Annotated in this window: 60 protein-coding genes and 1 pseudogene (2 of these 61 running past the window's edge); 37 read left to right on the top strand and 24 right to left on the bottom strand. The window is 61.6% G+C overall.

What is annotated here, in order from left to right:
* Both ABX74_RS13995 and ABX74_RS13990 read left to right on the top strand, forming a co-directional pair.
* A protein-coding gene (locus tag ABX74_RS13995) for a sensor histidine kinase (RefSeq protein WP_020971031.1) crosses the window boundary here: on the top strand, positions 1-495 show its 3' portion. 675 nt of this gene lie to the left of the window's left edge; only the last 495 of its 1,170 coding nucleotides appear in the window; its start codon lies off the left edge, out of view; the stop codon is at positions 493-495.
* Positions 492-1,121: a response regulator gene (locus ABX74_RS13990; RefSeq protein WP_047889031.1), complete on the top strand. Its 630-nt coding sequence runs from the start codon at positions 492-494 to the stop codon at positions 1,119-1,121. The genes ABX74_RS13995 and ABX74_RS13990 overlap by 4 nt, the downstream gene beginning before the upstream one ends.
* A gap of 20 nt (positions 1,122-1,141) precedes the next feature.
* On the opposite strand, the gene catC is transcribed toward ABX74_RS13990, so the two are convergent.
* From catC to catA, 3 genes are read right to left on the bottom strand one after another with little or no spacing between them, the layout of a single operon-like run.
* On the bottom strand, positions 1,142-1,423 hold the full coding sequence (gene catC / locus ABX74_RS13985; protein ID WP_047889030.1) for a muconolactone Delta-isomerase: 282 nt from the start codon (positions 1,421-1,423) through the stop codon (positions 1,142-1,144).
* A gap of 13 nt (positions 1,424-1,436) precedes the next feature.
* The gene (locus ABX74_RS13980) at positions 1,437-2,558 is read right to left on the bottom strand and encodes a muconate/chloromuconate family cycloisomerase (RefSeq protein WP_019745627.1); all 1,122 of its coding nucleotides are present in this window, start codon (positions 2,556-2,558) and stop codon (positions 1,437-1,439) included.
* A gap of 29 nt (positions 2,559-2,587) precedes the next feature.
* A complete protein-coding gene (gene catA, locus ABX74_RS13975) occupies positions 2,588-3,427 on the bottom strand; it encodes a catechol 1,2-dioxygenase (protein ID WP_047889029.1) in 840 nt (279 codons plus the stop codon).
* A 198-nt stretch (positions 3,428-3,625) separates the two neighbouring features.
* On the opposite strand from catA, the gene ABX74_RS13970 reads away from it, so the two are divergent.
* Positions 3,626-4,396 carry an IclR family transcriptional regulator gene (locus ABX74_RS13970; protein ID WP_020971034.1) on the top strand — a complete coding sequence of 257 codons (771 nt, stop codon included), beginning with the start codon at positions 3,626-3,628 and terminating at the stop codon, positions 4,394-4,396.
* Here the strand turns inward: ABX74_RS13970 and ABX74_RS13965 are convergent.
* A complete protein-coding gene (locus ABX74_RS13965; protein ID WP_047889028.1) occupies positions 4,393-5,331 on the bottom strand; it encodes an AraC family transcriptional regulator in 939 nt (312 codons plus the stop codon). The genes ABX74_RS13970 and ABX74_RS13965 overlap by 4 nt on opposite strands.
* A 275-nt stretch (positions 5,332-5,606) precedes the next feature.
* Between ABX74_RS13965 and ABX74_RS13960 the strand changes: the two genes are divergently transcribed.
* On the top strand, positions 5,607-6,176 hold the full coding sequence (locus tag ABX74_RS13960; protein ID WP_019745631.1) for a flavin reductase family protein: 570 nt from the start codon (positions 5,607-5,609) through the stop codon (positions 6,174-6,176).
* 11 nt (positions 6,177-6,187) lie between these two features.
* The gene (locus tag ABX74_RS13955; protein WP_020971036.1) at positions 6,188-7,816 is read left to right on the top strand and encodes a 4-hydroxyphenylacetate 3-hydroxylase family protein; all 1,629 of its coding nucleotides are present in this window, start codon (positions 6,188-6,190) and stop codon (positions 7,814-7,816) included.
* Between the two features lie 63 nt (positions 7,817-7,879).
* Here the strand turns inward: ABX74_RS13955 and ABX74_RS13950 are convergent, their stop codons facing one another.
* Positions 7,880-8,608: an alpha/beta fold hydrolase gene (locus tag ABX74_RS13950; RefSeq protein ID WP_189637335.1), complete on the bottom strand. Its 729-nt coding sequence runs from the start codon at positions 8,606-8,608 to the stop codon at positions 7,880-7,882.
* A 247-nt stretch (positions 8,609-8,855) separates the two neighbouring features.
* On the opposite strand from ABX74_RS13950, the gene aztD reads away from it, so the two are divergent.
* On the top strand, positions 8,856-10,103 hold the full coding sequence (gene aztD, locus ABX74_RS13945; protein ID WP_020909389.1) for a zinc metallochaperone AztD: 1,248 nt from the start codon (positions 8,856-8,858) through the stop codon (positions 10,101-10,103).
* Between the two features lie 384 nt (positions 10,104-10,487).
* On the opposite strand, the gene ABX74_RS13940 is transcribed toward aztD, so the two are convergent.
* The gene (locus ABX74_RS13940; protein ID WP_047889027.1) at positions 10,488-10,955 is read right to left on the bottom strand and encodes a VOC family protein; all 468 of its coding nucleotides are present in this window, start codon (positions 10,953-10,955) and stop codon (positions 10,488-10,490) included.
* A 102-nt stretch (positions 10,956-11,057) separates the two neighbouring features.
* Here ABX74_RS13940 and ABX74_RS13935 point away from each other — a divergent pair.
* The 4 genes and pseudogenes from ABX74_RS13935 to ABX74_RS13920 all read left to right on the top strand — a co-directional run bounded on the left by ABX74_RS13935 (position 11,058) and on the right by ABX74_RS13920 (position 14,599).
* Positions 11,058-12,033: pseudogene (locus ABX74_RS13935) on the top strand (helix-turn-helix transcriptional regulator).
* 121 nt (positions 12,034-12,154) lie between these two features.
* Complete coding sequence (locus tag ABX74_RS13930; protein WP_047889075.1) at positions 12,155-13,363, top strand: MFS transporter; 1,209 nt, start codon at positions 12,155-12,157, stop codon at positions 13,361-13,363.
* A gap of 102 nt (positions 13,364-13,465) precedes the next feature.
* Complete coding sequence (locus ABX74_RS13925) at positions 13,466-14,134, top strand: FadR/GntR family transcriptional regulator (RefSeq protein ID WP_020909393.1); 669 nt, start codon at positions 13,466-13,468, stop codon at positions 14,132-14,134.
* A 21-nt stretch (positions 14,135-14,155) separates the two neighbouring features.
* Positions 14,156-14,599 (top strand): hypothetical protein, encoded by a 444-nt coding sequence (locus ABX74_RS13920; protein ID WP_223257906.1) that lies wholly within the window; start codon positions 14,156-14,158, stop codon positions 14,597-14,599.
* A 93-nt stretch (positions 14,600-14,692) separates the two neighbouring features.
* Here the strand turns inward: ABX74_RS13920 and ABX74_RS13915 are convergent, their stop codons facing one another.
* On the bottom strand, positions 14,693-15,307 hold the full coding sequence (locus ABX74_RS13915; RefSeq protein WP_020909395.1) for a TetR/AcrR family transcriptional regulator: 615 nt from the start codon (positions 15,305-15,307) through the stop codon (positions 14,693-14,695).
* A gap of 176 nt (positions 15,308-15,483) precedes the next feature.
* Here ABX74_RS13915 and ABX74_RS13910 point away from each other — a divergent pair, with 176 nt between their 5' ends.
* From ABX74_RS13910 to ABX74_RS13855, 12 genes are all read left to right on the top strand, one after another.
* A complete protein-coding gene (locus ABX74_RS13910) occupies positions 15,484-16,719 on the top strand; it encodes a sedoheptulose 7-phosphate cyclase (protein WP_047889026.1) in 1,236 nt (411 codons plus the stop codon).
* Complete coding sequence (locus ABX74_RS13905; protein ID WP_020971052.1) at positions 16,716-17,744, top strand: 3-oxoacyl-ACP synthase III family protein; 1,029 nt, start codon at positions 16,716-16,718, stop codon at positions 17,742-17,744. Before ABX74_RS13910 ends, ABX74_RS13905 begins: the two co-directional genes overlap by 4 nt.
* Positions 17,745-17,747: 3 nt before the next feature.
* Positions 17,748-18,950, top strand: coding sequence for an MFS transporter (locus ABX74_RS13900; protein ID WP_047889025.1), 1,203 nt, complete (start codon positions 17,748-17,750; stop codon positions 18,948-18,950).
* A gap of 5 nt (positions 18,951-18,955) precedes the next feature.
* Positions 18,956-19,951: a zinc-dependent alcohol dehydrogenase gene (locus tag ABX74_RS13895; protein WP_020909399.1), complete on the top strand. Its 996-nt coding sequence runs from the start codon at positions 18,956-18,958 to the stop codon at positions 19,949-19,951.
* Complete coding sequence (locus tag ABX74_RS13890) at positions 19,944-20,765, top strand: SDR family oxidoreductase (RefSeq protein ID WP_019745655.1); 822 nt, start codon at positions 19,944-19,946, stop codon at positions 20,763-20,765. The genes ABX74_RS13895 and ABX74_RS13890 overlap by 8 nt, the downstream gene beginning before the upstream one ends.
* On the top strand, positions 20,762-21,661 hold the full coding sequence (locus ABX74_RS13885) for an NADP-dependent oxidoreductase (RefSeq protein WP_020909402.1): 900 nt from the start codon (positions 20,762-20,764) through the stop codon (positions 21,659-21,661). Before ABX74_RS13890 ends, ABX74_RS13885 begins: the two co-directional genes overlap by 4 nt.
* Positions 21,658-22,455, top strand: a complete 798-nt coding sequence (locus ABX74_RS13880) for a VOC family protein (protein ID WP_019745657.1) — start codon at positions 21,658-21,660, stop codon at positions 22,453-22,455. The genes ABX74_RS13885 and ABX74_RS13880 overlap by 4 nt, the downstream gene beginning before the upstream one ends.
* Positions 22,452-23,336, top strand: a complete 885-nt coding sequence (locus tag ABX74_RS13875) for a TIGR03619 family F420-dependent LLM class oxidoreductase (protein WP_020971055.1) — start codon at positions 22,452-22,454, stop codon at positions 23,334-23,336. The genes ABX74_RS13880 and ABX74_RS13875 overlap by 4 nt, the downstream gene beginning before the upstream one ends.
* Entirely contained in the window at positions 23,333-24,001 is a 669-nt protein-coding gene (locus ABX74_RS13870) for an HAD-IA family hydrolase (protein WP_019745659.1), read from the top strand. Before ABX74_RS13875 ends, ABX74_RS13870 begins: the two co-directional genes overlap by 4 nt.
* Positions 23,998-24,960, top strand: coding sequence for an ROK family protein (locus tag ABX74_RS13865; protein WP_047889024.1), 963 nt, complete (start codon positions 23,998-24,000; stop codon positions 24,958-24,960). Before ABX74_RS13870 ends, ABX74_RS13865 begins: the two co-directional genes overlap by 4 nt.
* Positions 24,961-24,970: 10 nt before the next feature.
* Positions 24,971-26,071 carry an alcohol dehydrogenase catalytic domain-containing protein gene (locus ABX74_RS13860; protein WP_019745661.1) on the top strand — a complete coding sequence of 367 codons (1,101 nt, stop codon included), beginning with the start codon at positions 24,971-24,973 and terminating at the stop codon, positions 26,069-26,071.
* A gap of 161 nt (positions 26,072-26,232) precedes the next feature.
* Positions 26,233-26,709: a hypothetical protein gene (locus tag ABX74_RS13855; RefSeq protein ID WP_037119881.1), complete on the top strand. Its 477-nt coding sequence runs from the start codon at positions 26,233-26,235 to the stop codon at positions 26,707-26,709.
* Positions 26,710-26,722: 13 nt separating this feature from the next.
* On the opposite strand, the gene ABX74_RS13850 is transcribed toward ABX74_RS13855, so the two are convergent.
* On the bottom strand, positions 26,723-27,496 hold the full coding sequence (locus ABX74_RS13850) for a DUF4190 domain-containing protein (protein ID WP_029256453.1): 774 nt from the start codon (positions 27,494-27,496) through the stop codon (positions 26,723-26,725).
* A gap of 175 nt (positions 27,497-27,671) precedes the next feature.
* On the opposite strand from ABX74_RS13850, the gene ABX74_RS13845 reads away from it, so the two are divergent.
* From ABX74_RS13845 to ABX74_RS13835, 3 genes are all read left to right on the top strand, one after another.
* A complete protein-coding gene (locus ABX74_RS13845; RefSeq protein ID WP_047889023.1) occupies positions 27,672-28,379 on the top strand; it encodes a TetR/AcrR family transcriptional regulator in 708 nt (235 codons plus the stop codon).
* The gene (locus ABX74_RS13840) at positions 28,372-29,109 is read left to right on the top strand and encodes an SDR family oxidoreductase (RefSeq protein WP_047889022.1); all 738 of its coding nucleotides are present in this window, start codon (positions 28,372-28,374) and stop codon (positions 29,107-29,109) included. Before ABX74_RS13845 ends, ABX74_RS13840 begins: the two co-directional genes overlap by 8 nt.
* A gap of 82 nt (positions 29,110-29,191) precedes the next feature.
* On the top strand, positions 29,192-30,499 hold the full coding sequence (locus ABX74_RS13835) for a serine hydrolase domain-containing protein (RefSeq protein WP_047889021.1): 1,308 nt from the start codon (positions 29,192-29,194) through the stop codon (positions 30,497-30,499).
* A gap of 19 nt (positions 30,500-30,518) precedes the next feature.
* Here ABX74_RS13835 and ABX74_RS13830 read toward each other — a convergent pair whose 3' ends face one another.
* From ABX74_RS13830 to ABX74_RS13820, 3 genes are all read right to left on the bottom strand, one after another.
* Entirely contained in the window at positions 30,519-31,355 is an 837-nt protein-coding gene (locus ABX74_RS13830; protein WP_047889020.1) for a DUF1206 domain-containing protein, read from the bottom strand.
* A gap of 61 nt (positions 31,356-31,416) precedes the next feature.
* Positions 31,417-31,818: a hypothetical protein gene (locus tag ABX74_RS13825; protein ID WP_020971062.1), complete on the bottom strand. Its 402-nt coding sequence runs from the start codon at positions 31,816-31,818 to the stop codon at positions 31,417-31,419.
* A 58-nt stretch (positions 31,819-31,876) separates the two neighbouring features.
* Entirely contained in the window at positions 31,877-32,848 is a 972-nt protein-coding gene (locus ABX74_RS13820; RefSeq protein WP_021331768.1) for a serine/threonine dehydratase, read from the bottom strand.
* 167 nt (positions 32,849-33,015) lie between these two features.
* Here ABX74_RS13820 and ABX74_RS13815 point away from each other — a divergent pair, with 167 nt between their 5' ends.
* Both ABX74_RS13815 and ABX74_RS13810 read left to right on the top strand, forming a co-directional pair.
* A complete protein-coding gene (locus ABX74_RS13815; RefSeq protein ID WP_020909412.1) occupies positions 33,016-33,654 on the top strand; it encodes an NAD(P)-dependent oxidoreductase in 639 nt (212 codons plus the stop codon).
* Positions 33,655-33,656: 2 nt separating this feature from the next.
* Positions 33,657-34,604, top strand: a complete 948-nt coding sequence (locus tag ABX74_RS13810; RefSeq protein WP_047889019.1) for a nuclear transport factor 2 family protein — start codon at positions 33,657-33,659, stop codon at positions 34,602-34,604.
* Positions 34,605-34,642: 38 nt separating this feature from the next.
* Here ABX74_RS13810 and ABX74_RS13805 read toward each other — a convergent pair whose 3' ends face one another.
* The 4 genes from ABX74_RS13805 to ABX74_RS13790 all read right to left on the bottom strand — a co-directional run bounded on the left by ABX74_RS13805 (position 34,643) and on the right by ABX74_RS13790 (position 39,108).
* Entirely contained in the window at positions 34,643-35,809 is a 1,167-nt protein-coding gene (locus ABX74_RS13805) for an alkane 1-monooxygenase (protein WP_020909414.1), read from the bottom strand.
* A gap of 421 nt (positions 35,810-36,230) precedes the next feature.
* A complete protein-coding gene (locus ABX74_RS13800; RefSeq protein ID WP_047889018.1) occupies positions 36,231-37,214 on the bottom strand; it encodes an ABC transporter substrate-binding protein in 984 nt (327 codons plus the stop codon).
* A gap of 95 nt (positions 37,215-37,309) precedes the next feature.
* Positions 37,310-38,167: a helix-turn-helix transcriptional regulator gene (locus tag ABX74_RS13795; protein WP_021331765.1), complete on the bottom strand. Its 858-nt coding sequence runs from the start codon at positions 38,165-38,167 to the stop codon at positions 37,310-37,312.
* Complete coding sequence (locus ABX74_RS13790) at positions 38,164-39,108, bottom strand: D-cysteine desulfhydrase family protein (protein WP_047889017.1); 945 nt, start codon at positions 39,106-39,108, stop codon at positions 38,164-38,166. The genes ABX74_RS13795 and ABX74_RS13790 overlap by 4 nt, the downstream gene beginning before the upstream one ends.
* 73 nt (positions 39,109-39,181) lie before the next feature.
* Here ABX74_RS13790 and ABX74_RS13785 point away from each other — a divergent pair, with 73 nt between their 5' ends.
* Positions 39,182-39,868: a dienelactone hydrolase family protein gene (locus ABX74_RS13785; RefSeq protein ID WP_047889016.1), complete on the top strand. Its 687-nt coding sequence runs from the start codon at positions 39,182-39,184 to the stop codon at positions 39,866-39,868.
* Between the two features lie 13 nt (positions 39,869-39,881).
* Here the strand turns inward: ABX74_RS13785 and ABX74_RS13780 are convergent, their stop codons facing one another.
* The 3 genes from ABX74_RS13780 to ABX74_RS13770 are packed head-to-tail and all read right to left on the bottom strand — an operon-like array spanning position 39,882 to position 43,361.
* Positions 39,882-41,315: an amino acid permease gene (locus ABX74_RS13780; protein ID WP_047889015.1), complete on the bottom strand. Its 1,434-nt coding sequence runs from the start codon at positions 41,313-41,315 to the stop codon at positions 39,882-39,884.
* 52 nt (positions 41,316-41,367) lie between these two features.
* Entirely contained in the window at positions 41,368-42,633 is a 1,266-nt protein-coding gene (gene kynU, locus ABX74_RS13775) for a kynureninase (protein ID WP_047889014.1), read from the bottom strand.
* On the bottom strand, positions 42,630-43,361 hold the full coding sequence (locus ABX74_RS13770) for a cyclase family protein (protein WP_047889013.1): 732 nt from the start codon (positions 43,359-43,361) through the stop codon (positions 42,630-42,632). Before ABX74_RS13770 ends, kynU begins: the two co-directional genes overlap by 4 nt.
* Positions 43,362-43,499: 138 nt before the next feature.
* Between ABX74_RS13770 and ABX74_RS13765 the strand changes: the two genes are divergently transcribed.
* The 3 genes from ABX74_RS13765 to ABX74_RS13755 all read left to right on the top strand — a co-directional run bounded on the left by ABX74_RS13765 (position 43,500) and on the right by ABX74_RS13755 (position 45,516).
* Positions 43,500-43,991, top strand: a complete 492-nt coding sequence (locus tag ABX74_RS13765; protein WP_007730865.1) for an Lrp/AsnC family transcriptional regulator — start codon at positions 43,500-43,502, stop codon at positions 43,989-43,991.
* A 183-nt stretch (positions 43,992-44,174) separates the two neighbouring features.
* The gene (locus tag ABX74_RS13760) at positions 44,175-44,489 is read left to right on the top strand and encodes a hypothetical protein (RefSeq protein ID WP_139120551.1); all 315 of its coding nucleotides are present in this window, start codon (positions 44,175-44,177) and stop codon (positions 44,487-44,489) included.
* Between the two features lie 34 nt (positions 44,490-44,523).
* A complete protein-coding gene (locus ABX74_RS13755; RefSeq protein ID WP_047889072.1) occupies positions 44,524-45,516 on the top strand; it encodes a phosphotransferase enzyme family protein in 993 nt (330 codons plus the stop codon).
* 50 nt (positions 45,517-45,566) lie between these two features.
* Here the strand turns inward: ABX74_RS13755 and ABX74_RS13750 are convergent, their stop codons facing one another.
* The 5 genes from ABX74_RS13750 to ABX74_RS13730 form a co-directional block, all read right to left on the bottom strand.
* Complete coding sequence (locus ABX74_RS13750) at positions 45,567-46,193, bottom strand: MBL fold metallo-hydrolase (protein ID WP_007730862.1); 627 nt, start codon at positions 46,191-46,193, stop codon at positions 45,567-45,569.
* Complete coding sequence (locus tag ABX74_RS13745) at positions 46,190-47,278, bottom strand: S-(hydroxymethyl)mycothiol dehydrogenase (RefSeq protein WP_047889012.1); 1,089 nt, start codon at positions 47,276-47,278, stop codon at positions 46,190-46,192. The genes ABX74_RS13750 and ABX74_RS13745 overlap by 4 nt, the downstream gene beginning before the upstream one ends.
* 148 nt (positions 47,279-47,426) lie before the next feature.
* Positions 47,427-48,689, bottom strand: a complete 1,263-nt coding sequence (locus ABX74_RS13740) for a response regulator transcription factor family protein (protein ID WP_047889011.1) — start codon at positions 48,687-48,689, stop codon at positions 47,427-47,429.
* 22 nt (positions 48,690-48,711) lie between these two features.
* Positions 48,712-49,881, bottom strand: coding sequence for a DUF4185 domain-containing protein (locus ABX74_RS13735; protein WP_047889010.1), 1,170 nt, complete (start codon positions 49,879-49,881; stop codon positions 48,712-48,714).
* A 119-nt stretch (positions 49,882-50,000) separates the two neighbouring features.
* Positions 50,001-50,705 (bottom strand): type 1 glutamine amidotransferase, encoded by a 705-nt coding sequence (locus tag ABX74_RS13730; RefSeq protein WP_047889009.1) that lies wholly within the window; start codon positions 50,703-50,705, stop codon positions 50,001-50,003.
* Positions 50,706-50,836: 131 nt separating this feature from the next.
* Here ABX74_RS13730 and ABX74_RS13725 point away from each other — a divergent pair, with 131 nt between their 5' ends.
* The 6 genes from ABX74_RS13725 to ABX74_RS13700 all read left to right on the top strand — a co-directional run bounded on the left by ABX74_RS13725 (position 50,837) and on the right by ABX74_RS13700 (position 56,172).
* Positions 50,837-51,340: a PASTA domain-containing protein gene (locus tag ABX74_RS13725; protein WP_047889008.1), complete on the top strand. Its 504-nt coding sequence runs from the start codon at positions 50,837-50,839 to the stop codon at positions 51,338-51,340.
* 129 nt (positions 51,341-51,469) lie between these two features.
* Entirely contained in the window at positions 51,470-52,246 is a 777-nt protein-coding gene (locus tag ABX74_RS13720; protein ID WP_223257905.1) for an aspartate/glutamate racemase family protein, read from the top strand.
* A gap of 36 nt (positions 52,247-52,282) precedes the next feature.
* Positions 52,283-52,966, top strand: coding sequence for a GntR family transcriptional regulator (locus ABX74_RS13715; RefSeq protein WP_019745689.1), 684 nt, complete (start codon positions 52,283-52,285; stop codon positions 52,964-52,966).
* A 62-nt stretch (positions 52,967-53,028) separates the two neighbouring features.
* Complete coding sequence (locus ABX74_RS13710; RefSeq protein WP_047889006.1) at positions 53,029-53,406, top strand: ArsR/SmtB family transcription factor; 378 nt, start codon at positions 53,029-53,031, stop codon at positions 53,404-53,406.
* On the top strand, positions 53,403-53,999 hold the full coding sequence (locus ABX74_RS13705; protein WP_021345803.1) for an SRPBCC domain-containing protein: 597 nt from the start codon (positions 53,403-53,405) through the stop codon (positions 53,997-53,999). The genes ABX74_RS13710 and ABX74_RS13705 overlap by 4 nt, the downstream gene beginning before the upstream one ends.
* Positions 54,000-54,132: 133 nt before the next feature.
* Complete coding sequence (locus tag ABX74_RS13700) at positions 54,133-56,172, top strand: YhgE/Pip domain-containing protein (protein ID WP_020971076.1); 2,040 nt, start codon at positions 54,133-54,135, stop codon at positions 56,170-56,172.
* A gap of 22 nt (positions 56,173-56,194) precedes the next feature.
* On the opposite strand, the gene ABX74_RS13695 is transcribed toward ABX74_RS13700, so the two are convergent.
* A protein-coding gene (locus ABX74_RS13695) for a DUF4185 domain-containing protein (protein ID WP_047889005.1) crosses the window boundary here: on the bottom strand, positions 56,195-56,277 show its 3' end. 1,117 nt of this gene lie beyond the right edge of the window; only the last 83 of its 1,200 coding nucleotides appear in the window; its start codon lies beyond the right edge, outside the window; it ends in the stop codon at positions 56,195-56,197.

Raw genomic sequence — 56,277 nt, 5'->3', positions numbered from 1 at the left:
CGAGCCGATGTCGATGCCGCAGCAGAGAACATCCGAACGAGCTTGATGCAGAGTCGCGACCTCGTCCACGATCTGGCACCGGCCAAGGGCGGTACGGGCGACTTCGACGCCTTGGTCGTGGCCGCCGCCCGCCAGTTCGTCCCGACCGTTCGGATCCGCACCGTCGGTGAAGCCGTCATCTTGCCCTCGGACGTAGCTCATGCCATCGTGCGAGTGGTCTCGAGCGCGTCCTCCAACATCGCCCGCCACGCTCGCGCCGAAACGGCGGGCGTGACGATCACGTATCTCGACGACTCCGTCTCCGTGGACATCTTCGACGACGGCGTCGGCTTCGATCCGGGAAAGCTCGCCGACCATTCTCGGTACGGTGGATACGGCCTACGTGCGATGCGAAGTCGCATCGCACAGCTCGGCGGATCGTTCACCGTGGAAAGTGCACCGGGAGACGGCACCGTCGTCGCGGCCCAGTTCCCTCTCGAACGGAGGATCCGGTGACCACCACCATTCGCGTGTTCCTCGTCGACGATCATCTGGTCGTGCGAGCCGGGCTGAAAGCGCTGCTGAACACTCAGCCAGACGTCGAAGTAGTCGGCGAAGCATCGTCCGGTGAGGGGGCGGCCACGGCGATACCGTCGGCCTCACCGGATCTGGTGATGATGGATCTGGACATGGGCACCGGCATGCACGGTGCAGAAGCGATCAAACGCTTGCGAAGCGACGGTGTCGATGTTCCCGTACTGGTTTTCACGACGTACGACACCGACGCCGACGTCGTGCGGGCCGTCGACGCCGGTGCCATCGGTTACCTACTCAAGGACTCAACGCCCGACGAGATCTTCGGCGCGGTGCGCGGCGCGGTAGCCGGGCGCAGCGTTCTCTCTCCCACTGTGGCCTCTCGTCTTGTCCAGCAGATGCAGCGCCCGCAGGAAGCGCTCACCGCCCGTGAGTCCGAACTGCTCAGCCTGCTCGCCGAGGGGATGACCAACCGCGAGCTGGGTAAGGCACTCTTCATCAGCGAAGCGACGGTGAAAACCCATCTTGGGCACATCTACGCCAAGCTCGGCGTCGAAACCCGCTCTGCCGCAGTGTCCGTCGCATTGCGCCGCGACGGAATACGCTGACCCGCCCGCCCGCGCAGGCTCTACTTGATCGAAGATCCGTGCTTCGTCAACGGCATGACCTCGATGGTCATGTACGGGAACAGCGGGAGGTTCCAGAGAATCTCATGGAGTTCGTCAGCCGACTCGACGTCGAAGATGCTGATGTTGCTGAACTGTCCCACAATTCGCCACAGATGCACCCACTTTCCCTGTCGCTGAAGGTCTTGCGAGTACGCCTTCTCCGTTGCGACGGTATCGGCGCGTACTTCCGGATCCAGGTCGCGCGGAATATAGACGTCCATTCGAACGTGAAAGAGTGCCATGTTCTTCTATCCTCTAGTTCCTGGTCCAGGTCTTGACGGCGTCCATGTTCAGTTCGACTCCCAGTCCAGGTCCGGCGGGGAGGTGCAACTGACCCTCGGAATACTTCAGGGGTTCCTGAAGCAACTCTTCGCTGAAGAGCAGTGGGCCGAAAAGCTCTGTTCCGAAGTTGATTCCAGGCTCGGCGCACGCGAAGTGCAACGAAGCGGCGGTGCCGATCGGGCCTTCGATGGACGTCGCACCGTGGCACGCGATACCGGCGGCCTTGGCAATTGCGACGATGTCGCGGCTGCGCTGGAGGCCACCACACTTGGTGGTCTTGAGGGCGATGACATCGGCGGCGCTCCGGCGGGCGATTTCGAGAGCGTCGTGTGGGGTCTGCACACTCTCGTCGGCCATGATCGGAATCGGTAGTAGCCTGCTGAGTTCGGCGAGGACCTCGATTTGGTCTGCCGGAGTGGGCTGTTCGATCAGTTCGACTCCACCGTCTGCGAGTTGTGGCAGGTACCGCAGCGCCGTGAAGCGATCCCACCGCGCGTTGACGTCGACGCGGACGCCGGCGTGGCCGTCGAGCGCCTGCGCGATGCTGACGATGCGCGCGACGTCGACCGCTGGATCGAGTGCTCCCATTTTGAGTTTGAAGCTGAAATTGAGCCGTGATTCGAGCTTTTCGTGAGCTTCTTCGATGATCTCGTCCGCCGGCGCAGCACCCAGTGCCCACGTGACGTCGACACTCTCGCGGAAAGCCCCGCCGAGGAGCGTGTGCACGGGGACTCCCAGGCTACGAGCCCAGGCGTCGTGCAACGCCACGTCGACGGCGGCCTTCGCGAATCGTGCATTGGCAACAACTTTTTCGATGTCGGCCATGATCGCGGTGATCTGATCCACACGCCTGCCGACCACCACCGGCGCGATGTACTTCTCGATGATGACCTGCATCGTCTCCACCGATTCGCCGCCCCACCACGGACCGCCCGGAACGACACCTTCGCCATATCCGATAACACCGTCGGATGTGCGAATCGCGACCAGCAATAACGGCTGCGCCGTCATCGACGTGGTGGCGAACTTGTGGGGGCGGACCAAAGGAACGTCGAGGATGGTCGTCTCGATGGAGACGATCGACAGGTCTGTCATCAAATCACTTTCTTTCGAACAGTTGTGGATCAGGCCGGGTCGAGCACGAAGTCGTACGTGACCCGGTTGATTCCATCGGCACCCGGCTTCGGATCGAGAATCAGTTCGGGCTTCGTGGCAGTTGCCACGTCGTTCTCGATCCACTCACCGTCCTTGAAATAGAGCTGCGTAGTGATCGTGCGCTTGCCGGGTGCCTTCACCATGAGGTGCAGGTGAGCCGGACGCCACGGGTGCCAGCCGGCCTTCTCGATGAACCAACCGGTGGGGCCATCGGTCGGGATCTGGTACGGCGCAGGCTGAATCGTGGTGATCTCGAAGCGCCCCTCATCATCGGCAACGATCGTTCCGCGGAGGTTACCCTCGGGGATGTGCGGCGCGAAATGGGAGTAGTAGCCCTCGTCGTCCGCATGCCACAGCTCGACGGTGGCCCCATCCAACCCGTTGCCGTCGAGATCGCGAACCTGGCCCTCGAAGACCAGCTTCGATCCAACCTCGTTGTCACGCATCGGAAGTTCACACTTGGATGGCAACGTCTTGGCGTCGGCGACGTAGTAGGGGCCCTCGATGCTTCCCTTGGTGCCGTGCTGGCCGCGGTACGCAACCTCCTCGACGTTGTGCTCGAGGAAGACGTCCAGCCACAGGGGCCACTCGCCGAACTGGCCGATGTCGATGAGCCACTGCTTGAGTACGCGGTACTCGGGGTAGGTGATGCCGTGCTTGTCGATGACGCCGGCAAGTGCCTCGAGCACGTCCTTGGCGATGGCCGAGACGCGCTCGGGCGGGGTGTCCGCGCTGACTCGTTCCTGGAGGAACTTGTCGGTGGCGGCCGTGCCCGAACCTACTGCGGTGGGGCTCTCGGAAGTGGTCATGTGGTCCTCCTCGGGGCCGTGTGTGGCTGTTACCGGGTGGGTGCCGTACTGCTGGGCTGAGTCGGCTTCCCAAGTCTGGTTGTACGCTGTGCGTACATCTGTTACGCTGTGCGTACGCTTGTACTGTGCGCCCAGTCACAAGGTTTGTCAACCTTCGAGGGCACTGATCAGGCATACCCGCAGATGAGAGGTCATTCCGTGAGCGAGAACGATCGCGATTACATCCAGAGCATCGAGCGTGGATTCGCTGTGCTGACGGCCTTCGACGAGAAGAACCCCAACCCGTCGCTCGCAGATCTTGCCGCCGAAACGGGCCTCTCCCGCCCCGCGGTCCGACGTATCCTCCTCACCCTGCAGAAACTCGGATACGTCACCGGCAACAACAGTCGGTGGTCGCTCACCCCGCGCGTTCTGAGCATCGGGCAGCACTTCTCGGCATCACATGCCTTGACCGAGGCGGCGCTCCCCCGCCTGTTGGAGATCGCAGAACACACCCACGAGTCGGCGTCGCTCGGGGTCCTCGACGGCGTCGACGTGGTCTACGCCGCGCGAGTACCCGTACGCCGGATCATGAGCATCAACGTCAGCGTCGGTACCAGAGTGCCTGCATATGCGACCTCCATGGGCCGCGCCCTGCTAGCCTGGGCGCCAACCGAAATCGTCGACAACGTCATCGCGAACTCCACGTTCGACGCCCTCACACCCACCACGATCACCGACGAAGGCGCATTCCACACCGCACTTCGAGTGGTGCGTGAGCAGGGTTACGCACTCACGTCCGAGGAACTGGAAGACGGCCTGATTTCCCTCGCCGCCCCCGTCCGCGACGCCGGCGGAAGCGTCGTCGGCGTGGCAGCGTGTTCGACCTCGGCAGGCAGGACAACCCCGGAAGCTTTCCGCACCGACGTCGCACCGTTCCTCGTCGAGAAGGCGAATCAACTCAGCGCAGACATGGGATACCGGAGCTAACTTCTCAATACTTCGGAAGGCAACACACCGTACTTACGCCGAAAAGACGACGCGAATCGTCCGGTGTGCGTAAAACCCCATCTCACAGCGACATCGGTGACCGTCGTCGAGTCGTCGGCATCCACCAGATCTGCGTGGACCCGCTCGAGGCGGATGTCGAGCAGGCATTCCGATGGACTCCGGCCCACGTACTGCCGAAATCCCTCCTGCAATCTCCGTACGCTGACGCCCGCCACCTCGGCCATCTCTGCTGCGGTCCACACGCGGGCCGGGTCGTCGTGCATCTCGTCGAGCACCCGCTTGACGATGCGTGGCCTGGCGTGTCGCACCGCGTCCTCACTTTCGGGCATTGCAGCGAGGACGAATGCCGTGACCACGGCACCGGAGAGCTGAGCTGCCACCAGTTCGTTGTGCAGCACCCCGACCGGGCCGAGTATCTGATCCGACAGTGAGCGAACAAATTTCAGCCATCTGGCTCCGTCGTCTCCCCGAAGATCCACCTGATCAGGCAAGTGCATTCCGGGCCGGCCGAGTACCTTCTCCATCTCGCGGTCGAGGTACTGACGGTCCATCCGGACTCCGACAATTTCGCAGTCCGCGCTCCACCGCGTGATTCTTGTGGTGATGTCGGGCGGACACACCGTCGCAACGCCCTCCGTCGAGAGCACGTGCGAGCCCGCGAACACCGACTCGAGCTCGCCCGAGAGCGGGATGTTCACCCCGTAGGCACCGGGATGCTCGGATTCGACCGCGACGTCTGCTCCCCATCGAATATGAGCGATCCTCAGCGGTCCCAACTCGGCGGTGCACACCCCGACTCCGCTGGCCGCGTGCCGTGACAACGGCGTGAGCGTGTGCGGAAAATAGGCGTCCGAAACCGCATCACACGCCTCGTCCCAGTCGCGGGGAGCTGTACCGATCTTGGAGTCGACCATCGTCCTTCTTCACCTTCCAAACCCGTGACCAGCCACATTGCCGAGCATGAGCGCTGAACATCATTGAACACTGTGTCCCCGGTCACTTCCAAGAGGAAACGGATACAGGCTTCGATCGGGTGCGCAATCCGGATAGACACCGCGCTGTACGGATCGACCGAACGCCGCGCTCGCCGTACGTTCGTCTTCACTCCCGGCGCGAGTCGTCCAGCACCTCCGCCTCCCGCACTTCGCGGCACCCTCACTCACCAGCCATCCGACAAGGAGGTCCGGTCATGGAACAAAATCAGCTTCGAGGCATCTTCGGCCAATTCGCGAGCGGCGTCACCGTCATCACCTGTACCAATGCCGACGGTCAACCACACGGAGCCACCGTCACCGCATTCACGGCAATCTCCCTGGAACCACGCCTGTGCCAGATCACGATGACGCGAAAGTCCAAGGCGTGCGGCTACCTCGGCAACGCGCCGTTTGCCGTCAACATCCTTGCCGCCGACCAAGTGGACACGGCCATGCATTTTGCCGGCCGACCGCAGCGCACCGAACCGAAGTGGATCGACGGACCGACCGCCCCCCTGCTCGACGGCGCCGCAGCAACTATCTCGTGCGTCCCGTGGAAGGAGTACGACGGCGGTGACCACATCATCTTCATCGGTGAGATCGTCGATGCGCAGTCGAGTGGCAAGGATCCGCTTCTGTTCTACCGAAGCACTTTTCACGACCTAGGCGCCACCTCGTCGACCACAGTCTGGAACGGCAGTCAGGACGACCCCCACAGCGGATGGTTCGACGCCACCACTTCCTTCACCCCGATTCATCTTCAGCCCGCACCCCAAACGATCTGAAAGGCTTTGCCATGACGACCACCGAAATTCCTCCCACCGGCGTCGACCCCGCAGATTCCGGAGCGCCACAGGTCAATCCGGCCGCCGACAGCGAAGCCAACCGCACGAAGAACTTCGCCACCCGGCCGATGACGGGCGACGAGTACATCTCGAGCCTGCAGGACGGTCGCGAGATCTGGCTTCACGGTGATCGCGTCAAGGACGTCACGACGCACCCCGCCTTCCGGAATCCGATCCGCATGACCGCAAGGCTGTACGACGCTCTGCACACGGGCGAGCACGTAGACGCCTTGACCGTTCCGACGGACACGGGCAACGGCGGTGTCACCATGCCGTTCTTCCGCACTCCGACGTCGTCGGCTGATCTGCTCAAGGAACGCGACGCCATCGCGACGTGGGCACGTATGACCTACGGCTGGATGGGCCGCTCCCCCGACTACAAGGCAAGTTTCCTGGGAACCCTCCACGCCAACAAGGAGTTGTACGCACCGTTCCAGGACAACGCCGAGCGCTGGTACCGCGAATCGCAGGAGAAGGTTCTGTACTGGAACCACGCGATCATCAATCCCCCGGTGGATCGCCAACTTCCACCTGACGAAGTCGGCGACGTCTTCATGAAGGTGGAGAAGGAAACCGACGCCGGTTTGATCGTCAGCGGAGCCAAGGTGGTCGCCACCGGATCGGCGATCACGAACTACAACTTCATCGCTCACTACGGTCTGCCGATCAAGAAGAAGCAGTTCGCCTTGATCTGCACGGTACCGATGGACGCTCCGGGTGTGAAGCTGATCTGCCGCACCTCGTACACCGAACATGCTGCGGTGATGGGCAGTCCGTTCGATTACCCGCTGTCGAGCCGCATGGACGAGAACGACACCATCTTCGTCTTCGACAAGGTGTTGGTTCCATGGGAGAACGTCTTCATGTACGGCGACGTCGACCGGATCAACGCATTCTTCCCTCAATCGGGTTTCCTGCCGCGCTTCACCTTTCAGGGCTGCACTCGCCTGGCCGTCAAGCTCGACTTCATCGCCGGACTGTTGATGAAAGCACTCGAAGCCACCGGCGCCGGCGGCTTCCGCGGAGTCCAAACCCGTGTCGGCGAAGTAATCGGGTGGCGAAACCTCTTCTGGTCGTTGACCGAATCGATGGCACGCGATCCCGAACAGTGGGTCGGCGATTCGGTGATACCGAAGCTCGAGTACGGCCTCACCTATCGAATGTTCATGATCCAGGGGTACCCGCGGATCAAGGAGATCATCGAACAGGACGTCGCGTCGGGCCTGATCTACCTGCCTTCGAGTTCACTCGACTTCAAGAGCCCGGACGTGCGTCCGTACCTCGACAAGTACGTTCGTGGTTCGGACGGCATCACCGCCGTAGACCGCGTGAAAGTCATGAAGGCGCTGTGGGATTCGATCGGTACGGAGTTCGGCGGGCGCCACGAGCTCTACGAGCGCAACTACTCCGGCAATCACGAAAACGTCAAGGCGGAACTGCTGTTCGCAGCCCAGAATCGTGGACACGCAAGTTCCATGAAGGGACTGGCCGAGCAGTGCCTGAGTGAATACGACCTCGACGGCTGGACGGTCCCTGACCTCATCGGCAACGACGACGTCTCGTTCTTCAAGAACCGGTAACCCCCTCGGCAGGTAGGGCGGACTCGCGATGTCGAGTCCGCCCTACTCGACCGGGTCAGGATCTCAGGAACGAGTTGAATTCGGCAGACCTCGGGCGATTTCGTCGAGGATATCGGCAACGTCCTCAGGTGCCGCGAGCATGGGGGAATGCCCCGTCGTCAAGGTAAACACCCTCTCACAGGAGCGCCGGGAGACCATCTCACGTTGATGTGCAGGAGTGATGACAAGATCGCGAAGGGTTTCAATGTAGTAGCGAGACACAGACCCTTCCCGTTCCGGCGTCAGCGACACCGAACCACTGAAAACACTCATCGGTTGCGGGCGAAGGTTTGACATCGATTCTCGCGCCACCTCGTCGGCGCAGTCCCCGAACAAGAGCATCGGGTACAACTTCAAGGCAACCTCAGGGTCGATCCCGAGTTCATCGCAGGCGAAGAACAACCGCGCAGCGCTACTGTCCTCTTGCGAACTACTCAGGCAGGATTCCCCGTCCCCAGGCAGGGTTGCGGCCAGGTAGACGGCAGCAGCAACACGCGTCGGATGCATTTCCGTCAGTTGTGCCGTCAGTGTTCCGCCCATCGAGTGGCCGACAAGTATCACGTCCCCAGGCAGTTGAACCAGCTCAGCCGACAGCTTGGAAAGCGTTGATTCCCAAGTTATTTCTTCAGCTTCCGTCGTGTCTCGACCCAAGCCCGGTTGATCGGTAGCCAGAGCCGTGTGCCCACGTCTCTCCAGCGCCTCGACCACATAGTCCCAGCACCAGGCTCCGTGTCCTGCGCCATGAATCAACATGAACTGCGCCATTGCTCTCCAGCTTTCGATCGACCGATGTGATCTACAGCATGTTCCTGCCGACATCGGTGCACTAATGCCTAGTTGAACTAGCGCTATACCCAAAGTGAACGCACCAGCACCGGATATTCGGCGCACGCCAGGCGATCTCCAGTACATTCCTGATCCCGTGACGACTGCCCTGGCATGCGAACATTCGCATACTCGACTTTGACAATCATTTACATTAAGCAGTAGATCTATAGCCATGCACCTCAACACCCGCATGTCGCGGCGCCTCACCCTTGCCACATCAGTTGGCCTCTCACTCGCCCTCGTCACGGGCTGCTCGTCCGACAACAAGGACTCGGCCCCGTCGGAGACCACCACGACAACCGCGTCCGCACCCACCGAACAAGCCTCGGCAACACCGCGTCTCGCAGTCTCGTACGACGGTGGCGTCCTGGTGCTGGATGCAACGTCGCTCGACGTGGTCGGCGAGACCAAGATCGACGGCTTCACGCGACTCAACCCGGCCGGCGACGGTCGCCACGTCATGATCTCGTCGGGTGAGGCGTTCAAGGTGCTCGACACCGGCACGTGGTCCTCGGCCCACGGCGACCATTCCCACTACTACACAGCCGATCCCGCGATGTCCGAGGTCGAGTTCGCAGCCAACGAACCCGGACACGTTGTACGCCATGCCGGAAAAACCGTTCTCTTCAACGACGGCTCGGGACTCGTCGAGATCTTCGATCCGGCACAGTTGGCAAAACGCCAACCCCGCGTCGAGACGTACACCACGCCAGAACCCCATCACGGCGTTGCGGTCGCACTTGCCGACGGCAGCCTGTTGACGACCATCGGAAATTCGGAGTCCCGCAACGGCATTGCCATCCTCGATGCCGACCGCAAGGAAATCCTGCGCAACGAACAGTGCCCCGGTGTCCACGGCGAAGCAGCCGCTGCCGGCGAAGCCATCGTGCTGGGCTGCCAGGACGGGTTGCTCGTGTACAAGAACGGAGCGATCACCAAGGTCCAGAGTCCGGATGCATACGGCCGCATCGGAAATCAAGCAGGTTCGGAGGAGTCGGACATCGTCCTGGGTGACTACAAGACTGACAAGGACGCCGAACTCGAACGTCCGCAACGGGTCTCGCTGACCAACACGACGACGTCCGAACTCAAGCTCGTCGACCTCGGCACCAGCTACACCTTCCGCTCACTCGGCCGCGGACCGCACGGAGAGGCACTGGTGCTCGGCACCGACGGCGCCATCCACGTCATCGACCCGAACACCGGCGTCGTCACCAAGAAGATCGCCGTCATCGACGCATGGACCGAGCCCACCAAGTGGCAAGAGCCCAGGCCGGCACTCTTCGTGGAAGACCACACCGCGTACGTCACCGATCCCACGTCGAAGAAGCTGATCGCCGTCGACCTCGAGGACGGCAGCATCCTGACCGAGACCACCCTCGATCACGCCCCGAACGAATTGACCGGCGTCACTGGCTGATTCCGACTCTCACGTCGGCCCCCATCTCACACCGAGATGGGGGCCTGAGCCGTTCTCGTGCTTCGCCTACTGACCAGGGCATCTCGACACTTAGGCAGTCCTCGAGGTGCTACGACGCGCACCTCAGACAATCGAAGCCGTTGTCGCCCGGCTCTGCCGAAGCTGAGCGGTGGGCACGGCCACGACTGACAGCGATACAAGTCAGCGTGGAATAACTCTGCGTAGAAGTTCGTTGTAGAGGGTGTCGGTGTTCGATTCTTTGCCCCGGGTACCACCCCAGAATTGCCACTTCGAGTGGCCACTTGCCGAGAGGCGCAAGACGGGCACCGACGCGCTGGAGCCGCTGGACACCTTTCGGTGCCAGCGGCTTTGTCGTCTGAATGATCAGGCCGGCTTTTCGCCGGCAGCGACGTCGAGGATCCACGTCACCCCGAACGCATCGGTGAGCATGCCGAATCCGGGGCTCCACGCCGCCGCGGCAAGACCCTCGATGATGGATCCACCGACAGAGAGTTTGGCCCAGTAACCCTGCACCTCTTCGAGCGATTCACCGCGAACCGAGACGAAGAACGGTTGGTCGGTGATCGTGGTGCCGTTCTCGCGGTGCGTCGTGCCGGCATTGGCGGTCGAACCGCCCGACTGTCCTGGGATGTCGTACGCCATCACGCTGAAGCCGTCCGCGGTTTCGACTTGGCCGAACACAATGTTCTCAGCGCCAGGCACATCCTTGGGCATTCCGAAGTCGCCGTAGGTTGCGATCGTGACCTGGCCACCGAAGACGGACTGGTAGAACTCCAGAGCCGCGCGGGCGTCTCCGCGGAAGTTGAGGTGGGTCGTTGTCTTGATGCTCATGTCTGCTCCTAGTACGAACGTCGCCCGGGTTTTCCCTGACAACGTCGACTCTCACAGCCGTATAGGACTGTTTTCGTCCTAGACTCGTCGTAGTCTCACGACATGGCGACCACCACTCGGCTCTTGAATCTGCTGTCCCTCTTGCAGACGAGGCGCGACTGGCCGGGCGCTCTACTCGCCGAGCGGCTCGACATCAGCCACCGCACGGTCCGCCGCGACATCGACCGGCTCCGGGAGATGGGTTACAGCATTGCGGCGACCATGGGCCCGGACGGCGGATACCGACTCGACGCCGGCAGCGAGGCTACCACCCCTGCTGTTCGACGACGATCAGGTCATCGCCTTGGCAGTCGCTCTGCAGGCGGCGACGCTGACCGGCGTCGGCATCGAAGAGGACGCAGTGCGTGCGCTGACCACCTTGCGGCAAGTGATGCCGTCGCGTCTGCGCCATCGCCTCGACGCACTCACGTTCACCACGATTTCGACCGATTCCAGCGACGCAGACTCGGTGTCCCCTGAGGTGCTCGTAGCGATTTCCGCAGCGGTGCGCGCTCGCGAGGTGCTCCGCTTCGACTACTCGAACGGCCGCTCAACCGACAACATCGAAATAACACCCCCACGCCGCGTGGAGCCACATCATCTGGTGACCTCCAAGCGTCGCTGGTACCTCGTCGCGTGGGATCTCGAGCGAGACGACTGGCGAATCTTCCGCGCCGATCGCATCACTCCACGCACCCCGAACGGCCCGCGGTTCACACCGAAGGGGATCCCCGGCGGTGACGTGAGCGAATACGTGGCCGCACGCTTCAATGGATCGGAACATATCAACAAATGGCCGTGCCACGGCAAGGTCGTTCTCCATCGACCAGCCAGTTATGTTCTTCCCTTTGTCGAGGACGGCGCCGTCGAAGATCTTGGCCCCGACCAGTGCAGCCTCGAAGCCGGATCATGGTCCTGGACGGCGCTGGCAGCCTCCTTCAACCGATTCGACACCGACATCGATGTCGTCGGCCCGGCAGAACTGACCCACGCTTTCGCACAACTCGCCGCCCGCAATGCCGCGACTGCTGCGAGTTAGGCAGTCGTCGTGAATGAGATCCAGGTCTCCAACACAACCGTGCGTCCGTGGGTTCATGTAGGTTTCAAGTCCTCAGAGGACCTGAGGACTTGAAGACCTGAACGAAGGGATGCCCAAGGAGATGAAGAAGGGGCAAGTTGCGTTTCTCACCGGCACACACGTCGTGAACGATCTGTACCAGGGGGCTGTGCCTGCACTGTTGCCGTTCATGATGCTGGAACGCGGATATTCCTACTCCGCGGTTGCCGGAATCACGCTCGCCGCGACCGGACTATCCAGTGTCGTGCAACCCGCATTCGGCATGCTGGTCGATCGAAAGAGCCGGAATTGGCTGGTACCCACAGGTTTTGTGACGGCCGCAACGGGAATTGTCGTGGCCGCGATGAGCACCACCTACATCGTCACTTGGCTGGCAATTGCTTTGGCCGGCATCGGCATTGCCGCATACCATCCGCCCGCCACAAATTTGGCACGCGCAGCTGGAGGTCACTCGCAGAAGGCCATGAGCGTGTTCTCCGTGGGCGGCACGTTGGGAGCCTCACTGGCGCCACCGTTCGTCACGCTCGTGGTCGGTTCGCTCGGATTGTCCGGCGGCTACCTGCTCGCAGTTCCTGCAGTGGTAGCGGCTATTTGGTGGATCGTCGCCCAATCACGATCGGCCGGCACGGGCACGGACGCCGAATCAGCCCAGTCGTTGAGTTCGCAGCTAGCAGCGAACGGTCCCGTGTCAGATGATTGGCGCTCGTTCACCCGACTCGTGCTGGTAACGGTGTGTTGGTCAATTCCATATGTGACCACGCTGTCGTTGGTCTCACCGTACGTACTCAACGGACTGAACGGATCGTCCTCGAGTGCAGCAATCGTGTTGTCCTCCTTCACCTTGGCGGGCGCGGCCGGCACGCTACTGGGCGGAGTCCTCGCGGACCGTCGTGGTCGACGTGCATCCATCCGACTCGGTTACCTGCTTGCCGTACCATCACTGGCATTGCTCGCCGCGGCTCCGAACGTGGTAATTGCCGAACTTGGAATCGTGTGTCTCGGATTCGCGATGTTCTTGCCCTTCGCGCCACAGGTGACGTTGGCGCAGGACTACCTACCGAACCGCCCCGGCACGGCAAGTGGGGTGACACTCGGACTCGCAATGTCAGTGGGAGGCATCGCCTCTCCGCTGTTCGGTTACCTGGCAGATCACTTCGGACCGCGCATGGCGATCGGGGCGACAACTGCAGTGCTGTTGGTCGGAGCCGTCATCGCATTCACCTTGCGCGATCGACGCCTCGACCCGGAAGACGAGACGGAGCGCGAACTCGACGTCATCGCCCTTCGATAACCCGACAGACTGCACCGTAGTCTGAAGATTCATCGGAGGACATGAAGTGTCACTCGGTGGGCCGCTCCACGGCGGTTCACCGAGTCAGTCAGGAGCAGACACATGGCAGTGCGCCAGGTCAAGCAGCAGTCACTGGTACAGAAAGCCGCAGACGAACTTGCGCGCCTCATCGGCGACGGCGAATGGCCGGTCGGGACGAAAATCCCGAACGAGCAGGATCTGAGCACGCTCCTCGGAGTCGGGCGTTCGACCGGCAGGGAAGCCGTGCGTGCACTGATCGCGTCAGGACAGCTCTACTCTCATCAAGGATCCGGCACCTACGTCATGTCCTCGACTCCGGTCACAGAACTCGAGCGAGAACTCAAACGCTCGGACCGCCGCGAAGTCTACGAAGTACGCCGACTTCTGGAAGTGGAAGCTGGCCGCCTGGCTGCCATGCGTCGGACCTCTGCCGACGTCGACCTGTTACGGGCAGCACTCGAAGCCCGTGAAAATGCTTCGACACCAACAGAATTTGTCGACGCTGACATGGAACTACATCGCGCCGTGGTGAATGCTGCGCACAACAGCGTGTTGTCGATGGTGTTCGATTCATTCATCGAAACGCTCCGCAACTCGGCCCTGGACGTGATCACCGACGTCACGGCACGAAACCCCCAATCCATCGACGACGAAGCCGCTGCCCACCGAGATCTGGTGGAAGCAATCGTCGCGGGTGATGCCGACGCTGCCAGCGCGGCAACGCGCAGGAACATGGACGGGCTCGACTGACCCTCTCTATCGTTGTCAGGCATGACGTCCACATCGCTCCCTCCACGGGGTCTCCGGATCGGTCTGTCCGCCATCGCGTGGCTCAACCTGCTATCTGCGCTCGTAGGAATGGCGGGCCTGACGATCGGCGGCGGGATGGGCCTGCCTCCGGAGTGGATCGAGGGAACCGTCTTCCCTTCATACTTCTGGCCCGGAATCCTCCTCGGCGTCGTCGTCGGAGGCATCCAAGCCGTCGCACTCTTCGCTCAGCACAACAGGTTCCGCCTGGCATGGGGCCTGCACGCCGCCGCCGGCCTGACGATGATGATCTGGATCTTCGTCGAAATCGCCATGATCCTCGTCTGGTCGCCGCTGCAAGGCATCTTCTTCACCACTGGATTGGCCCAGACGATCCTCGCCGTTCTCGCACTCGGCGCCTGGCCCCGCCCCTTCCTCCAACGAACCGACAGCCATCACGGTCAGTGACGAATTACATTGGGATAGAAGGTCACTAGGACCGACCTCGATGCTCTCCATCGCCCAATCCAGCTCGACCCCCGACCGTCAACTGAAATCTGTTCAGCCGATGAGGTCTTTCGAGAAGTTCAGCGAGTCGAAAGACCTGTTCGCTACGAGTTCCAATTGCCTCTGTGTTGCACCGTCTCGGGCGCGCTGAGACATGCCTTGGATGACTACACCGATGAACTCGGCAAGGTCCTCGGGATCGGAGTCAGCGGGCATGAGTCCGTTGGCGATATCGGCTGCGATCCTCTGCGACAGCAACACCACGTTGGCATTTCGCATGTCGCGCAATCGGTTTGCTATGTGACTGTTGGCGTCGGTCACGCTGACCGCCGCGCTGATGATCAGACAACCACCCGGACAAGACTCGTCGGTGTAATGGGACGCCGCGTCGTTCAAGAGGCGGCGAATCAATTCGGATGCCTCGCGCTCTTCGGCGAACGCCCGGTCCATGAAGTCGCCGCGAGTCGCGTTGTAGTGATCGACGGCGGCAAAGAACACTCCTTCCTTGCCGCCGAAAGCACTGTAGAGACTCGGTGGATTTATCTGCATCGCAGCAGTCAACATGGCAACGGATGTCCCCTCGTAGCCGTGCTCCCAGAAGGCATACATCGCCTTGTCCAAGGCCGCGTCTACGTCGAACTTCCGCCCTTGTCCCGGCACCCCGGCCATGCAACCTCCCAATTCCGCAGCATCTACCGATCCAAATGTGATCTATTCTACTCTTGTAGCGATCACTATGCGAATGTCCTACTGTTCTCCTCGAAAGTTCATTTCGTTCACTGAAGTACCGCCGTACTGCTGACACAGCTCGCGAACGCTCTTTCACACCGTCTAGGGGGATCGACATGCGTAGTGCCGCTTCATTCAAACTGGGTCTCAGCCACAGCGCGGCCACCGATTCGACATGGAAGGTCGAAGCGGTCAAACAGGTCGAGTATCACGTGATTGCCGCACGAAATCTGTTCGCCAAGGACAGCACTCGACTACTCGACGGGTGCAGCGCAGCGTCGCTACACCGCGGAGACCGACGCTTGATCATCATCGACGCGAACGTCGACCGAATTCACGGGGATAGAATTCGAGGCTACTTCGAACACCACGGAATACGAGCATCCTTCGTACCGATGCGAGCCGACGAGACGGTCAAAGAGTGGGGTTCTGCGGTGCGGGTGGTCGACGCGATGAACGGATTCGGCATCGACCGACGCAGGGAGCCGGTAATCGCGATCGGCGGGGGTGTTCTACTCGACATTGTCGGTTTCGCCGCGAGCGTCTACCGCCGCGGAACGCCGTACATCCGGGTCCCCACCACACTGATCGGCCTCGTCGACGCCGGGGTCGGCGTCAAGACCGGAGTCAACTACGGCATGGGCAAGAATCGACTGGGGACGTATGCACCGGCCCTGGCAACTTTTGTCGACCGAGCATTCCTGCGTACCCTCGACAACCGACACTTGTCCAACGGCCTTGCCGAGATACTCAAGATGGCCTTGATCAAATCCTTCGACCTCTTCGAACTGCTGGAAATCTTCGGGGAACGATTGATCGATGACAGGTTTCAGGGCTCTTCCGACGAACTCGACACAGCAGCAACACAAGTCATCGCCGAGTCGATCCACCTGATGCTCGAGGAACTGCAGCCCAATCTGTGGGAATCCTGCCTCGAACGCTGCGTCGACTACGGCCACACATTCTCGCCCACGCTCGAGATGGAAGCACTACCGGAACTTCTGCACGGTGAAGCCGTAGCTGTCGACATGGCATTGACGTCTGCACTGGGTTATTTGCGGGGAAGTATCAGTGAAGCTGAACTTGATCGCGTCCTGACTGTAATGAGGCGCCTCGGCCTTCCCACCTGGAACGACGTCTTGTCCACACCGGGCGTCCTCGGCGCCGCATTGGCCGACACAGTGCGTCATCGGGACGGGCGGCAACGGCTGCCTTTGCCGGTCGGGATCGGTGGACACCACTTCGTCAATGATGTCACGATCGACGGAATCAACTCTGCCTCCGCCCTTTTGAACAGGAAGAGCGACGAGCTACGCGTCCGTGAGACGTCGGTGACGAAGGTCGCGTCATGAGGTGGGGCGGCCTCTACATCGAAGGCTTCGGCTCATACCTACCGGACAGGCGGGAACAAGCCTCCGACATGGTGACCGAAGGACGGTTCGATCCCGTCGAACAGCAGAAGACCGGACAGACTTCGGTTGCAGTGTCGGACCCTGATATCGGCGAATCCGCGCCGGAGATGGCAGTCTTCGCAGGCAGAGCTGCGTTGGCCGACAGCGGAATCAGCAGCAACGAAATCGACCTACTCGTGCATGCAGTGGTTCTGCACAACGGCCTGGAGGCGTGGAACTGCGGCGCCTACATTCAGAACGAACTTGGCATCGACGACTGCCTGCCGATCGAGATCCGAACAGCCTGCGCCGGAGCAATCGTCGGAATCGAACTGATCGGCCGCTGGTTCGACGGACACGGCAAAGGCCTGGTAACTGCATCCGACGCTTGGCGTCTCCCCCTGTTCGACCGGTGGAATTCCGACAGCGGTCTCGCCTACGGAGACGGCGCGGCCGCTGCTGTCATCGGCCCGGATCCGGGTCCCTTTCGTATTCTTTCGACTTCCGTAGTCACTGATGCACACCTCGAGCAGATGCACCGCGGGCACGAGCGCACAAGCATGCCTGTCTACGGCACCGCCGACCCGATCGATCTCCGAGCACGGGTGGGGGGCTTCACCGAGACTCACTCCATCGACGAGTTCTGGTCACGCAACGCGGCCGCTCTGTCTCGATGCGCTGAAACAGCTTTGGGTGATGCCGCCACTCATCACGGTGACATCGCCACCTGGATCGTACCGAATTTCGGCAACGTCCTACTCCGCAAACAATGTTTCGAGCCGCTGAAGATCCGCGCCGAGCAGACCTTGGTCGAACTCGGCAGAACCATCGGCCACACCGGTGCTGCCGACCCACTACTGGGCCTCGACCTGCTCCGCCGCAGCAAGGCCCTGCACCCTGGAGACCGGATCATGCTCACCGGCATCGGCGTCGGGTTCACATGGGGATGCGCAGTCGTCGAATACACCGGATACGAGAAGGGATAGGCCATGGTGGTCGAAACTCCGCACGAATTGACGACAACGGCTCGCTCTACCAACGCGAATGCCGCAATAATCTGGATGCTCCTGGCAGTGTTCGGCGTCGGCACTGTCGAATACCTTGTGGCCGGCGTACTTCCGGACATCTCCACCGACCTCGGGGTCAGCACCTCCACAGCCGGACTGCTCGTCACCATCTATGCCGTCACAGTGGTCATCGGTGGCCCTCTACTGACGATCGCTACCACCAGGGTGCCGCGGACACCTCTCATCGCGGCTCTGATGGCTCTCTTCGTCATCGGCAACATCGGAACTGCGCTGGCACCGAACTTCGCAACCATGGTGATATTTCGGATCATCACTGCTCTGCCACACGCGACGTTCTTCGCTCTGTGCCTGGTGCTGGCGACGTCGTTGGTGGCGCCTGAATTCCAAGGGCGTGTGATCGCCCGCGTCACCCTCGGACTGAACCTGGCGACGGTCCTCGGCGTCCCCTTGGGAACTCTCATCGGTACACAACTGGGTTGGCGCTGGTCTTTTGCGATCATCGCCGTTTTCCAACTGCTGGTCACCGCTGCGCTGATCGCCTCGACGCGCAACGCCGCTCCCTCGCACCAGACCGGCAACGTCAGCTCAGAGCTACGGGTGTTCACCCGGGGCCCAGTTCTGTGGGCGATCGGGCTGACCGCTCTCAGTCAGGCAGCGCTTTTCGTGGTGTTCACCTACATCTCGCCGTATCTCACCGAGCATGCCGGCATCTCGGTGTCGACGGTGACGGTGGTGTTGTTCGTATTCGGCGTCGGGTCTGTTGTCGGCAATCAACTCGGTGGTTACTACGCAGACAAGGACCTGAACAAAACGCTGTACATCGCGTTGACCGCGCTCGCGTTGGCACTTCTCGCTCTCTTCGTCTTCGGCGGAACGTCTTGGTTTGCCTTCGCCTGGATGTTCGTACTCGGTGCTACCGGTTTTTCCATTATTCCGCCGCTCGCCTCGAAACTCATCGGTGCTGCAAGCGAAGCCCCGCACCTTGCTGCCACGGTCAACATTGCAGGATTCCAACTTGCGAATGCTGCCGGCGCGTGGATCGGCTCGATCGCTCTGTCCGGCGGCAACAGCGTTGCAGTCCTGCCTGCTATCGGGGCAGTCCTCGCGGCGGGCGCAGTACTGCTGCTGTTCGTCAGTCGGCGCACTGCTCGGAGCGTGACGTGAAAGCCATGAGAGCTGCGATGATCGACGCTCCCCGTTCCGTGTCGATCGTGACGATCGACCGTCCCAACTGCGGGCCTGACGATGTCGTCGTCAAGGTTGCCTATGTCGGTCTGTGCGGTACGGATCTGGAGTTGTTGCACGGCACGTCGTCATACCTCACTGATGGCCTTACGTCGTTTCCGCATCACTTCGGGCACGAATGGGTGGGCACCGTAGAGCAGACCGGCCCGAATATTCACGATCTGTCGGCGGGTGACGTAGTCACCGGGAGCACGATGATTTTCTGCCAGGCGTGTTCGGCCTGCGGGGCCGGACGACGCAACCAATGCTCCGATCTGCGTGAGGTCGGGCTATACGAACATCCTGGTGCCGCAGCCGAATTCCTCCGCATGCCGCGGCGCACGGTCGTTTCACTCGGTCGCGTCACAGTCGAACCGGAGCACGTTCTCATCGAGCCGCTCGTGACGGTGCTCGAGGCGCTCGACGCTGCTTCGGTGTCGCCGGGTGATCGGGTTCTCGTCGTCGGCGCGGGCACGATCGGCAGCTTGTCCATCGCCATGCTGAGTCGATACCCGATCACCGTCGACGTTCTCGAACCCCGGTCGATCGAACACCTCGACTCCGGCACCGTCACACACAGTTTCACCGATGCCACACACCTGACCGGGCAGTACGACGTGGTCGTGGAGGCGTCTGGCGGCGCCGGTGCGCTGGGTACCGCCGTAGGCGTTCTCCGTCCGGGAGGCAAGTGCATCCTCGTAGGCGTCGCGGCGCACACGGAATCGATCGATCCCGGAGCGGTTGCGCTGGCCGGCATTTCGATCATCGGAGTACGTCACGGGGTAGATCACTACCGCCGAGCCGCGGAACTGTTCCCGCTGATTCGCCCGGCATTGACCGCATTGATCGACAGTGTGGTTCCTCTGACCGAAGCACAGTCCGCATTCGATCGTCTCGAAGGCCACAGGACACGGCCGAAGGTGGTGATCTCTGTTGAGTGAGCTCGAATACACAGTGATAACCGGAGCGAGTAGTGGTATCGGCCGGGCAATCGCGCTCGCGCTTGCGAAAGAGGGTCACAACCTCGTCCTCGGATACGGCAATGGTCTCGATCGCATCGCACGGTTGGTGAGCGAACTAAATGCGCAGTTCCGCATCGACGTCGTTCCCCTGCAACTGGACCTGCGCAATGCCGAATCGACAGTCGACGCCGTTCTGAGATGCACAGATGAACTGGGTGAGATCCACTGCCTGGTAAACAATGCCGGAATCAACGATCGATCACCCGCAGATGCACTCGCCATCGATCGAATGCGCGAGGTCATGGCCGTCAATTCGATCACCCCACTTGCGTTGGCCTCGTCGGTGGGGCGCCGGATGATCGCGCGAGGTATCGCAGGATCGATCGTCAACATCACATCGATCCATGACACGGTCCCCATCACCGGCGGTGCAATCTACTGCGCCAGCAAGGCCGCATTGGCGGCGTCGAGTCGTGTCCTCGCCCTCGAATTCGCGCCCCACGGAGTGCGCGTCAATTCCGTCGCACCGGGAGAAACCGCCACCGCGATGAACGGCATCGATGACGAATCCTCGTATGCGGACATCGATCGCCCCGCTATCCCGTTGGGGCGTCCGGCCGGTGTGCACGAGGTCGCAGCAGCCGCGGCGTTCCTCGCCGGGTCCGGTTCGAGCTATCTCACGGGGACCACCGTTACCGTCGACGGCGGACTGGTTCTGACTGCAGCCGAAGCGAATGCCCGCTACGCCGTCGATCATTCTCCAACGCAAGGTCTCATGAAAGGAATCGCATGAAAGCCATCGCAATCGAAGCCACCGGCGACCCAAGCGTTCTCACTCTCACCGAGGTTGACGAGCCGACATCCGGCCCCGGAGACGTCACTGTTTCCGTTGCAGCCGCTGCCGTCAACCCTGTCGATCTGAAGACCCGTTCGGGGTTCTTGCCCATCGAGTTGCACTTCCCAGCCGTATTGGGATGGGACGTCTCCGGAACTGTTATCGCAGTCGGATCCGCGGTAACACGCTTCACGCCAGGAGACCGCGTCATCGGAATGATCGCGCAACCGGCACACCGCTACGGAACCTATGCCGAACGCGTCACCGCCGACCAGTCCTTGTTCGCACCCGCTCCGTCGAACGTCACCCTCGAGCACGCTGCAGCGATCCCACTCGCAGCGCTCACCGCTGTGCAATGCCTCGAGAAACTCGACCTTGCACCAGAATCCACGGTGTTGGTGACCGGTGCTGCCGGCGCGGTGGGCCGAATAGCGTCGGCGCTGCTGATCTCGCGGGGACACCGCGTCGAAGCCCTCGCTCGCGAGAGCGACACTGACGAACTCTTGGCCCTCAGCCTCAGCCGGGTCATAGCGAGTCCCGTCGACCTGCCGCAGAAGGAGTACGACGCCATCGTCGACACGGCGGGTATTGCCGAATCCGTCGACAGTGTGCGAGACGACGGCGCCTTCATCTCCATCGACGACAACGAGCAACCCGCACCGCAACGTGGAATCACACCGGCGAAAAGCTATGTCGACGAGGACGGCTCGGGCCTCGAATCATTCGCCGAACTGGTATCGACCGGTTCGGTCACCGTCCCTGTCGCCCGAACATTCCGGTTCGACGAAGCACCCCAAGCCCACGCTCTGCTGGCCGCGGGCGGAACCCGAGGAAAGGTACTGCTGATCCCATGACCGTGACCGCGAATGTCGAAGATGCCTTGTCCACAGTCGGTGTCACCGTTCCCGATGCGGACGCCGCCGCCAACTTCTTCGCTTCACTCCTGGGTGCGAACCGCGTCGTAAGATACCCCGGACGTGTCTCCGTACCGATCGGATTGTCGGGGGTCGTGGATTTCGTATCAGCGGATTGGCCCCATCAACCCCCACCGCGGTTGGTCGACATCGGTACCAACCATCTCTGCTTCACTGTCGGCGATATCGAACTCGCTGTGAGCTACCTTGATTCGCGAAGCGACGTGACAGTCCTCGGCGACGTGATCGAGGTACCCGAGGGTCCGATTGCGGGCAACAAGTGGGTGTACTTCCGGTCGCCGTGGGGCGATCTCTTCGAACTTCAGCAGTGGCCCGAGGAGCCGGGATACTTCCACGAGACCCAGGCCCGACTCCACCACAGACGAGAGGACATCGCGTCAGCCCTTCTCCCGACCTGCCGCGGTTTGGATCACACGGGCTACAGCGTCCCGGACCTCGACGCCGCGATAGCGCGTCTGGTGACCGCCCATTCGGGAACCGAGGTGCTCCGCACCGACATCGCAGCGGATCGCGGGTTCATGACGGCACAGTTCGATCTCGACGTCGAAGGAACGTCCCGGATGGCGATGGTATCCGTCGGCGACTTGAACATCGAGTTGTTCGAGCACCACATCGGCCGGCAGGAGGCCCCTCGCCCTTTGACCGCCAACGGGGGAAACTTCCTGACGTTCCGCCACGGGGGCGCCGCGCGACTGATTCCGAGTTCGCTGTGAAGTACGGAATCAATCTCCCCAACTTCGGGCCGCAGATCGACCCCGAGGGGATTCTCGCGTGGGCCCGGACAGCGGAAGCTGCCGGATTCGACAATGTCCTACTCTCGGATCACGTGGTGTTGACCGACGACGCGAATCGCCGCTCTCCCGCTCCGTTTTACGAGTGCCTGGCCACGCTGTCCTGGCTCGCAGCGGGTACCGAGTCGATTCGCCTGGGCAGCGGCGTGCTGATCGGCAGTCACCGACACCCGGCCCACCTCGCCCACGCGACCGCGACGATTGATCGACTCAGCGGCGGACGGTTGATCGTGGGCATCGGGGTCGGCTGGACTGCACAGGCTTTCGACGTCCTCGGCGTTCCGTTCACACGTCGAGGCCGACTGACGGATACCACTCTCGAAACCCTGATCGCAGCGTGGACGTCGGAGACATACGACGCACCGGGCTCGGCCGGAACACATCGCGTGCACAACGGACCTCTACCGCTGCAGCAACCACACCCTCCGTTGTGGATCGGCGGCAACGGACCCGCTGCGATCGACCGAACCAACAGATTAGGCACTGCATGGCACCCATTGCACCCTACCCGGGGCCTATGCATCGCTGGAGTCGCTTCACTCGCCCCCGGGCGTGAGTTCGTCCCCCGCATCTACTTTCTCCCCACCGAAAGATCTGTCGAATCACCAGACCGTCCACTCGGGTACGGAACCATCAACCAGATACGTGCCGACATCGATTTTCTGTCTGAGATCGGTGCACAGACGATTGTGCTCGATACCGATCCTGGCGACCAGCGACTGCGCCGCTCAACCGACCACGATCTCGATCTGATTCGCATTGCCGGCGAAAGTTTGGGAATGAGTCGGGTGGCCGTCTTATGACTCTGCGGCCCAGCTTGATTCGACAATCCATTTCGACCTCGGCACTGCTGTTCGACATGGACGGAACCCTCGTCGATTCGCAGGCGTCGATCGAGGCTGTCTGGTTCGAATTCGCGGACCGGCACGGCGTTGATCGGGCGGTGGTAGCGCAGGCACTTCCAGGCCGCATCGCTTCCGACATCATCGTTCGGGTTCTCGGTAATCGAGCAAACGTCGAATCCGAACTGAACTGGATCAGGCAAAGCGAAGAGCAGAACTCGCATCCAGTTCGCGCCATCGCCGGCGCCAAGGACTTTCTGGCGTCTGTGCCCCGGGAGCAATGGGCGATTGTCACGTCGGCCCCTCGATCGATGATGGTGCGAAGGCTCACTGAAGCGGGCCTCCCGCTTCCACACGCGTCGGTATGCGCTGAGGACGTGCGCGCCGGCAAGCCAGATCCCGAGGGCTTTCTTGCAGCGGCGGCGCGCTTGAAGGTTTCCGCCGACTCCTGCACCGTATTCGAAGACTCCTCGGCCGGCATGGCTGCTGCGGCCGATTCCGGCGCATCATGCGTTGCAATCGGAGCCGAGCCCGGACGAAACCTTTTGAGAGTGAATAATTTTACTTCACTACGACTCTCCCGAGAGAGATCGGAGCTCGTAATCGACGTGGTACCGGAACTATGACGGATACCGTATCGGTCGATCTGGGAGGTACGTGGCTACGCATCCGCAGCGGTGAGCGAACCGAACGGCTGCCATCGCCCAGCGTGCTCCGGCAACCGTCTGCCACTCCCGATCAACTCCTGCGCGAGCTGATCGAGACACTGGATCGATATCTACCGCCGGGTGCCGCAGTGAACATGGCGTGCGGGGCCGCGCTCGACGAACAGAAGGGCGTCGCCCATGGATCCGGCCCATTGTGGGGCGGCACTCCTGCCGGTGAGATTCCGTTGCTGCGCCTCCTCGAATCCCACCGCCCGGACGTTCGATGGACACTCGTGAACGACGTGACGGCAGGGTTGGCGTCATTCGCTCGTGGGTTTACACGTCCCACCGATCGGCGCATCGCCTACCTCACCATCAGCAGCGGGATCGCACTGCGGATAGCTGATGCAAGAGAGGGAGTGATTCCAGTGGACGCATTGGGGTTGCAAGGTGAGGTCGGCCACCTTCGTGCAGTGACGTCGGGGCCGGATACAGTGCGACAGTTGCCCTGCGCATGTGGAGGCATCGGACATGTCGCGGCGATCTCGTCCGGCTCGGCGTTGGCTGCTGTCGCCTCGGCTCTCGAATTGCCCTATGACAGAGATTCGTTCGGTCCAGCACTCGAGTCAGGCGCCCCTGGTGCATCACTTCTGTTGAGCGTGGTCGTCGAGCCGATCGCCGAGCTGGTCAGAACGATGATCGCCCTCGATCCACGACTGGATCGCATCGGGATCGGTGGCGGGCTCGCCGAAGGTCTGTCCGAGATATACGAGAGGGAACTTTGTTCCCAACTCGCCTCGGTGCGATCGTACGCGGACACGTCACTGACTCCCGAGAGAATCCGTAAGACGATATACCTGTGCCGTCCTCACGACATCGACACCCTGTCCGGTGCCGACGATATTGCCGCCGGTCGCCTCCGCGTAAGCAAGCTGTGAAAGAGGATTCATGACAACGCAACTCACCCATCGCGCAATCGTGAGAAGGGGCAGTCGGTCGAGCGTCGAAAAGCGGCCGACTCCAACTCCCGGACCCGGCGAACTTCTCGTCGCCCCCGAGAAAGTCAGCCTGTGCGGGACTGACATTCAGATTGTGCGCGGAGACAGGGACGACCCCTCGCCCATCGTCGGCCACGAAGGCGCTACCCGCGTCGTCGAAGTGGGCGACGGCGTCACCGGCTTCGAGGTAGGTGATCGAGTCGTGGTCAATCCGACGCATCCGCATGATTCATCGTTTCTTCTCGGCCACAACGTCGAGGGGTTGTTTCAACAACGCGTCATCATCGGCGTGCCCGCGGTGAGTGGAGGGTTGGTCACGCCGTTGCCACTGGAACTTTCCAGCGCACGCGCTACTCTCGTCGAACCGTACGCCGTCGTCAGGTATGCGCTCTCCTGCCTCTCCCGTGAGTCACCGGGGACGCTGCTCATTTTCGGCGACGGTCTCATCGGAAATCTGGCTGCGGCCCTCGCACCCTCCGTTCTCTTCCCAACCGTCCGAGTAGTAATGGTCCACCGCACCGAACTCGGCATGGAGTGGACGACAAATCACTTTCCATCCGTGGTCAACTCGCTCGCTACCGAGAACTGGGTACGCGAAACCACAGGCTCGGTCGCCGTGCTGGTCGCGACTCACCGCGCCGGCACAGTAGCGTCGATCGACACCGCTCTGGAACGCCTCGGCGATCGAGTTGTCTCCGTGCATCCGATTGGTGGAGTGCCGGCCAAGGCCACGTCCGATTTGTTACCCGGGGTGGACATCGCCGGGGTGCGACAAGCCAACACGGGTGGACCGACACCACCCGCGATCACGACGTTCACCAGGGGCTCTCTGCGCGTTGCCTTGACGGGCAACAGAGGAGTCACGAACCACCAACTCGCCTCCGCTGCAGCTGCATTGACGAGCGCCGACGACACGATCGACACGCTACTCACACACCAACTCGGCATCGATGAGGGCACCGCATTGATGAACGTGATCTGCGAGAAACGGACCCGAGAGGTGGACGGCGAGTTGGTGATTCGATTGGTGGTGAATCTTGCGGGTCATTGAAGGTATTTGATCCGACGAACTCGGGGAACAACCAGCCAAGACCTCCCGCCCGAGATCCCCCACGGACTCGCATTGCTAGTGTTGATGACGTGTTTGCCACGGGACCCAACGCGCTGACGGTAAAAGGCCAACCGACGCTTCAACACATAGATTTCACCTTTTTGGATTCTTTTCGATTTCCCGACCGGCAGGGCTTCCCCGATTCATATCGCGCATTCATCCGGCGCGCAGGGTGGGCGCGGACCTTCGGACTCTGGCTCATCTATCCGCCCGTCCTTCCCGGATTTGCCGACGGCTGGCAAGGGCGCGCCCGCAACCTCACCGCTCATCTTCATTCGGTCTACACAGAAGGACAGGATGACGAGTTCGATTGGATGATCGAACCCGACGGCGATTGGTCACTCCCCGACTCGCTGCAGGTTTTCGGATGGAGCGAAAACGGTGACGCCCTCCTGTGGGACACAGCATCACGCGACACCGACGGAGAGTTTCCGGTTTGGGAATCGCGATCGTTCAACTCCCTCCACCGCCTCGGCGGGAGCCTCTACGAAGCACTTCCGTCCATTCGCACCCGGACGGCGAGCCTGTTCGGACCCCGCGCCTACGACATCGAGCCACTCCAGCCCACCCAACTCTGACGCGCGACCCAAATTATCGAAAGGCCGCGGGCACAGCCACTAGTACGACACCTACGATGACGACCAGCGACAGATAGCCGAGAACGAGGCCGGCCACTGCCAATCCGCGCCCACTTTCGCCGGAACGGCGAATCTGGTTCAGCGACACATGGCCCACGGGAATAGCAAGAACCCCACCGAAGATTCCAAGTACCAGTGCGACGATGGCCAAGGCATTCGTACCGCCGACCACCCCTGGCGGCGGCGACACCACCTGCCTGACAGGCCCGAATGCCGAACGAAGGCTCCTCCCTAACAGCAGCGCCCCGACCATATACAGCGACAGTCCCGCCACTGATCCGGCTACCCAGGCTCCACGAAACGCCGGCCCGTCGACGTCGAGGATCCTCCCCGCCGCCCTTACCCCGGATCCTGCTGCACCAACCGCGATACTCAAATTCACTGCGCCAGGAAGAACGGCAAGCAAGGCAATAGCACCGATACCAAGCGACAATGCCGGGCCACCTCGGCGCCGCCACGCCAACGAACTCATCAGCGCTGCGAACAAAGTCACAGCAATGCCTAAAAGCCCAGTCACAAATCCGACAACGACTCCCGTCTCGAAGTCCCCACCTAGATGACGAGCAACCCACTGTGCCCAGGCCCGTGCGAATGGCGGCCCGAGCGTCAGCGAGGCAACGACCGTTGCAACCGCAACACACGCCACGACACTGATGACCCGCAGAATCCACCCCAGATAACCGGAATGCGAATTATTGTGCGCAACAGTAGTTTCCGAGTCGATCACCAGGATTCCTTCGTTCAGAGTGTGACAACAGAACGGCTCTAGCCGTCACTCCACACAGAACCGTGGCCGGACCGGCTCACTCATCTGATCAAGTTCTGGTGCCTGTGTCTGTAGTTCGTTCGCACGACCAAACCGGTGATAGCAACGATTACACATTTGTGTTAGCGTTGTTTTCATGAGTTCGAGAGCAAAGATTCTGGCCGCAGCAACCGAGTTGCTCAACACCTCCCCCAACGGTGACATCTCCACCCGTGCCGTGTGCGAGATGGCCGGCGTCGGCGCCCCCGCGCTCTACCGTCAGTTCGGCGACAAGGACGGACTGCTCGCAGCCGTCGTCGAGGCAGGATTCTCCGAATACCTCGAAGGCAAACGCGCTGCGACACCTTCCGATGACCCAGTTGCCGATCTACGGGCCGGCTGGGATGCGCATACAGCCTTCGCGCTCGCACATCCCGCTCATTACCGACTGATGCACTCACCTTCCGCCCAGAGTGCCGACACCGCCTTGCAAGCCCAGGCGCTACTTCGATCCGTTCTCGAACGATGCGCTGCGGCAGGCGTTCTGACCGTATCGGTCGACGTGGCTACGCAGATGGTGATGTCCGCCAATGCGGGTGTCGCTCTGATGCTCGTCGTAAGGCCGGAACAGTACCCCGATCCGACGCTGTCACAGCGAGTTCGCGACGGAATCTTCGCGTCCATCATCGACGAATCCGACGCCCACCCGGACGCCTCCCTCAACAGAGTTGCATCCACTCTCGACGCCCAACTCGCCGCCGCAGATTCAACTTCCCTCTCCACCAACGAAGTCGGCCTACTACGGGAGTGGCTCCGCAAGCTGTCCGATGCAACCAAACCAGTTCAGGAGTTACATCATGACTGACACCACCACCCGCGTCGCCATCGTCACCGGAGCTTCCGGCGGCATCGGGCGAGCGACTGCCGAGAAGCTCGCCGCCGACGGAATGGCTGTCGCCGTGCACTATTCAGGAAATCTTCAACGCGCCCAGGAAACAGTTGACACCATCGTCGCAGCGGGCGGTCGCGCCATCGCGGTGCATGCCGACGTCGCCGACGAAGGTGAAGTCGGGGCCCTGTTCGATACGGTCGAGGAGGAGTTCGGGGGCATCGACGTCGTCGTCCATGCAGCCGGAATCATGATTCTCTCCACCGTCGCAGAACTGAACTTCGACGATTTCGATCGGATGCATCGGATCAACGTCCGAGGGACCTTCGTGGTCGACCAGCAGGCAGCCAGACGTGTCCGACGCGGTGGTGCGATCATCAATTTCTCCACCTCCGTGAAGAAGCTGGCGTTTCCGACTTATGCCGCGTACGCCGCCACCAAAGGTGCTGTCGACGCGATCACTCTGGTTCTCGCGAAAGAGCTACGGGGACGCGATATCACGGTCAACGCCGTAGCCCCAGGCCCCACGGCCACCGATCTATTCCTTGACGGGAAAGACGAAGCTACAGTGGAGAACCTGTCCAAGCTGGCTCCCCTGGAACGCCTCGGCACACCGGCGGACATCGCGGAGGCTGTCGCGTTTCTCGCCGGCCCAGCTCGTTGGGTCAATGGCCAGGTCATCTACGTCAACGGCGGCGTGATTTAGCAAAACCATCGTCTAAGGAGCACACCTTGGCAATTCCGACAAAACAGTCAAACCAGTCGACTTTGGTTGTAATGTGCAAACAATGGAAAACCAGGATCGAGGGTCCGCCCGGACGTCACGACGACAGTTCATCAGCGTTGCAGGACTGGCGGCAACCGCCGTCATAACCCTCGCGACCTCCTCGACCGCCAGCGCCGCCGGCCCCACGGCACCCAATCCAGGTTCGCGGGTCGGCGATCCTGCGGAAGCCCAAGCGGTACAGCGCGTCGCAGAGACACTGCTGAACAGCGGAGTCCCCGGTCTTGCCTTCGCCATCGTCAAACCGGATGAGAAGAACCGCAAAGCGAGTGTCACCACTACGTACCACTACGGCCAGGCCGACGTCGAAAACGGCGTGAGAGTCACTCCACGAACGCAATTCGAGATCGCCTCGGAGACCAAGACCTTCACGGCTGCACTACTGGCGAAACTGATCGCTCGGGGAGAAGTCGGATTGGACGACCTGGCGAGCAAGTATTCGGATGGCAACCCGCTGCCAAAAGGCAGCAGTGGCGAGGAGATCACGCTTCGCCAACTGGTCACCCACCGTTCCGGTCTTAGCGACGACCCACCCAATCTCTCGGCTGGGTGCGCAGATCCCACACAATCGTGCGTGGACGAGAAAGCGAAGTACACGAGAGACATGCTCTGGGAAGGACTCCGGGCTCCCGGGGCCTTGGAGTTCGCCCCCGGTAGCCACTGGCTGTACTCGGACTTCGGGTTCGGACTGCTCGGCACACTCATGGCAGACAAGATCATTCCGGGACAGGAGAAGCCGCCTTTCGCGGCAGCAGTCGCCCGCGAAATCACCGACCCGCTCGGGATGATGGGTACCGTGATCGAGACCAATGCAACCGACCTGGCCGTTCCGTACTACCTCGACGGCACAAGAGCCCCTCTGTGGAACAACACGGGTGCGATCGCAGGCGGGGGTGGCCTCGTCAGCACCGCCGAGGACATGTCGATCTGGGCCGCAACAACTCTCGGCTATGGCACCAACCCGCTCAAACCGGTCCTGACCTCGATGCTCGAGCAGATCGACACGCAAGCTCCGGAGAATCCTGCATTCGGAATGGGAATGGCGTGGCAGCTCCAACCCCCGACGCCGAACTTCCCACAACGGTTCGCCAAGAAGAACGGAGACAGCTCGGGATCCAACTGCATCACCCTGTTGGTTCCCGACAGCGGTTGGTCGATCACGATTCTGGCGAACGGTGGAAATGCGGCGATGATAGACCCTGCAGCAGTGAACCTGATGCATGATCTGGTTCCGAGACGACCGATATTCGGTAGCTCGACGGGAAGTTCGTCGGGCAGCGACGTCGGTTTCCAGACCGGGTCATTCGGATAGACCCACTTACCCGCGGGCGCTACATCTTCGTCGAGCGTGCCATCACGAAGCAGTAGAGCCCGTAGGTGATGATGCCCAATCCGGCAAGGATCAGCAGGGCCACTCCGTACGGCTGCGCACCCAGCGTCTTGAACGCTCCGTCGAGTCCGGAGGACTTGCCGGGTTCGGAACTGTTGACCGCGAGAAGAACCAGAACGCCGACAGCAGCGATGGCCAAGCCCTTGGCGACGTACCCGACGGTTCCGAGTCGGCGCACGAAGTTGCTGGGTGTGCCTTTCAAATCATCCAGGAAGTTCTGGCTCGCGCCCTTGTACACGTGGTAAACACCCACAGCGATGATCGCGATCCCACCGATCACCAATGCGATAGTCCCCAGCGTGTTCTCCATCAAACGCGCCGTGATTCCCGCACTCTGACCGCTGCTGGACTTCCCGCTTCCGCGGGCGAATCCGAATGCAGTGAAAGCAAAACCGAAATAGACGAGCGAAATGCCCAGAGCCTTTGCGCGGTTGAAGAACTCCTTCTTCTTGTCGTCCGAGGACGGCGACGACGAGCTCCCCAACGCAGCTTCGGCTAATCTCCACAACGCCATGGCAAGGAAGGCCACGACGCCGACCCACAGAGCGAAAACACCCCCTGGTTTTCCTGCCAACTCGGCCATCGCACCCGATTGGTCCGCAGACCCGGATCCACCGAGAGCAAGGCGGATCGCGATATATCCGATCAGCAGATGAACCACACCGCTGACGACAAATCCTGCGCGGGCAAAGCGCTCGAAGACATTGTTCTGTGCGACGTCAGCCGCCGTGGACGGGACACTTTTCTGGTCCTGCGGTGACGATTCTTTGTTCATCATGATCGTCGAACCATATACGGGCAGACGCTTCCCTCGAACGCCTGCATCAAGTGTTTCGAGATCAAGGGTTTCGAGGGTTCTGATCCGGCGTCGACCGCGGTTCTTCGGGGTTGGGAACCTTGGGGTCGATCGTGTCTGCATGATCTCGTTGCTGGTTCAGTTCCTCGCGAGAGCTCGTCGCCTCTTTCCGATGTTGCGCTGCATGATGTTGCAGCGCAGACGCTTCCGCCGCTTTGGCGTCGGCCTCTGCCTGCACCATGCGCGCTTTGGCTGCTGTCTCTTCTGCCCGCGCCTCGCGCTCGCCTACTTGCAGCGACTTGTCTGCGACGTCTTCGCGGATCTGTTCTGCCTCGATGTGACGACGCTCGTCGCGCCTGTTTCGCGCCACCCACAGGAGTGCGGCCACGATCGCTATCACCACGACCACGGCAACAATTATCCAGATAATGCTGCTGGTACTCATACTGCGAGAGGTACCCACCTGGGACTTTCTCACACGCAGGCAAAGAAATACGCAAAAATTACAGGTCGGTCGGATGCGTGTTGGCACCGCACAAAACGACGCACAATTCACCGTCGGACGGCGGCGTCACCGTTCCGTTCAGAACCGGAACCATTGCTGCCGCGGTTCCCAACTCCACCAGGATCCGGAACTCCCGCCACAGGAACGCCCGCGCCTGCCGGATCGAATCATCGTCGACCACAACGCTGTTAACCGAACTCTCATGCAGCGTCTCCCAGGCGATGGCGCCAATCCGTGTGGCCCCCAATGAGTCCCCGGCGATACTGTTCACTTCGATATCGATCGGACGCCCCGCATCGAGCGAGGTGTGCAAGGTGGCAGCCCCGGTCGGCTCGACGGCTACCACTTGATCTTCGGGACGAGCCGCCGCGACGATTCCAGAGACCAACCCGCCGCCGCCGACTGCAACGCAATACGTGATCGGTCCGGATGCGTCGTCCTCGATCTCGAGAGCAATGGTCCCGGCTCCGCTGACGATGTCGGGCAGGTCGTAGGCGTGCAGTTCGAGCGCACCGCTCGAGCGTGCGATGTCCGCCGCAGCGGCAGCGGCGAGTGCATACCGGTCGCCGACCTTGTGAACGGTTGCACCCAGCTCCCCAAGTGCCTTCACCTTTGCTTCGGGCGCTGTCTCCGGCACCACCACTGTGCAGGTGAGTCCTCGGCGCCGCGCGGCCCACGCAGCGCCGATCGCAGCGTTGCCGCCGGACGCGATCACCACGCCTGCGTCAGGCATGGTGCCGTCGGCGACCGCTCGTTCCACTGCATTGAGACTGCCGCGCACCTTGAAGGAGCCGCCGTGTTGGAGGTACTCGAGCTTGAACAGAACCGGCACCTCACCGTGTGGTGTCGGCACCGCAGTTCGAAAGATGGGAGTACGCCGCGCCAGTCCTGCGATACGAGTCCGCGCAGCTTCGACGTCCGAGCGCTCGATTGCCACTGGACCTGCGTTGTTGTCGGCGGTGAGAGTCATGTACCAACCCTACGGTTCGCAACTTCGACCCGAAGCAGTCGGCCCATCGTCATCAAGATGTCTGTTTTTCACCAATTACTGCCTGCATCTGACCGAGACATCGACCTTCCAGGTGAATAAATTTACTACTACAAGCACAACGACGACAGCAAGGAAAGGCACACGCCATGTCGAAGATCGCAGTATTCGGTGGAAACGGTTTTGCAGGAAGCGCAATCGCGAAAGAAGCCGCTTCACGCGGCCACGAGGTAACCGTCGTCGCTCGCAGCGCGCAGTCCGGAACCGACACGAATGTCGTGCAGGGTTCGGTTCACGACAACACGATCGTGGAGCAGATCACGGCAGACAACGATGTCGTTGTCGTTGCCATCCCCGCTCGCGAGATCGACGGCAAGCGCCTGCTCGACGCCGTCACTCCCCTCGCAGATGCCGCCGCACGCAACGGTGCTCGCATTGCCGTAGTCGGTGGCGCCGGCAGCCTGTTGGTCGCCGAGGGTGGGCCGCGCGTCGTCGACACCCCCGACTTCCCGGACGCATACAAGGGTGAGGCGCTCGCTCACGCCGACGTCCTCGATGCGCTCCGCGCGACCGACAGCAATGTCGACTGGTTCTACGTGAGCCCGGCCGCAGCATTCGGCGCCCATGCCGGCGTCGCCCCGAAGGGATCGTTCCAGTTGGGTGGCGACATTCTCCTGACGGACGCCGAGGGTAACTCCGCCATCGCGGGCGAAGACTACGCCCACGCTTTTGTCGACGAGATCGAGACTCCGGCCCACCGTCGCCAGCGTTTCACCGTCGCACACTGAACATGAGCAACCTTCGTAGGCGCGCAGCCTGGATCACTGTTCCCGCTGCCGCCGCTCTCCTGCTCACCGCGTGCTCCAACGACGCGGAATCCGCAACGCTCAGCAGCTCTGCGACGTCCACGAGCGTTGTTGCCGAACAGGGCGATCAACTCGAATCCAACAAGACCGTCGTCACGGACTTCTACGAACTGGCGTTCAACGGCCGTCAGGTACAGCAAGCCGCCGACCGGTACCTTGGCGACGTCTACATCCAACACAACCCCACTGCCGCCGACGGGGCAGCCGGATTTGTCAGCGGCATAGGCGGTTACGTCGAGGCCACACCCGGATTACACGCCGAGATCACTCGTGTTTTCGCCGAGGGCGATCTGGTTGCCCTCCAGTCTCACACCACGTCTGCACCCGGCGACCGCGGCCAGGCCGTGTTCGACATCTTCCGCGTCGACAACGGCAAGATCGTCGAACACTGGGATGCCATTCAAGACGTGCCGGAAACGTCCGCAAATCCGAACACGATGTTCGACGGACCCACCTCGTCGCCGTCCAAGTCGTCAGAAGTCTTGGAGCGCAACACGGCCAACGCGTTGACGTTCCTGCAGCTCGCCTTCAACGAAGGCAAAGCCGCCGAGGCTGCCGACCAGCTGGTCGGTCCGACCTACACCCAGCACAACCCCTCGTTCGCTGACGGCAAGGACGCATTTGTCACCGCACTGGCCGGGATCGAACCCGTTACCGGAGACAAGGCCACCAAGTTTCCACGGACGGTAGCCGAGGGCGACTTCGTCTTTGTTCAGACCTTCGCTTCGTCCGGTGAGGGAACGGCCGGCAGCGGCTCGATGGACATCTTCCGATTCGACGAGAACGGCAAAATTGTCGAACACTGGGACGCGGTCCAGGACTACCCTTCGACGACCGCAAGCGGTAACACCGTGTGGGATGACGGTCGCTGAGACGACAACTCCGAACAGTTCAGCGGACGGCTACGTGATCAGCCGACGTTGATTCGTTCTGTGTCGCCGTCGTAGTAGTCCAACAATCTCTGGTCCATCACCCGGCGCCACAGTGGTGGAATCCACGCGATCACGATCATCACTGCGTAGCCGGCCGGAAGTTGCGGCGCTTCGGCCGCGCTACGCAGACTTTGGTACCGCAGCTTCGGGTTGGCGTGGTGATCGCTGTGCCGCTGCAGTTGGTAGAGAAACAGATTGCTCACGACGTGATCGCTGTTCCAACTGTCAGCGGGGCTGGCGCGAACGTACGAGCCGTCAGCACGCTTGCCACGCAGCAGACCGTAATGCTCGAGGTAGTTCGCCGCTTCGAGGAAGGTGAATCCGGCAACTGCCTGCAGCAGGAGCCAGGGCGCGACCTCCCAACCGAAGATACCGATCAGCGTCGCGAAGAGGACAACACTCATCGCCCAAGCGTTGAGAATATTGTTCTCGAAGCTCCAGGTTCGTTTGCCTTTCCTCTGGAGTCGCGCGCTCTCGATGCGCCATGCCGAACGCAGCCCGCCGAACACACTTCGTGGCAAGAACCTCCAGAAGCTCTCACCGAACCGTGAGCTGGCCGGGTCCTGCGGAGTAGCTACACGCACATGGTGGCCGAAATTGTGTTCCACGTAGAAGTGCCCGTAGAGAGATTGCGCAAGCGCCACTTTCGCGAGCCACTGTTCGCTCTTCTCGCTCTTGTGGCCGAGCTCGTGGGCCGCGTTGATACCGACGCCGGCGACGACACCCACCGTGAACGACATCGCGATCTTCTCCGCGATTCCCATCGGAGCGTTGATCCAGCACCAGCAGGCGAAGACCAGACCGGCGTATTGCAAGGGGAGGAACGCGTAAGTGCACCAGCGGTAGTAGCGGTCCTTCTGCAGTCGTGGGATCGCATCGTCCGGCGGACTTTCGCCGTCTTCACCAGCCAACATGTCGATGATCGGGATGACGATGACCAGGAGCCACGCGCCGGTCGCCCAGAACAATCCGAGACGAAGGTTGTCGACGAGAAACCAGGAGATGAACGGGCTGAGTGGAATCAGCAATCCGAGCGGCCACAGGTACCTTTTGCGGTCGCGCCAGCGCGGGTTTTCGCCAGACGGCGAGTCGGTGTTCTGGACAGCCTTCGATTCGGTATGCCGTGCGTCGGAAGTCGCTGTCATTCGCCGATCTCGCCTTTCGTCCCCTCGAACGATTCGCCCCACGCACCGTTCACGCTCAGCAAACCACGACTCGCGCGCTGACGGATGTGGTCGTGAACGCACGACGCCCTACTGGAAACCCGACCGGGACACATGTCCGGCACGGGCTCTCCCCCGAGTAGCCACTGTTCACCCCGACAGCTGATTCGGACAAAATACCCCATCGATCTGCGGCAATGGACACCGCATCAACCTTTTGCTGCGCCTCGAAACGTCAAGGGTCTGGCAAGACCAGCCCTGGTCCGGTTCAACGAAGTAACGGTAACCAGCCGTGACAGAAATCATAAGCAGAGGACAGGATTCTCACCCGGAGCGGCAACCAAAAAGACTGCGCGCCCTCAACTGGTCAGTTGCGGGCGCGCAGTCAAAAGGTGAGCAAGCGTCAGAGCGTTGCAAACACCTTCGTTTTCACTTCGTTCAGCCAACCGTTCGCGGTCACGAAATCTGTGACACCCGACTGCAATCCGAAGACGTGGCCAGCCTGCGCCGCCGGCAGCCTCGTGAAGAGGTTGTCGTCGAGGACCGCTTGAACCGCCGCATTGGTCGATCCGTCCGCATTCAGGGGATACAGCACGACCGTCACACCGTTCATGATGTCGGCCAACTGCTCCATCGGGTAGGACTCGTATCCGGCATCGGTGTAATTGGTCGGAACACCGGGCCCGTACGCCAATCCGAGTTCGTTGACGACCAAATTGCCGATCGCACCAGTGGGCTGCTGAACCGAGAAAGCGCCGGGTGCGTCTCCGAGCGAAATGTGAATCCACTTGTTGTTCGCGATCACGTCCGCGTACTCGCCACGAACACGTTCGAGATTCTCTTCGTAAGCAGTGCGCGTCGACTCGAGCACGTCCGTCTTGCCGATCGCCTGGGCGATCTCCGTGGTGATCGTCTTCCAGTCGCCTCGACTCTCGCCCTTGACGATGACAGTGGGCGCAATGCCAGACAGACGGTCGAACGCCGCTTGGTCCACCTCGTCGGCGTCGCCGACGATGATGTCGGGATCTGCCGCAGCGATCGCTTCGAAGTTCATTTCCCCGTAGGGCCCGATGGTCGGGAGCCCGTCGACGAAGGCCTGCTGCTCGGGCGTGAATTCACTGATCCACTTGCCGTAGTCCTGCACAGCAGCCGGTTTCACTCCGAGGGACATGAGCTGCCAAGGAGTGTCGTACGACGCGGCGACGACGCGCTCCGGCGAGGCGGGAACCTCGATGTCCCCGTATGGCGAGGCAACGGTCCGGACGTCCGTCGGCTCGGAGTCGGCCGATGACGAGGAACAGCCAGTCACCACCATCGCACCGACAACGGCAGCTGCCGCCGCTGCGATGACTCTGGAACCGAAAGAAAATGATCGAATTGCGCGCACGCAGAACTCCTACAGAGGTGATTGTTTAGCCAACCCTAAGTTCATTCTGTGGCACGACACAAGTCCGATCGAGGCGCTTTGAGTCGCTGTTCGGACTAGTCCTGTAGCCAATCGGTCATTGGCGCGCGCGGATGATCGATCAGGCTTGCGAACTCCCCCGGGGTCACACCCATCGTTCGACGAAAAGCCGCACCGAACGCGCTTTCGGAACGGAAACCCGTCCTCCTCGATACAAACGAGATGCTTCGACCGAGTGCCAGAAGTTGCATCGCGTGATGAGCCCGCAGTCGCATACGCCATTCCGAGAAGGTCAATCCGGTTTCGGCCGGAAACCTTCGTGTGAGAGTCCTCGTACTGACCTTCGCGTCGGTAGCCCACTCCTCGACCGATCGGGTGTCGGCCGGGCTGGCAACCAACTGATCTGCGATCTGCCGAAGCCACGGCGTCGTCGGCAGCGGCACATCGAAAATCAGTCGCGGAACGGGTTCGACGAGGTCGATGGCAAACGCCTCGGCTCGTCGACGAGCCGCGTCGGTCAAGTCGTCTCGGGTGAGGTGATCGAGTACTTGTTCGAGCAGCGGAGGGGTGGACAAGGCCACCACACGATCCAACCCGGTCACATCGGATGCCACCAACCACGTGCACGACAATTCTGTGCCGCTACGCGCCGTCACCTCGTGGGGAACATAGGACGGGATCCACAGACTGACCCCGCTCGGCACCGTGTACACAGTCTCCGGAGTACGGACCTCGAGAACACCGTCGATCGCCCACAGCAATTCGTGATCGCTGTGGCGGTGCATCTCCCACGTGTAGTCGGAGTCGACTGACAGCCGATTGGTCGCCAAACGCAGATACCCGTCGGCACTGACGCGCAGCGGTCGCACGACGCGTTGCCACTCGGACAGCTCGTCGAGCGGGCTGCTGAGCGGGTAGTCGATCTGCTCGCTCACCGCAGCGTCGACAGTTCGGGATGTCCGAACAGGCCAGGTAACCCACCGGTGTGCAGGAAGACCGTTTCTGATCCCGCCGTGATGGCTTTGTCCTTCACGAGTTGGATCAAACCCGCAAAGGCTCGGCCGGTGTACGTCGGGTCGAGGAAGATGCCCTCCGTACGAGCCAAACATCGGATCGCGCCGGCTGATGCTTCCGTGAGCGTCGAATATCCTTGTCCAACTTGGTTTCGCAGGATCTGAAGATCCGCGGCTCGCACGGTCGGACCAGGCATCTCGTCCAATAACCCAGCGAGGGTCGACACTGGATCGGCAACAGCCCCGACATCGACGCCGACAACTCTGTCGACGCCCAGATGCGCGACAAGTCCAGCCATCGTTCCGCCCGATCCGAGTGCAACCACGACGCGTTCCACTCCGGGGAGTTGCTGCTCGATCTCGCGTGCGCAGTCGACGTAACCCTGCGCGGCCACCGCGCTGGTACCACCGAAGGGAATGACAAAAGGAACTCCGCCCGAGTCAGCGACGGCCTGCACCGCGGCGCCGACCGCGGATGCCGTGTCCCCACCGGCCCAGACGATCTCAGCGCCCGCGAGTGCATCCAGAACGAGATTTCCCTGCGCGGATTCCGGCTCGGCACCACCGAGCACCAGCACACAACGCAATCCCAAACGGGCTGCTGCGGATGCAGTCAACCGAGCGTGATTGCTTTGCGGTGCACCGGTAGTGATCAAAGTCGTCGCGCCGACGGCCAAAGCCTGAGCGCAGGTGTACTGCAGCTTTCGGATCTTGTTGCCGCCACCACCTAGTCCGGTGACATCGTCACGTTTGATCCACAGGTCTTCCGGCCCCAATCCGAGTGCCTTCGCGCAACGCGCCAAAGGTTCGACGGGCGTCGGCCAACTGCCCAGGCTGATCGGCGGAACGTCGGAACTGAACATTCGACGAGTCTAGTTCGACCGTGCACCTACAGGCTGTGCTCGAATACAGTCCGTACTCGCATACAGTCGGGACATGGGAACTTTCACGACGACCACACGTGACGTACCGCTGACCGTCAGCCGACCGGATTCGCCGAGTGAACCGAGACATGCGGTAGTAGTTCTCCAAGAAGCGTGGGGCGTGAACCAACACATCGAGAGCATCCTCGAACGCCTCGCCGACGCCGGCTACCTTGCCGTCGCCCCGCATCTCTACCACCGCGGCGCACAGACCTCCTTCACCGACTTCCCGTCCGCGAAGGATGCGCTCATGGCACTCGACAGCACAAGCATCGGCCACGACGTACGTGCCGCCGTCGACTACTGCCGATCCGAGGGAGCAGACAGAGTCGGCTCCCTCGGATTCTGCATGGGCGGCACCGCGTCACTGTGGTGTGCCGCGGTACCCCTCGTCGATTCCGCTGTCACGTACTACGGCGGCGGTGTCGCCGAGGCCCGATGGGACGGAATCGCGGCAGGCACCGAACTTGCAGCGCAACTGCAGGTCCCGTGGCTCGGTCACTACGGCGACCTCGACCCGAGTATCCCGCCGGAGAGCGTCGAGCAATTGCGCGCAACCGCGTCCGATCTCGCCCGGGTGTACCGCTATGCCGACGCCGGCCACGCGTTCAACAACGACACTTCGACCAGCCACTACGCCCCGGATTCTGCTGCCCTCGCCTGGACCCGCACTATGGAGTTCTTCGCCGAAACCCTGTGATTGCCAATGCGAGTCAGGGAACCCGCTTGACCACCGTGCCGGTGATCTCGTCCTGAACCTGTTCAGCCGTTACCGCTCGACTCTGCGCCCGACGTGATCGGGTGAAGTAGTAGATGCCGATCACGGCAAGAACAAACGGAACTCCGAACACCAGCGTCATCTTGAAATCGTCGACCCACAACGTGGTGATCAGAATCGCGACCATGAGGACTCCGCCGAGGATTGTTCCCACCGGAAAGAACGGAATCGTAAAGGAAAGTTTGGTTCCGTCCTCCTTCATCCGCTTGCGAAAGAACCAGTGCGTCACGAAGATCAGCAGCCACGTCGCCATCGCTCCGAACATCGACAACGAGATCATCAACGTGAATGCCTGCTCGGGAAAAAGCACGTAGACGATTGTGGCGACGGCGATACCCGACGTCGACAGTAACAGGGCGTTGACCGGCGAGCCGTTGGCCCTGACCCTGCCGAGAATGGCCGGCGCGTCACCAGCACGCGAGAGCGAGAACATCATTCGCGAAGACACGTACAACTGACTGTTCATCGCGGACAGCGCGGCAATAATCACCACGAAGTTCAGCACACTGTCTGCGCCCGGAATCTTCACGACCTGCATCACCGTGACGAAAGGGCTTCCGCCGCTCAAGATCTTGTCCATCGGAGCAATTGCCAGAATCAAAGCAAGGGTTGCGATGTAGAAGACGAACAGCCGGACGATCGTCACACGGAACGCCTTCTTCACCGCTACCGCCGGGTTCTCCGCCTCACCGGCCGCAATGGCGATCATCTCGATGCTCAAGTAGCTGAAGATCGATACGATCACGGCAAACCACATGCCGGACAAACCATTCGGAAAGAATCCGCCACCCGCCGTGTAATTGTGAAATCCGTAGTCCGGGTTTCCGCTACCGAACACGACGTACGCTGCCATCACGATGAATGCCACGATCGCGAAGACCTTGATCGTCGAAAACCAGTACTCCATCGTTCCGAAGGCCTTGACGTTGAACATGTTCACGCCGATCAGCACTCCGGAGAACAACACGATCCACAGCCACGACGGTACGTCGGCGAACCAGAACTGCATGTATTCACCGATCGCGGTGACCTCGGTACCGACCGCGAGGACGATGCAAGACCAGTAGAGATAGCGAACGAGGAAGCCGATCAACGGTCCGACGTAGAACTCTGCGTACGCACCGAACGAACCTGATGTCGCATGTGCGACGGTCATTTCGGCGAGGGCACCCATCAGCAGCAGGGCGATCAACCCGCCGATCGCGTAACTGATGATGACGCTCGGGCCGGCAAATCCGATGGCGAACTTACTGCCGAGGAAGAGTCCGGTGCCGATTGCACCGCCGAGCGCGATCATGCTCATCTGCTTGGGGCCGAGTTCGCGTTTGAGACCTGATTCTCGCTGCTGAATGTTTTTGAAATCACTCATGAAAGCTCCTTGCGAAAGGCGGTACCTCCCGGTCCGCGGAAACTTGGAAGAATCAGGTGACTGCGTCGCGCTCGCGGAATTCGGGGCGATCCCAGGACTTGTTCTCGAGGATGTCTCGCAACACGTCGACGGCGTTCCACACGTCGGCGTATCCGAGATAGAGCGGAGTGATACCGAACCTCAGCACTCCTGGTTCGCGGTAGTCGCCGATGACGCCCCGCGCGATGAGAGCCTTCATGATGGAATAGCCCTCGGGATGAACAAAACTCACGTGCGAGCCACGACGCTCGTGCTCGCGCGGCGTGATCAACTCCAAACCGTAGGCAGCGCAACGCTCCTCGACGAGGTTGATGAAGAGATCGGCCAGTGCGAGCGACTTGCTGCGGATGTCGGCCATGTCAGCTTTGAGCATGACGTCGAGACCACACTCGACGAGTGACAACGACGTGATTGGTTGAGTACCACTCAGAAACCGTCGTATTCCTGCGCCCGGTTCGTAGGCCGACTCCATCGCGAACGGTCGCGCGTGCCCCCACCACCCGGACAGCGGCTGGATTCCGGTGTTCTGATGGCGACGGTTGACCCAGATGAATGCAGGTGAACCCGGACCACCATTGAGGTACTTGTACGTACACCCGACCGCGAAGTCGGCGTCGGCGCCGCTCAGATCGACAGTGACGGCGCCGGCCGAGTGTGCGAGATCCCAGATCATGAGGGCGCCACGTTTCTGCACTGCTGCAGTGACTTCCGTCATCGCATACAGGTTTCCGGTGCGGTAGTTGACGTGCGACAACATCACTACGGCGGTGTCTGGTCCTACTGCTTCGGTGAGGTCGCCCGGTTGGTCGATCAGGCGTAGTTCGTATCCCTGATCGAGCAGCGAGATGATGCCCTCCGCAATGTAGAGGTCAGTGGGGAAATTGTCGCGCTCGGAGACGATCACCTTCCGGCTGGGATCCTGTGCAGCCGCGATGGACAGTGCGGAGGCCAATGCCTTGAACAGGTTGATCGACGTCGAATCCGTCACTACCACTTCGCCTTCACATGCTCCCAGCAACGGGGCAAGTTTGTCACCGAGGCGGACCGGGAGGTCGAACCATCCAGCCTCGTTCCAACTGCGAACCAAGCCGTTGCCCCACTCGTCGCCGATCACTCTCGCGGCGCATTCCTGTGCGGCAATGGGACGCGCGCCGAGCGAGTTTCCGTCGAAGTAGAGAACGCCCTCCGGAATCGCGAACTCGCGGCGGAACTCCCTCAGGGGATCCACTGCGTCGGCCTTGACGCAGTCTTCCAACGAAAGGGTGGTTGTCGATGTCATGACGATTCTTCTCCTGCATGTGTCGGCGTTGAGGGTGATGAAGGCAGAGTCCGGAGCACGCCCCGTACCGGGCTGGCATCGAGGTCGAGGAACTTCAGCGGCAGTGCGATCAACTCGTAGTAGCCTTCGTCGACCTCGTCGAGGCAAAGTCCTTCGAGGATCGCGACGCCACGATCGCTTGCCGCGTGGTGCCCGTCCATGGTCTTGCTGTCCATCGGATCGAACGAGGCGCCGTCGATTCCGATCAGAACTCCACCGCGGTCGGCGAACCAGTGGGTCAGCTCCGGAGAAACGCCGGCGAAGTCGTTGTCCCACTCGCGCGGGTACTTCGGGTAGGTCCTCAGAATCAGCCGCTGCGGCAGATGCCCGCCGAGTCGCTCCACCGTCTCTTCGACGGGCCCGATGCATGCGGCACCGTCGACGCCCGTCATGTCGACCACCAGTGCTTCGCCGAGATAGGGCTCGAGGGGAACAGAACCGATGGGCGCACCGTCGATGCGGGTGTGCGCCGGCGCATCGGCGTGAGCACCGATATGAGGAGTGGTGGTGATTCGGTTGATGGTGACGGCGTCACTGCCGCCGAGGTCGGACGTAACAGCGCGGGTGAAGGCGGTATCGCCTGGCCACACGGGCGTCGATTCGGAGATCGGCGGGCTGATGTCGATCAACCGTGCCACCCAGTCGCCCATGTGTCCGTCGCCCGTGTGTCGGCCGATCCTCGGAAGCATCCAGACCCCTTCGTCCGCAACAGTCGACTGTGTCGATCTCGACCGTTTGATAATTCGATGTGTTTGGCAAAAGCTAGGATCATCGACGGGCGCGGTCAATAGATGCTGAATATTTTCGCGACGGCAGGGAGAAATCGGATGATAAATGCGATCGAACGGGCAGCTGCCGCAGCTCGGCCGAATCATGTTCGGCTCGACGACGTCGATACGGCGATTCTCCGCGAACTCGTCCGGGATGCACGCATCCCCAACAATGCACTCGCCGAGAAGGTCGGGATAGCGCCGTCGACCGCTCTGGCGCGGATGCGCGCTCTACGCGAATCGGGCGTCATCAAGGGGTTTCATGCAGACATAGACCTCGAGCTACTCGGCCTCGAGATCTCGGCGATGGTATCGATTCTGATTCACTCCCACGCCAGGAGCCGGATGACGGAAATTGCCGAGCACCTGAGCGGATTGGATTCCGTTCAGCGAGTGTTCCTGATGAGTGGGGACCGTGATCTCCTGGTGCACGTGTCGTGTGAATCCCCCACTCGGCTTCGCGATTTCGTCAGCGCACACCTCAACGATCCGGCTATCGCCAACACACAGACCAACCTGATCTTCAGCGAACTGAGTCAAGGCGGCTGAACTGCAGCTGTCGCGAAGGCCGATTCGGTGTACTCTCGTAACCTTCGTCTCCGGACGGAGTACGCGGAGCGCTGATCAATGTCGGAACACAAGCAAATGCAACCCCCGGACTACCACCGATGCCTCGAAACGGTGTTCTCCTCACCCGCCGCATGCCGCGAGATACTGGAAAGACTGTCCAAGATGACGGAGGCAGAAGTCCAATCGCGATGGTCGCCGTGGGTTGACCAGGAACCCCCACCCTTCGGTTCGCATGTCAAGGATCAAGTACCCGCAGAGGTGCAGTTGGCGGCGCTACAAGTCACATACGATTCCCATCGAAAGTCGACTATGGCGCTGTGGCGCCAGTTGTCGGACATCATGGGCATCCCCGTCATGCAGGAAAGCCTCGTCGAACTCATCTGGAGTGTGCGTATGACGATCGAGCGGCTCAACAACCGAATCGAGATGCTCGAAAACGCAGCTACACAATCGGGCAAACCTGCTCCTGACGCATGAGATGACTGTGTTCATCCCACTAAAGTCGGACAGCATGTTGCCACTCGGGTTGTCCATGCTCTGGGAGTCGGTGGAGCCGGAAGCCGCTCTGGAGGAGCGATTCGGATTCAACAGCTTTGGCGCAGCCACCCATTGGGTCTCGGCGGTACTCGAGCAGACTTGGGGATTGACGGCCCTCGAGTGCTCGCGAATGGCGATCAGTGACCAGAACGCGATTGTGTGGGTTGCGAGCGACCGAGGTGGGCTGGTGGTGAAGTGGTCGCGCGCCACAGAGCGCTTCGCGAACCTGGAGGCGTCGACGCGCCTGCTGAGCGCACTCGCCGCGCAGGGCGTGCCCGTTCCGTCGCCGATCACATCCCTGAACGGATTGGACCGGGAAACACAACTGGTCCGGGAAACACTGCTGGACCGGGAAACACTGGAAGGGCCTTCGTGCGCAGTGTCGTTCACCGTACTACCGGAGTTGGCGGGAGATTGGTTGGACGTGCAGGACCACGCGGCGGTCCGTTCGGCAGGAGCATGTCTGGCAGAAATACACCGAACGCTCGGCGCCACCCATGTCGACGGATCGGTTTTCTCGTCGCGCAGCACCGGGTTGATGGAGCGCATCGGTGGTTGGCTCGAGAATTTCGACCGCGGGTTCGCGCCTGAGGCAACGCGTAGGCTCGTGGACCTCCTGGCGCGTGCGTCCGAGCTAGATGACCAAATTCAACTGGTACACAACGACTTCCGTGCAGCCAACATCCTGACTCGAAATTCTCATACCACCGGAGTACTCGACTTCGACGACGTGGTGATCGACCACCGGGTGAGCGACCTGGCCAAGGCAAGCGTCTATCTGGGCACCCTGTTCACCGATTGGCGACCGACACCGATCGCGGTACGGCAGAGCCTGCGCGCCGGCTACGAATCTGTACGTCCCCTCAGCCGATCCGAGACAGAATGGTTCGAGATCCTCGAACTGTGGCACGGCCTGATGGCAATCCCGGGTGAGAACGACACCGCCGGTTGGGCATCAGCGTTGTGACAAAAAGTGGGGACGCCGGTACCGGCGTCCCCACTTCACTTCTGATCACATCAGGATCCGGCGCGGATCCATTCTTCGAGATGCGGCGCCTCTGTGCCGATCGTCGTGCCGTCGCCGTGACCGGTGTGAACCTTGGTCTCGGCGGGGAGCGCGAACAGCTTGTCGCGAATGGACCCGATGATGGTCGGGAAGTCTGAGTACGACCGCCCCGTTGCGCCGGGTCCACCGGAGAACAAGGTGTCGCCGCTGAACAGTTCCCCCGCCTCGGGCAGGTAGAGGCAGGTCGACCCCGGGGAATGGCCCGGTGTGTGGATGGCCAGAATGTCCGTACCCGCCACAGCAATACGCTGATCATCTTCCAAGCTCAGATGCTTCACCCCGGGGTGAGTCATCTCCCAGAGCACATCGTCGGCCGGGTTCAGGTAGATCGGAGCGTCGAGCTTCTCGGCCAGCTCCGGCGCAACGGTGACGTGATCGTTGTGACCGTGGGTGCAGACGATTCCGATCACCTTGCGTCCGCCGACAGCGTCGATGATCGGCTGCGCGGTGTGAGCTGCGTCGACGATTACCACTTCGTTGTCGTCACCGATCAGCCAGATGTTGTTGTCGACGTCCCAGGTTCCGCCGTCGAGGCTGAACGTGCCCGAGGTGACGACGCGATCGACACGCAATGTCACAGGACCACCACCGAACGAAGGACCTCGCCGCGGTGCATCGTCTCGAAGGCCTTCTCGACCTCGTCGAGCTTGATGCGCTCACTGACGAACTTCTCGAGCGGCAGACGCCCCTGCTGGTACAGGTCGACCAGAACGGGGAAGTCACGCTCGGGCAGGCAATCGCCGTACCACGACGACTTGAGGGCTCCGCCGCGCGAGAAGAAGTCCACCAGCGGCATTTCCAGCTGCATGTCCGGCGTCGGAACTCCCACCAGCACTACGGTTCCCGCGAGGTCGCGGGCGTAGAACGCCTGCTTCCAGGTCTCCGGGCGACCGACTGCGTCGACAACCACGTCGGCACCGAAACCTCCGGTCAGCTCCTGGACTGCCTCGACGACGTCGTCGACCTCGGTGGCATCGATCGTGTGCGTGGCACCAAGTTCCGTGGCCCACTCCAGCTTTCGCGGATCCCGGTCGATGGCGATGATGGTATTGGCACCGGCCAGGCGTGAACCCATGATCGCTGCGTCGCCGACGCCGCCACACCCGATCACGGCCACTGAATCACCGCGTCCGACGTTGCCGGTGTTCATCGCGGCACCCATGCCGGCCATGACACCGCAACCGAGCAGTCCGACGACAGCCGGATCGGCCGAGGCGTCGACCTTGGTGCACTGGCCTTCGTGAACCAGCGTCTTGTCTGCGAATGCGCCGATGCCGAGTGCCGGCGTCAGTTCGGTGCCGTCTTCGAGCGTCATCTTCTGCTCGGCGTTGAACGTGTCGAAGCAGTACTGCGGGCGGCCACGCTTACACGCACGACACTGCCCGCACACGGCACGCCAGTTGAGGACGACGAAGTCGCCCACCTCGACGTGAGTGACACCGGGGCCGACGCTCTCGACGATGCCCGACGCCTCGTGCCCGAGCAGGAACGGGTACTCGTCGTTGATTCCGCCGTCGCGGTAGGTCAGGTCGGTGTGGCACACACCGCACGCTGCAATGGCGACCACTACCTCGTTGGCACCGGGATCGGGAATCGTGATGGGGACGATTTCGACGGGGGCACCCTTGGATCGGGCGATGACGCCGCGTACCTGCTGTGGCATGGCTTTGCTCCTGGCTTCGTGCGATTGAGGACGTGTCGTCACATGGCGCCGTGTTTTCACATTGCGATATGTGCACTCGTTCAAAGGTTAGCCCGAAGCAGGTGCCCGCAACCCTGGTCGAACTGACTGACCGACCTGGCCGAAAGGACTAGGGTGCAGGCTTCACGCCGGCCTCCGCGCCCGCGGCGGCCGCCGCACCCCGACTCTCGACGCCCAATTTCCGCAGGACCCCGGCAACATGAAACTTGACTGTGCTCTCGCTGACGCCGAGTCGCTCCGAGATCGCCTTGTTGCGCCGTCCGGCCACCAGATGCTCGAGTACCTCGAACTCCCGCGGAGCCAGTTCGGTGAGGACGTCGCGGTTCGGTAGGGCGACGGGGGCGTCGAGCGGGATGGTTGCGCTGATCCGGTTCCCCCACCCGGGCGTCGACTCGGATTCGACGGTTCCACCCAAAGTCTCTACCCTCGAACGCAATTGGCGTTCAACGTCAACCACGTCGGCTTCGCCGCCGCCGTCGTCGCGAATGTCGATCGAGAGTGAAGCCGCGTCGAGCGTCCAGGCCACCCGGATACGCGAGAGCATCTGCTGATCCGACAGGGCCAAGACCGCGCCGCGGACGACCGCGCGGGCGCCGTGCGCCACTTCACCTGGTAACCCACGCCCGTCGACGGGTGGCTCCACCAACTCCAACGCGATTTCCCGATGCTTGAGCAGCGAACGCAATTCCCCACGCATCCGCGCAAAAGCCGTGGTGGTCGACTCCTCGGCCAACTCGCGGTGCACGTCGACGGCTGAACGCAGGCCGATCAGGGCCGAAGCCGCAGTCTCCCTGGCCGAGGTTCGCGCACGTGTGTCGTCGAGATCCGCCGAGCGCAGCGTCGCCAGCATCGTCTCGAGGGTGGCCGCATGCACCTCCGTCATCTCTGCCACGGTGCGCGCACGCTCGGACGACGCTGCCCGCGACTCGGCGAGATATGCCGGGCTCGCGTTCCGGACCTGGAGCTGAATTCCGGTTGCAGTCACTGCGAACAGTGCCTGGATCAATTCGAGGGATGCTGTCTTCACCGGTACGGGGTGCGGTGTCAAAACGAGAAGCGTATCGGTTCGATCAAGCATCGCAAGCACTTCACGGTCCCGGCCGGCGATAGCGCATTTTCCCCGAAAGATCTGTCCGACAGTGAGATCCGTACGGGTACGGTCGAGTTCGGCGATGGTCACACGATCGACGACGGCTGGATCCCCGGCGACCTTGCGCGGCCTACCGGTGCATTCACGGGTGAAGATCACCAGGGAAGTGTGCGGCGCCATGTCCGCGATCAACGTCGAAAATCGTCGGCCGATTTCGGGTAGTGGCCCCACCAACACGTCTCGAAGGGCGGTGATCAGTAGCGCATTGTCGGTGGTGCTCACCGTTCAACGATAACCATCCGGTTCACTGGTACAGCGTGGTCTTCATGAGCATCACGTTGTAGTCGGACCAGGTGGTGGCGAGAAAGTAGAGGTCCTGCCCCTGTGACCAGGGGTGCATGTACGCGCCGTAGAGTCCCGGAACCTCGTCGGTGCCGATCACTACGTCGGGCGCACTCCACGGGCCGGTCAGGTCCGACGCCGTCCGCAGCACCAGCGCTCCCCACTCGTTGGAGTACATCGCGACGAACTTGCCGAGATAGTTGTTGTACTGCACCGACAGTTCGCTGACGTCCCCGTCGAGAACCACCGCAGCGGCAGCGGGATTGTTGGGGACCCATGCCTTTCCGTCCCAGTATTCGTACGCCGCGACGTCCGCGATGGAGGCTTCCTTGACCCGCGAGAGGCGCCCCTCGCCGAAACGTCCCGCGGGGGTACCGAAGTTGTAGACGTAACCACCGTCTTTGACGAAGGAACCCATCTGGAAGTTGTCGTTACCCGTCAACGGCAGATTGGGCCGGGACGAGGCCGGTTCGACCTGCCAGGTCTCACCGTTGTCGTGCGAGGACGCGATCTGCGAGAAGTTGGTGACCCACTCGCCCGACCCTCCCCACGAGCGAATCGACATGTAATTGACGTATTGAACGCCACCCACCGAGATACCCGTCGTCGGAATGCTGCTGGTTTCGACGCCGGTGACTTTCAGACTTCCAATGATCTCGCGTGAGTGATTCGGCCGGTCGATCGGTGAGGAGTCGATGTTCATGCCGTCGGACAGATTTCCGTCCGAGCTACGGAACAGGACGTTGCTGCGCCAGTCACCGACCACCCCGGAGCACAGGGGGTCAGATCCGATTCCGACGGTGTCACCGAAGGCTGTCAGGACCTGACCTGCGCCGTTGTCCCACATGATGCCGAGATCCGTGCCGAGAACGTTGAAACGCTCGACGGTTTGGTTGGGGCTGAGCGCGCCGGTGATGTACTCGACCGCCGAGGTGCGGCCCTGCAGTTCCGGAAGTTTCCCGTCCGTTCCGTTGAGCCAGGGAATCGGATTGGTCGGCCCACCTGATTGATCCAAGCTGCCGGTGACGTTGCAATCCCACGGGGATGCATGAGCCTGGGTCGCCCCCAAGACCGCGGTCGACGCGAGTACACACGTCACTGCAGCTGTCGATATCTTCCGTATCCGGCGCATCGCTCCCCTTTCGCGGGGGAGATCCGGACTCTACGAGGTGTCTTGCTCGACCGGATCGGTTCAACCACCCACGACAACACAAGGTAACAGGTAAATCGGTCAATCAGGACAAAACGGCCTTATTCAAGAGAGATCGATTTCAACCACTTCTCCATCACCGCTGCGGCAATCTCGAGCCCCTGAGACTCGGCAGCACCCAACTGCTGCATGAAGACGCGCGGACCGTCCGCTCCCAGCGAAGCATGCAGCGAGTCGCGGTACTCGGCCAGTTCCATCCATTCGCGCGCCACCTCGGAGGACGCTTCGAGGTGAAACTGAACGGCGTAACTCTGCTTGTATCGGAAGAGTTGATTCGGATACTTGGCAGAACCAGCGAGCCGCACCGCGCCGTTCGGAATGTCGAAGGTATCCGAATGCCATTGCATTGCAGGAAATGTGGAGGGCAGATCTCCCCACACGGGATCTTGCCGGCCCTCGACAGTCAAGGTGATCTCCTCAACTCCGACTTCGGGCACAGCGCCCGTGTAGACGCGAGCACCCAGCGCCGCGGCGAGCAACTGCGAACCCAGACACACTCCCCACACCGGGACATCGTTCTCGACTAGATCGCGAATGTATTCGATCTCGGATGCCAACCACTCGACCTCGCCCTGATCGCCGACGCCCATCGGCCCGCCCATCACGATCACGGCGTCGAACCGTCGATGGGCGGGAAGCGGGTCGGTACCCAGAAGAACGGTCTGCACATCTCCGTAGCTCTCCAGGACAGGCGAATACGCCGCTGGGGGTTCACACTGCGCGTGTCGTAGTTCCAGAAAATGCATGTAGGCAATTCCTCTCGAATCCGGTGCCGAAAGCCTATGGTTCTATTCGACATAAGGCACATCGACGGCGTCGGATGTGCTCTGCGCTCGAATCTCCCCTTTCATCGCCCCTTTACCGACAAGGAACGTCTGTGCGCGCATCACACCTCTTTTCGACATCGATTCGCCCGTCCTCAACTGCCGTTCGCATCGCACTCAGCGCATTCGCCTTGGCGTCTCTTGCCGCATGCTCAGGGACAAGCACCGACAGCGAGGCCGAATCAACATCCACCGCGACCACCACTGCAACCTCGACAACTCAACCCACGACGACTCAGGCTCCATTGACCACCTCGGTGGCCGGTACGACGAATACTCCACTGGCCACCACCCCAGTCACCGCGGAAGTGACGCCCGCTGCAGCTCCCGCGATCATGCCCAACGTCGTGTGCATGAATCTTCAAGACGCGCAGGACACCATTCAGTCGGCCGGAGTCTTCTTCTCCAGAAGTGCTGACGCAACTGGCGCGGGTCGACGCCAACTGGTCGATTCCAACTGGATTGTTGTCGATCAGACACCTTCTGCCGGAAGCACTTTCGGTGAAATCGAAGCCGTGCTCTCAGCCGTCAAGATCGGCGAACCCAACCCCTGCTGATCGAGCGAGATCTCGAACTTCGCAATTCCGGGAACGCCGCGCCCTACTTGACAACTACCTTCAACCTCCTTCACTGTAGTCAACATTACGAGTATCCAATATATTGGATGCGAAAGGTTGGATTGCAACATGAAGGTGCAACGAATACGGCAGAGCGCCAACTCTCCGGCGGGCATGAGCGAACCCGTCATCGGAATACTCGGAGGCATGGGGCCGGCCGCTACTGCGGACTTCTACTCCAAACTCGTTGCCCTGACGCCAGGTTCGACGGATCAGGAGCACCCCAAAGTTGTCATCTGGGCCGATCCCACGGTTCCCGACCGGACATTGGCACTCACCGAGGACGGCCCGGACCCCACCCCCTGGCTGCTCCGAGGTGCGCGCGTCCTCCGAGAGTCGGGCGCAACGACGCTCGCCATCCCATGCAATACCGCCCACGCCTTCCTGCCCGCCATCTCATCCCAACTGGGACTTCCCGTCGTCCACATGATCGACGAAGTTGCTCGGCACATCCGGACGCTCTCACCCGCCGTCACATCCGTCGGACTGTTGGCCACCACGGGGACGGTCCGCACCGGGTTGTATCAACAATGGCTGTCGGAATACTCGATTGACGTCCTGGTGCCAGGACCTGCGATCCAGGACGAACTGGTGATGCCGGCGATCCGAGCAATCAAGAGTGGCAACGTCGGAGACGAGACCACCGACAAACTCGTCAGGGCCGCCGATCTTCTCGTCGAATCGGGCGCGCAGGTCGTCGTGGCCGGATGCACCGAGATTCCGCTCGGACTGCCCGCCGACGCCACAACCTGTCAGATCATCGATCCGGCAACAATTCTCGCCCGCGCGCTGCTCCTATGCGTTGCGGATGCCCGGAAACACGCGTCGTTGGCCGACCTGGGCTGACCTGCGACAAGCAACGTGCAGAGTACGATATCCAGTATGTTGCGTGGCGGTAAACCGGTTGAGCGAGCACGAATGAGCGACATCGCTCTCGAACGCATTCGCGAAGCGATCGTCACCGGTGAACTGGCGCCGGGCTCGAAGATCAAGGACAGCGAACTCGCCGAGTATCTGGGATTGAGCAGAACTCCGGTCCGCGAAGCGCTCGCAAGGCTGGTCGACACCGGACTCGTGGAAGCGAAGCCCGGTGCGTACACGCGCATCACCACCCTCGACCGCGGCGACGTCGAGGCAACACTCGCAGTCATCGAAGCTCTCGACCAACTGGCCGTCGTCACCGCTGTACCGAACCTCACCGACGAGATGATCGGGGCGATGCGCTCCGCCAACAAAGACTTCGCCGCTGCCGTCAAGCGAAACGACATAGGCCGAGCGCTGACCGCGGACGATCGCCTACACAGCGTCATCATCGACGCTGCGGCAAATCCGCTGTTGAAGAAGCTGATTCACCAGGTTCACCCACAAATTCACCGCATCTACTACCGCAAGTTCTCGAGCCTTCTCGGCAGCCAGGACTCCGTCGACCATCACAACAAGCTGATCGAGCTGTGCGCAGACCACGATGCCGAGGCGGCAGCGACACTGTCGGCCGAACATCGACGCCATCTCGGCGGGCTGATCGGTGAACTCTTCGACGCCGACGAGTTCGCGCTCTCGGACTGACCGACGCCCGAATACAAGTTTCGGCGCTTGCCTATATTGGCCATTGCCGATATAAATGACTGGTGCATGCGTTCGACGTTCTCGGAGACCCAGTTCGGCGAAGAATCATGGAAATCCTGTCCAGCGGCGAGCGCTCGGCGGGTCAGATCGCCGAAGTCGTGGCAGCGGAGTTCGGAATCTCGCAACCGACCGCGTCCGGGCACCTGCGAGTGCTCCGAGAAAACGGATTCGCCACAGTCCGCAGCGAAGGCACCAGGCGTCTCTATGCCGTCGAGCCCGCGCCATTGCAAGAAGTGGACCAATGGATCGACGGATTCCGGCAGTTCTGGAGCGGTCCTCTCGACGCATTGGCCACAGAACTCGCACGAGGGAAACGACGCGGCTCCGAGCGGAGCAGATCTTCACAATCGAATTCTTCCGACGAAGGAGACTCACAATGACCGAGATCGCGAACCAGGACACCAGCCTCACCGCGGTAGAGCGGAGCATGGGCAACCGCGACATCGCAGAAGGTGCGGCTCGAACTGCCGTACTCAAGCGCCGCTACAACGCGTCGGTCGACGACGTCTGGGACGCCATCACGACCCCTGACCGCATCAACCGTTTCTTCCTTCCGGTGAGCGGAGACTTCCAGGTGGGCGGCTCGTACGCCTTCGAAGGCCAGGCAAGTGGCGAGATCCTGGCCTGCGACGCCCCACGCCTGCTGCGACTGCAGTGGACACCGCCCGGCGATCGCGGATACAGCGATCAGGTCGAGATCAGGCTGACTGCAGACGGCCCCGACGCCACCTGGCTCGAGTTGGAGCACGCCTCCGTCGCCGATGTCTTCCGCAACGACCCGGACACCGGCTGCTACGGCGTCGGAACCGGCTGGGAAGGCCCACTTCACTACCTGGGCGAATACTTGCGCGGCACTCTCCCTGATGCGCCGAGCACCGAGTGGTACACCTTCGACGAAGCAGAGGAGCTTCGTCTGGCCAACTTCCGCGGGTGGGAGTGGGCAAAGATCGAGGCAGAGCACGGCGGCCGATAACGCCCAATTCTTCGAAAACGGTCACAGGATGGCCGTTTGCTTTGTATCGTGACCGAGCTGGACGTATGTCCAGCAGTTTTGGTGGCTTTCTTTCGTGCCACAACTGCTTCGGTCCACGAGAAGAGAGCTCCACATGGCGCCACAACCCGTAGTCGACAACGCGGCCACGACGCGACGCACGCACATCATCCGGACAGTTCTCGCTGTCCTCGTCATCGCACCGCTGTCGATTGCGGCGTTCTACATGTGGGCACTGTGGGATCCGGGCGACACGGTCAACCGCTTGCCCGTCGCCATCGTCAACGCCGATGCCGGCACAGAACTCGACGGAACACGTCTGCAAGCCGGCGATGAAGTTGTTGCCGCGCTCGTCGAGAGCGGAGACGTTGCATGGAAGGTCGTCTCGGAACAGGAAGCCGCCGACGGCGTCAACGACGGCACCTACTACTTCTCGGTCGTCATTCCCAAGACTTTCAGCGCAGACGTGGCCAGTGCCGCATCGGGTTCGGGCCGCAAGGCCGAACTCGACGTCTTGTACAACGATTACAACAGTCTGGTCGCCGGCCCGGTCGGTGAAAGCATCATCGCTCAGGTGCGCTCGGCGGTCTCCGAGTCGATCGGCGAGCAGTCCATCGACCAGGTGCTGGTCGGGTTGGGTGAACTCGGAACAGGATTCGGTGAAGCAGCCGCTGGCGCGCAACAACTCTCCGACGGATCCTCCGAAGCACTCGCCGGAACCAACGAGCTCTACGCCGGAAGCAAGGAACTCGCCACCGGCATGGGTGAAGCGAATCAAGGCGGCAAGGAGCTGGCCGCCGGAGCCGGCGAGCTGGCTGCTGGAGCAAACGAAGCTGCTGCAGGCTCGGGCGAGCTGAGCAGCGGACTCAACCAGTTGGTCGGGGGAACCGACGAACTCGGCGCAGGAGCCCGTCAGATCAGCGAAGTGGTCGACATGGTCACCACCCCGGTACTCGACCTCGCGGGGTCCTCGGACGCCGTCGTCGGTCAGATCGACGCCCTCACGTCGATGCTTCGAAACTCGGCCGATCCGGTCTCCGCCGGACTCGTCGAAGCCCTGGGTGGACTGCGGGCTTCCCTGACTGCACAACCGTCGGACGACGACGTGATCGGTCAGCTCGGCCAGCTTCGCGACGGTGCGCGGGAGATCTCGCGCCAACTCACCGATCCGAGCAGCGACTACCGTGGCGGGCTTCTTGCCGCGGCGGCCGGTGCAGGTGAACTCAACACGGGACTAGGCCAACTGTCCGACGGCGCAGGCCAACTCGCTACCGGCGCACAGGAACTCTCCACCGGCCTCGGGCAGTTGGACACCGGAAGTATTGCGCTCCGTGACGGTCTCGGGCAGCTATCGGCCGGCGTCGGCGAGCTCGACGCGGGCAGCGCAGAACTCGCCACCGGTTTGTCCGACGGCGCCGCCCAGGTGCCGCAGTTCTCGGACGACGAACGCGCCACCACAGCCAATCTGCTCTCGTCCCCGGTTGCCGTCGACGCGCGGAACAACTATCCCGCAGCCGGTTTCGGACCGGGAGCCGTCCCTGCCGTGATCTCGGTGGCACTGTTCCTGTGCGGAATTCTCACGTGGTTCGTCGTCCGTCCACGACGCGGACGTTCACTGAACTCGCACACCAGCGTGGTGCGTGAGGGGCTGCGCCGCTACCGCATTCCCGCCCTGGTCACCTTGGTCGCGGCGCTCGTGTTGTCGGTGGTGTCACTGACCGTGGCAAACGTCGAACCACCTAGTGTTCTGGCGATGATCGCAGTGATGATCCTGGTGGGTGCCGCCGCGGTCAGCTCGGGCAGGCTCTTCACCGTTGTGTTCGGAGCCGTCAACGGAACCTTCATCGCTTTGGGTGCCTTGATGATTCAGATCTTCGCCTTCGGCGCGGTATACCCCATCGAACAGATGCCGACGGTTCTGCAGTGGCTGCACGCTCTGATGCCACTCACGTGGGCGCGCAACGCCATGCGCATGGTCCTTGTCGGATACTACGGCCCGAAATTCTGGGTGGCGGTAATCGCTCTGGCTGCCTTGGTGATCGGAGCCGTCCTGTTCACCATCTGGTGGCGCCGCCGACAAGAACCGCCGACCGACGCCGATGACGACGCGCCGATCACCGAGGAGATCGTGTACCTCCAACCAACGCAAATGTAAATCTGCGCAAGCGTGAGCCGGATCAGCGAACGAGCGTCGTACGCATCAACATGACGTTGTAGTCGGCCCACGTGGTGGCAAGGAAGTACAGATCCGAACCACTGG

Source organism: Rhodococcus sp. ARP2, assembly GCF_001029585.1.
Lineage (GTDB): Bacteria > Actinomycetota > Actinomycetes > Mycobacteriales > Mycobacteriaceae > Rhodococcus_F > Rhodococcus_F erythropolis.
The sequence above is the reverse complement of the archived record's forward strand: the minus strand, read 5'-3'. Positions and strand labels throughout refer to the sequence as shown.

Coding starts and splice junctions, on each gene's coding strand:
- ABX74_RS13860 (WP_019745661.1), top strand. CDS start 24,971: ATGACAACGCAACTCACCCATCGCGCAATCGTGAGAAGGGGCAGTCGG.
- ABX74_RS13815 (WP_020909412.1), top strand. CDS start 33,016: ATGTCGAAGATCGCAGTATTCGGTGGAAACGGTTTTGCAGGAAGCGCA.
- ABX74_RS13760 (WP_139120551.1), top strand. CDS start 44,175: ATGACGGAGGCAGAAGTCCAATCGCGATGGTCGCCGTGGGTTGACCAG.
- ABX74_RS13900 (WP_047889025.1), top strand. CDS start 17,748: ATGGTGGTCGAAACTCCGCACGAATTGACGACAACGGCTCGCTCTACC.
- ABX74_RS13880 (WP_019745657.1), top strand. CDS start 21,658: ATGACCGTGACCGCGAATGTCGAAGATGCCTTGTCCACAGTCGGTGTC.
- ABX74_RS13765 (WP_007730865.1), top strand. CDS start 43,500: ATGATAAATGCGATCGAACGGGCAGCTGCCGCAGCTCGGCCGAATCAT.
- ABX74_RS13940 (WP_047889027.1), bottom strand. CDS start 10,955: ATGAGCATCAAGACAACGACCCACCTCAACTTCCGCGGAGACGCCCGC.
- ABX74_RS13955 (WP_020971036.1), top strand. CDS start 6,188: ATGACGACCACCGAAATTCCTCCCACCGGCGTCGACCCCGCAGATTCC.
- ABX74_RS13700 (WP_020971076.1), top strand. CDS start 54,133: ATGGCGCCACAACCCGTAGTCGACAACGCGGCCACGACGCGACGCACG.
- ABX74_RS13720 (WP_223257905.1), top strand. CDS start 51,470: ATGAAGGTGCAACGAATACGGCAGAGCGCCAACTCTCCGGCGGGCATG.
- ABX74_RS13950 (WP_189637335.1), bottom strand. CDS start 8,608: ATGTTGATTCATGGCGCAGGACACGGAGCCTGGTGCTGGGACTATGTG.
- kynU (WP_047889014.1), bottom strand. CDS start 42,633: ATGACATCGACAACCACCCTTTCGTTGGAAGACTGCGTCAAGGCCGAC.
- ABX74_RS13705 (WP_021345803.1), top strand. CDS start 53,403: ATGACCGAGATCGCGAACCAGGACACCAGCCTCACCGCGGTAGAGCGG.
- ABX74_RS13920 (WP_223257906.1), top strand. CDS start 14,156: ATGACGTCCACATCGCTCCCTCCACGGGGTCTCCGGATCGGTCTGTCC.
- ABX74_RS13715 (WP_019745689.1), top strand. CDS start 52,283: ATGTTGCGTGGCGGTAAACCGGTTGAGCGAGCACGAATGAGCGACATC.
- aztD (WP_020909389.1), top strand. CDS start 8,856: ATGCACCTCAACACCCGCATGTCGCGGCGCCTCACCCTTGCCACATCA.
- ABX74_RS13790 (WP_047889017.1), bottom strand. CDS start 39,108: ATGTTCAGTTCCGACGTTCCGCCGATCAGCCTGGGCAGTTGGCCGACG.
- ABX74_RS13865 (WP_047889024.1), top strand. CDS start 23,998: ATGACGGATACCGTATCGGTCGATCTGGGAGGTACGTGGCTACGCATC.
- ABX74_RS13965 (WP_047889028.1), bottom strand. CDS start 5,331: ATGGTCGACTCCAAGATCGGTACAGCTCCCCGCGACTGGGACGAGGCG.
- ABX74_RS13780 (WP_047889015.1), bottom strand. CDS start 41,315: ATGAGTGATTTCAAAAACATTCAGCAGCGAGAATCAGGTCTCAAACGC.
- ABX74_RS13825 (WP_020971062.1), bottom strand. CDS start 31,818: ATGAGTACCAGCAGCATTATCTGGATAATTGTTGCCGTGGTCGTGGTG.
- ABX74_RS13745 (WP_047889012.1), bottom strand. CDS start 47,278: ATGCCACAGCAGGTACGCGGCGTCATCGCCCGATCCAAGGGTGCCCCC.
- ABX74_RS13820 (WP_021331768.1), bottom strand. CDS start 32,848: ATGACTCTCACCGCCGACAACAACGCAGGTCCAGTGGCAATCGAGCGC.
- ABX74_RS13830 (WP_047889020.1), bottom strand. CDS start 31,355: ATGATGAACAAAGAATCGTCACCGCAGGACCAGAAAAGTGTCCCGTCC.
- ABX74_RS13755 (WP_047889072.1), top strand. CDS start 44,524: ATGTTGCCACTCGGGTTGTCCATGCTCTGGGAGTCGGTGGAGCCGGAA.
- ABX74_RS13960 (WP_019745631.1), top strand. CDS start 5,607: ATGGAACAAAATCAGCTTCGAGGCATCTTCGGCCAATTCGCGAGCGGC.
- catC (WP_047889030.1), bottom strand. CDS start 1,423: ATGGCACTCTTTCACGTTCGAATGGACGTCTATATTCCGCGCGACCTG.
- ABX74_RS13910 (WP_047889026.1), top strand. CDS start 15,484: ATGCGTAGTGCCGCTTCATTCAAACTGGGTCTCAGCCACAGCGCGGCC.
- ABX74_RS13870 (WP_019745659.1), top strand. CDS start 23,333: ATGACTCTGCGGCCCAGCTTGATTCGACAATCCATTTCGACCTCGGCA.
- ABX74_RS13805 (WP_020909414.1), bottom strand. CDS start 35,809: ATGACAGCGACTTCCGACGCACGGCATACCGAATCGAAGGCTGTCCAG.
- ABX74_RS13885 (WP_020909402.1), top strand. CDS start 20,762: ATGAAAGCCATCGCAATCGAAGCCACCGGCGACCCAAGCGTTCTCACT.
- ABX74_RS13905 (WP_020971052.1), top strand. CDS start 16,716: ATGAGGTGGGGCGGCCTCTACATCGAAGGCTTCGGCTCATACCTACCG.
- ABX74_RS13925 (WP_020909393.1), top strand. CDS start 13,466: ATGGCAGTGCGCCAGGTCAAGCAGCAGTCACTGGTACAGAAAGCCGCA.
- ABX74_RS13735 (WP_047889010.1), bottom strand. CDS start 49,881: ATGCGCCGGATACGGAAGATATCGACAGCTGCAGTGACGTGTGTACTC.
- ABX74_RS13895 (WP_020909399.1), top strand. CDS start 18,956: ATGAGAGCTGCGATGATCGACGCTCCCCGTTCCGTGTCGATCGTGACG.
- ABX74_RS13840 (WP_047889022.1), top strand. CDS start 28,372: ATGACTGACACCACCACCCGCGTCGCCATCGTCACCGGAGCTTCCGGC.
- ABX74_RS13930 (WP_047889075.1), top strand. CDS start 12,155: ATGAAGAAGGGGCAAGTTGCGTTTCTCACCGGCACACACGTCGTGAAC.
- catA (WP_047889029.1), bottom strand. CDS start 3,427: ATGACCACTTCCGAGAGCCCCACCGCAGTAGGTTCGGGCACGGCCGCC.
- ABX74_RS13835 (WP_047889021.1), top strand. CDS start 29,192: ATGGAAAACCAGGATCGAGGGTCCGCCCGGACGTCACGACGACAGTTC.
- ABX74_RS13980 (WP_019745627.1), bottom strand. CDS start 2,558: ATGACAGACCTGTCGATCGTCTCCATCGAGACGACCATCCTCGACGTT.
- ABX74_RS13785 (WP_047889016.1), top strand. CDS start 39,182: ATGGGAACTTTCACGACGACCACACGTGACGTACCGCTGACCGTCAGC.
- ABX74_RS13845 (WP_047889023.1), top strand. CDS start 27,672: ATGAGTTCGAGAGCAAAGATTCTGGCCGCAGCAACCGAGTTGCTCAAC.
- ABX74_RS13810 (WP_047889019.1), top strand. CDS start 33,657: ATGAGCAACCTTCGTAGGCGCGCAGCCTGGATCACTGTTCCCGCTGCC.
- ABX74_RS13915 (WP_020909395.1), bottom strand. CDS start 15,307: ATGGCCGGGGTGCCGGGACAAGGGCGGAAGTTCGACGTAGACGCGGCC.
- ABX74_RS13770 (WP_047889013.1), bottom strand. CDS start 43,361: ATGCTTCCGAGGATCGGCCGACACACGGGCGACGGACACATGGGCGAC.
- ABX74_RS13730 (WP_047889009.1), bottom strand. CDS start 50,705: ATGCATTTTCTGGAACTACGACACGCGCAGTGTGAACCCCCAGCGGCG.